The organism is Coprococcus sp. AF102-57 (assembly GCF_027686195.1).
GTDB lineage: Bacteria > Bacillota > Clostridia > Lachnospirales > Lachnospiraceae > Allocoprococcus > Allocoprococcus comes.
Genome location: NZ_JAQCSY010000019.1, coordinates 1 through 56,869 on the forward strand (window position 1 = coordinate 1; position 56,869 = coordinate 56,869).

Annotated in this window: 64 protein-coding genes and 1 pseudogene (1 of these 65 cut by a window edge); 7 read left to right on the plus strand and 58 right to left on the minus strand. The window is 42.9% G+C overall.

The window, feature by feature from the left end; all coding sequences use genetic code 11:
* Positions 1 to 337: 337 nt before the first annotated feature.
* The 18 genes and pseudogenes from PGZ10_RS11925 to PGZ10_RS12010 all read right to left on the minus strand — a co-directional run bounded on the left by PGZ10_RS11925 (position 338) and on the right by PGZ10_RS12010 (position 16,760).
* Positions 338 to 1,147 (minus strand): ABC transporter permease, encoded by an 810-nt coding sequence (locus tag PGZ10_RS11925; protein ID WP_117824342.1) that lies wholly within the window; start codon positions 1,145 to 1,147, stop codon positions 338 to 340.
* Positions 1,110 to 1,955 carry an ABC transporter ATP-binding protein gene (locus tag PGZ10_RS11930; protein ID WP_022220589.1) on the minus strand — a complete coding sequence of 282 codons (846 nt, stop codon included), beginning with the start codon at positions 1,953 to 1,955 and terminating at the stop codon, positions 1,110 to 1,112. Before PGZ10_RS11930 ends, PGZ10_RS11925 begins: the two co-directional genes overlap by 38 nt.
* 14 nt (positions 1,956 to 1,969) lie before the next feature.
* A complete protein-coding gene (locus tag PGZ10_RS11935) occupies positions 1,970 to 2,779 on the minus strand; it encodes an ABC transporter permease (RefSeq protein WP_270541494.1) in 810 nt (269 codons plus the stop codon).
* Positions 2,780 to 2,793: 14 nt separating this feature from the next.
* The gene (locus PGZ10_RS11940) at positions 2,794 to 3,750 is read right to left on the minus strand and encodes an ArsR/SmtB family transcription factor (protein WP_270541495.1); all 957 of its coding nucleotides are present in this window, start codon (positions 3,748 to 3,750) and stop codon (positions 2,794 to 2,796) included.
* A gap of 270 nt (positions 3,751 to 4,020) precedes the next feature.
* Positions 4,021 to 4,509: a DUF3592 domain-containing protein gene (locus tag PGZ10_RS11945; RefSeq protein ID WP_270541496.1), complete on the minus strand. Its 489-nt coding sequence runs from the start codon at positions 4,507 to 4,509 to the stop codon at positions 4,021 to 4,023.
* Between the two features lie 235 nt (positions 4,510 to 4,744).
* Positions 4,745 to 5,038 (minus strand): hypothetical protein, encoded by a 294-nt coding sequence (locus PGZ10_RS11950; protein ID WP_173690530.1) that lies wholly within the window; start codon positions 5,036 to 5,038, stop codon positions 4,745 to 4,747.
* Positions 4,984 to 5,220, minus strand: a complete 237-nt coding sequence (locus PGZ10_RS11955; RefSeq protein WP_270541498.1) for a hypothetical protein — start codon at positions 5,218 to 5,220, stop codon at positions 4,984 to 4,986. Before PGZ10_RS11955 ends, PGZ10_RS11950 begins: the two co-directional genes overlap by 55 nt.
* Before the next feature lie 468 nt (positions 5,221 to 5,688).
* Positions 5,689 to 6,333, minus strand: coding sequence for a DUF3307 domain-containing protein (locus PGZ10_RS11960; RefSeq protein WP_270541499.1), 645 nt, complete (start codon positions 6,331 to 6,333; stop codon positions 5,689 to 5,691).
* Between the two features lie 6 nt (positions 6,334 to 6,339).
* Positions 6,340 to 7,014 carry a SatD family protein gene (locus tag PGZ10_RS11965; protein WP_117824348.1) on the minus strand — a complete coding sequence of 225 codons (675 nt, stop codon included), beginning with the start codon at positions 7,012 to 7,014 and terminating at the stop codon, positions 6,340 to 6,342.
* Positions 7,015 to 7,386: 372 nt separating this feature from the next.
* Positions 7,387 to 7,809: pseudogene (locus PGZ10_RS11970) on the minus strand (TIM-barrel domain-containing protein); the annotation flags it as partial.
* 186 nt (positions 7,810 to 7,995) lie between these two features.
* The gene (locus PGZ10_RS11975) at positions 7,996 to 8,388 is read right to left on the minus strand and encodes a C-GCAxxG-C-C family protein (protein ID WP_117558599.1); all 393 of its coding nucleotides are present in this window, start codon (positions 8,386 to 8,388) and stop codon (positions 7,996 to 7,998) included.
* A 242-nt stretch (positions 8,389 to 8,630) separates the two neighbouring features.
* On the minus strand, positions 8,631 to 9,779 hold the full coding sequence (locus tag PGZ10_RS11980; RefSeq protein WP_270541500.1) for a double-cubane-cluster-containing anaerobic reductase: 1,149 nt from the start codon (positions 9,777 to 9,779) through the stop codon (positions 8,631 to 8,633).
* A 29-nt stretch (positions 9,780 to 9,808) separates the two neighbouring features.
* The gene (locus PGZ10_RS11985; protein WP_117558603.1) at positions 9,809 to 11,023 is read right to left on the minus strand and encodes a MalY/PatB family protein; all 1,215 of its coding nucleotides are present in this window, start codon (positions 11,021 to 11,023) and stop codon (positions 9,809 to 9,811) included.
* Positions 11,024 to 11,114: 91 nt separating this feature from the next.
* The gene (locus tag PGZ10_RS11990; RefSeq protein WP_117558605.1) at positions 11,115 to 12,143 is read right to left on the minus strand and encodes an ABC transporter ATP-binding protein; all 1,029 of its coding nucleotides are present in this window, start codon (positions 12,141 to 12,143) and stop codon (positions 11,115 to 11,117) included.
* Positions 12,136 to 13,140 carry an ABC transporter ATP-binding protein gene (locus tag PGZ10_RS11995; RefSeq protein WP_117558607.1) on the minus strand — a complete coding sequence of 335 codons (1,005 nt, stop codon included), beginning with the start codon at positions 13,138 to 13,140 and terminating at the stop codon, positions 12,136 to 12,138. Before PGZ10_RS11995 ends, PGZ10_RS11990 begins: the two co-directional genes overlap by 8 nt.
* A gap of 39 nt (positions 13,141 to 13,179) precedes the next feature.
* Positions 13,180 to 14,085 (minus strand): ABC transporter permease, encoded by a 906-nt coding sequence (locus PGZ10_RS12000; protein ID WP_416386984.1) that lies wholly within the window; start codon positions 14,083 to 14,085, stop codon positions 13,180 to 13,182.
* 1 nt (position 14,086) lies between these two features.
* On the minus strand, positions 14,087 to 15,052 hold the full coding sequence (locus PGZ10_RS12005) for an ABC transporter permease (RefSeq protein WP_022220605.1): 966 nt from the start codon (positions 15,050 to 15,052) through the stop codon (positions 14,087 to 14,089).
* 100 nt (positions 15,053 to 15,152) lie between these two features.
* A complete protein-coding gene (locus tag PGZ10_RS12010; RefSeq protein ID WP_270541502.1) occupies positions 15,153 to 16,760 on the minus strand; it encodes an ABC transporter substrate-binding protein in 1,608 nt (535 codons plus the stop codon).
* Between the two features lie 324 nt (positions 16,761 to 17,084).
* On the opposite strand from PGZ10_RS12010, the gene PGZ10_RS12015 reads away from it, so the two are divergent.
* A complete protein-coding gene (locus PGZ10_RS12015) occupies positions 17,085 to 17,966 on the plus strand; it encodes an AraC family transcriptional regulator (RefSeq protein WP_117834743.1) in 882 nt (293 codons plus the stop codon).
* 113 nt (positions 17,967 to 18,079) lie between these two features.
* Here the strand turns inward: PGZ10_RS12015 and PGZ10_RS12020 are convergent, their stop codons facing one another.
* The 17 genes from PGZ10_RS12020 to PGZ10_RS12100 all read right to left on the minus strand — a co-directional run bounded on the left by PGZ10_RS12020 (position 18,080) and on the right by PGZ10_RS12100 (position 37,863).
* Complete coding sequence (locus PGZ10_RS12020; protein WP_270541503.1) at positions 18,080 to 20,404, minus strand: C40 family peptidase; 2,325 nt, start codon at positions 20,402 to 20,404, stop codon at positions 18,080 to 18,082.
* Positions 20,405 to 20,676: 272 nt separating this feature from the next.
* Complete coding sequence (locus PGZ10_RS12025; protein ID WP_270541504.1) at positions 20,677 to 23,214, minus strand: NlpC/P60 family protein; 2,538 nt, start codon at positions 23,212 to 23,214, stop codon at positions 20,677 to 20,679.
* 260 nt (positions 23,215 to 23,474) lie between these two features.
* Positions 23,475 to 23,774 (minus strand): hypothetical protein, encoded by a 300-nt coding sequence (locus PGZ10_RS12030; protein ID WP_008370556.1) that lies wholly within the window; start codon positions 23,772 to 23,774, stop codon positions 23,475 to 23,477.
* A gap of 223 nt (positions 23,775 to 23,997) precedes the next feature.
* Positions 23,998 to 25,281, minus strand: coding sequence for a bifunctional phosphoribosyl-AMP cyclohydrolase/phosphoribosyl-ATP diphosphatase HisIE (gene hisIE / locus PGZ10_RS12035; RefSeq protein WP_270541506.1), 1,284 nt, complete (start codon positions 25,279 to 25,281; stop codon positions 23,998 to 24,000).
* 22 nt (positions 25,282 to 25,303) lie between these two features.
* A complete protein-coding gene (gene hisB, locus PGZ10_RS12040; protein WP_022220612.1) occupies positions 25,304 to 25,894 on the minus strand; it encodes an imidazoleglycerol-phosphate dehydratase HisB in 591 nt (196 codons plus the stop codon).
* Between the two features lie 3 nt (positions 25,895 to 25,897).
* Positions 25,898 to 27,196 (minus strand): histidinol dehydrogenase, encoded by a 1,299-nt coding sequence (gene hisD / locus PGZ10_RS12045; RefSeq protein WP_270541508.1) that lies wholly within the window; start codon positions 27,194 to 27,196, stop codon positions 25,898 to 25,900.
* 5 nt (positions 27,197 to 27,201) lie between these two features.
* A complete protein-coding gene (hisG, locus tag PGZ10_RS12050; RefSeq protein ID WP_022220614.1) occupies positions 27,202 to 27,858 on the minus strand; it encodes an ATP phosphoribosyltransferase in 657 nt (218 codons plus the stop codon).
* A 10-nt stretch (positions 27,859 to 27,868) separates the two neighbouring features.
* Positions 27,869 to 29,107, minus strand: a complete 1,239-nt coding sequence (gene hisZ / locus PGZ10_RS12055; RefSeq protein ID WP_270541511.1) for an ATP phosphoribosyltransferase regulatory subunit — start codon at positions 29,105 to 29,107, stop codon at positions 27,869 to 27,871.
* Positions 29,108 to 29,255: 148 nt separating this feature from the next.
* Positions 29,256 to 29,795 carry a Holliday junction resolvase RecU gene (locus tag PGZ10_RS12060; protein ID WP_008370565.1) on the minus strand — a complete coding sequence of 180 codons (540 nt, stop codon included), beginning with the start codon at positions 29,793 to 29,795 and terminating at the stop codon, positions 29,256 to 29,258.
* Positions 29,768 to 30,793, minus strand: coding sequence for an RluA family pseudouridine synthase (locus PGZ10_RS12065; protein ID WP_270541512.1), 1,026 nt, complete (start codon positions 30,791 to 30,793; stop codon positions 29,768 to 29,770). Before PGZ10_RS12065 ends, PGZ10_RS12060 begins: the two co-directional genes overlap by 28 nt.
* Before the next feature lie 21 nt (positions 30,794 to 30,814).
* Positions 30,815 to 31,390, minus strand: coding sequence for a hypothetical protein (locus tag PGZ10_RS12070; RefSeq protein ID WP_270541514.1), 576 nt, complete (start codon positions 31,388 to 31,390; stop codon positions 30,815 to 30,817).
* Positions 31,391 to 31,402: 12 nt separating this feature from the next.
* A complete protein-coding gene (locus PGZ10_RS12075; RefSeq protein WP_270541515.1) occupies positions 31,403 to 32,182 on the minus strand; it encodes an SDR family NAD(P)-dependent oxidoreductase in 780 nt (259 codons plus the stop codon).
* A gap of 24 nt (positions 32,183 to 32,206) precedes the next feature.
* Positions 32,207 to 34,258, minus strand: coding sequence for a YgiQ family radical SAM protein (locus PGZ10_RS12080; protein WP_270541517.1), 2,052 nt, complete (start codon positions 34,256 to 34,258; stop codon positions 32,207 to 32,209).
* Positions 34,258 to 34,926, minus strand: a complete 669-nt coding sequence (locus PGZ10_RS12085; RefSeq protein WP_055157179.1) for an HAD family hydrolase — start codon at positions 34,924 to 34,926, stop codon at positions 34,258 to 34,260. Before PGZ10_RS12085 ends, PGZ10_RS12080 begins: the two co-directional genes overlap by 1 nt.
* Positions 34,920 to 35,624, minus strand: a complete 705-nt coding sequence (locus PGZ10_RS12090; protein WP_270541518.1) for a pseudouridine synthase — start codon at positions 35,622 to 35,624, stop codon at positions 34,920 to 34,922. The genes PGZ10_RS12085 and PGZ10_RS12090 overlap by 7 nt, the downstream gene beginning before the upstream one ends.
* Positions 35,621 to 37,006 (minus strand): RsmF rRNA methyltransferase first C-terminal domain-containing protein, encoded by a 1,386-nt coding sequence (locus PGZ10_RS12095; protein ID WP_270223226.1) that lies wholly within the window; start codon positions 37,004 to 37,006, stop codon positions 35,621 to 35,623. Before PGZ10_RS12095 ends, PGZ10_RS12090 begins: the two co-directional genes overlap by 4 nt.
* 38 nt (positions 37,007 to 37,044) lie before the next feature.
* A complete protein-coding gene (locus PGZ10_RS12100) occupies positions 37,045 to 37,863 on the minus strand; it encodes a M23 family metallopeptidase (RefSeq protein ID WP_022220617.1) in 819 nt (272 codons plus the stop codon).
* 119 nt (positions 37,864 to 37,982) lie between these two features.
* On the opposite strand from PGZ10_RS12100, the gene PGZ10_RS12105 reads away from it, so the two are divergent.
* Positions 37,983 to 38,921: a nucleoside recognition domain-containing protein gene (locus PGZ10_RS12105; RefSeq protein ID WP_117834730.1), complete on the plus strand. Its 939-nt coding sequence runs from the start codon at positions 37,983 to 37,985 to the stop codon at positions 38,919 to 38,921.
* Positions 38,922 to 38,926: 5 nt separating this feature from the next.
* Here PGZ10_RS12105 and PGZ10_RS12110 read toward each other — a convergent pair whose 3' ends face one another.
* The 18 genes from PGZ10_RS12110 to PGZ10_RS12195 all read right to left on the minus strand — a co-directional run bounded on the left by PGZ10_RS12110 (position 38,927) and on the right by PGZ10_RS12195 (position 51,046).
* Positions 38,927 to 39,538, minus strand: a complete 612-nt coding sequence (locus tag PGZ10_RS12110; protein WP_008370579.1) for a hypothetical protein — start codon at positions 39,536 to 39,538, stop codon at positions 38,927 to 38,929.
* Positions 39,539 to 39,567: 29 nt separating this feature from the next.
* Positions 39,568 to 40,047 carry a pantetheine-phosphate adenylyltransferase gene (coaD, locus tag PGZ10_RS12115; RefSeq protein WP_008370580.1) on the minus strand — a complete coding sequence of 160 codons (480 nt, stop codon included), beginning with the start codon at positions 40,045 to 40,047 and terminating at the stop codon, positions 39,568 to 39,570.
* Between the two features lie 4 nt (positions 40,048 to 40,051).
* A complete protein-coding gene (gene rsmD / locus PGZ10_RS12120) occupies positions 40,052 to 40,627 on the minus strand; it encodes a 16S rRNA (guanine(966)-N(2))-methyltransferase RsmD (RefSeq protein ID WP_270541533.1) in 576 nt (191 codons plus the stop codon).
* 155 nt (positions 40,628 to 40,782) lie between these two features.
* A complete protein-coding gene (locus PGZ10_RS12125) occupies positions 40,783 to 41,682 on the minus strand; it encodes a mechanosensitive ion channel family protein (protein ID WP_270541519.1) in 900 nt (299 codons plus the stop codon).
* 3 nt (positions 41,683 to 41,685) lie between these two features.
* Positions 41,686 to 42,543 carry a peptidoglycan editing factor PgeF gene (gene pgeF / locus PGZ10_RS12130; protein ID WP_118219060.1) on the minus strand — a complete coding sequence of 286 codons (858 nt, stop codon included), beginning with the start codon at positions 42,541 to 42,543 and terminating at the stop codon, positions 41,686 to 41,688.
* Between the two features lie 61 nt (positions 42,544 to 42,604).
* Positions 42,605 to 42,982 carry a YraN family protein gene (locus PGZ10_RS12135; RefSeq protein ID WP_022220621.1) on the minus strand — a complete coding sequence of 126 codons (378 nt, stop codon included), beginning with the start codon at positions 42,980 to 42,982 and terminating at the stop codon, positions 42,605 to 42,607.
* Between the two features lie 41 nt (positions 42,983 to 43,023).
* A complete protein-coding gene (locus PGZ10_RS12140; RefSeq protein ID WP_117558647.1) occupies positions 43,024 to 43,785 on the minus strand; it encodes a ribonuclease HII in 762 nt (253 codons plus the stop codon).
* Positions 43,778 to 44,353, minus strand: coding sequence for a signal peptidase I (gene lepB / locus PGZ10_RS12145; protein ID WP_008370589.1), 576 nt, complete (start codon positions 44,351 to 44,353; stop codon positions 43,778 to 43,780). The genes PGZ10_RS12140 and lepB (PGZ10_RS12145) overlap by 8 nt, the downstream gene beginning before the upstream one ends.
* Positions 44,346 to 45,203 (minus strand): ribosome biogenesis GTPase YlqF, encoded by an 858-nt coding sequence (gene ylqF, locus PGZ10_RS12150; RefSeq protein WP_008370590.1) that lies wholly within the window; start codon positions 45,201 to 45,203, stop codon positions 44,346 to 44,348. The genes lepB (PGZ10_RS12145) and ylqF overlap by 8 nt, the downstream gene beginning before the upstream one ends.
* Positions 45,204 to 45,217: 14 nt before the next feature.
* A complete protein-coding gene (gene lepB, locus PGZ10_RS12155) occupies positions 45,218 to 45,811 on the minus strand; it encodes a signal peptidase I (protein ID WP_008370592.1) in 594 nt (197 codons plus the stop codon).
* Positions 45,812 to 45,879: 68 nt separating this feature from the next.
* Positions 45,880 to 46,227, minus strand: a complete 348-nt coding sequence (gene rplS / locus PGZ10_RS12160; protein WP_008370594.1) for a 50S ribosomal protein L19 — start codon at positions 46,225 to 46,227, stop codon at positions 45,880 to 45,882.
* Positions 46,228 to 46,325: 98 nt separating this feature from the next.
* A complete protein-coding gene (gene trmD, locus PGZ10_RS12165; protein WP_055157163.1) occupies positions 46,326 to 47,096 on the minus strand; it encodes a tRNA (guanosine(37)-N1)-methyltransferase TrmD in 771 nt (256 codons plus the stop codon).
* A 24-nt stretch (positions 47,097 to 47,120) separates the two neighbouring features.
* Complete coding sequence (gene rimM, locus PGZ10_RS12170) at positions 47,121 to 47,633, minus strand: ribosome maturation factor RimM (protein ID WP_008370599.1); 513 nt, start codon at positions 47,631 to 47,633, stop codon at positions 47,121 to 47,123.
* A gap of 179 nt (positions 47,634 to 47,812) precedes the next feature.
* A complete protein-coding gene (locus PGZ10_RS12175) occupies positions 47,813 to 48,043 on the minus strand; it encodes a KH domain-containing protein (protein ID WP_008370600.1) in 231 nt (76 codons plus the stop codon).
* Positions 48,044 to 48,066: 23 nt separating this feature from the next.
* Complete coding sequence (gene rpsP, locus PGZ10_RS12180; protein WP_022220623.1) at positions 48,067 to 48,312, minus strand: 30S ribosomal protein S16; 246 nt, start codon at positions 48,310 to 48,312, stop codon at positions 48,067 to 48,069.
* Between the two features lie 79 nt (positions 48,313 to 48,391).
* On the minus strand, positions 48,392 to 49,756 hold the full coding sequence (gene ffh / locus PGZ10_RS12185; protein WP_008370602.1) for a signal recognition particle protein: 1,365 nt from the start codon (positions 49,754 to 49,756) through the stop codon (positions 48,392 to 48,394).
* A 1-nt stretch (position 49,757) separates the two neighbouring features.
* Complete coding sequence (gene ylxM, locus PGZ10_RS12190; protein ID WP_008370603.1) at positions 49,758 to 50,102, minus strand: YlxM family DNA-binding protein; 345 nt, start codon at positions 50,100 to 50,102, stop codon at positions 49,758 to 49,760.
* The gene (locus PGZ10_RS12195) at positions 50,102 to 51,046 is read right to left on the minus strand and encodes a S8 family peptidase (RefSeq protein ID WP_270541521.1); all 945 of its coding nucleotides are present in this window, start codon (positions 51,044 to 51,046) and stop codon (positions 50,102 to 50,104) included. The genes ylxM and PGZ10_RS12195 overlap by 1 nt, the downstream gene beginning before the upstream one ends.
* Positions 51,047 to 51,181: 135 nt before the next feature.
* Here PGZ10_RS12195 and PGZ10_RS12200 point away from each other — a divergent pair, with 135 nt between their 5' ends.
* Positions 51,182 to 51,460, plus strand: coding sequence for a hypothetical protein (locus tag PGZ10_RS12200; RefSeq protein ID WP_022220624.1), 279 nt, complete (start codon positions 51,182 to 51,184; stop codon positions 51,458 to 51,460).
* Between the two features lie 66 nt (positions 51,461 to 51,526).
* On the opposite strand, the gene PGZ10_RS12205 is transcribed toward PGZ10_RS12200, so the two are convergent.
* Positions 51,527 to 51,658, minus strand: coding sequence for a hypothetical protein (locus PGZ10_RS12205; RefSeq protein WP_270475150.1), 132 nt, complete (start codon positions 51,656 to 51,658; stop codon positions 51,527 to 51,529).
* A 37-nt stretch (positions 51,659 to 51,695) separates the two neighbouring features.
* Positions 51,696 to 51,932: a hypothetical protein gene (locus PGZ10_RS12210; RefSeq protein WP_044998655.1), complete on the minus strand. Its 237-nt coding sequence runs from the start codon at positions 51,930 to 51,932 to the stop codon at positions 51,696 to 51,698.
* Between the two features lie 128 nt (positions 51,933 to 52,060).
* Between PGZ10_RS12210 and PGZ10_RS12215 the strand changes: the two genes are divergently transcribed.
* The 3 genes from PGZ10_RS12215 (at position 52,061) to PGZ10_RS12225 (ending at position 53,298) form a co-directional block, all read left to right on the plus strand.
* Positions 52,061 to 52,195 (plus strand): hypothetical protein, encoded by a 135-nt coding sequence (locus tag PGZ10_RS12215; RefSeq protein WP_264471514.1) that lies wholly within the window; start codon positions 52,061 to 52,063, stop codon positions 52,193 to 52,195.
* A 2-nt stretch (positions 52,196 to 52,197) separates the two neighbouring features.
* Positions 52,198 to 52,500, plus strand: coding sequence for a hypothetical protein (locus tag PGZ10_RS12220; protein WP_195368524.1), 303 nt, complete (start codon positions 52,198 to 52,200; stop codon positions 52,498 to 52,500).
* Positions 52,501 to 52,563: 63 nt separating this feature from the next.
* Positions 52,564 to 53,298, plus strand: a complete 735-nt coding sequence (locus PGZ10_RS12225; RefSeq protein WP_270203522.1) for a tRNA pseudouridine synthase A — start codon at positions 52,564 to 52,566, stop codon at positions 53,296 to 53,298.
* A gap of 1 nt (position 53,299) precedes the next feature.
* Here the strand turns inward: PGZ10_RS12225 and PGZ10_RS12230 are convergent, their stop codons facing one another.
* On the minus strand, positions 53,300 to 53,704 hold the full coding sequence (locus PGZ10_RS12230) for a secondary thiamine-phosphate synthase enzyme YjbQ (RefSeq protein WP_270541522.1): 405 nt from the start codon (positions 53,702 to 53,704) through the stop codon (positions 53,300 to 53,302).
* A 12-nt stretch (positions 53,705 to 53,716) separates the two neighbouring features.
* Positions 53,717 to 54,574: a patatin-like phospholipase family protein gene (locus tag PGZ10_RS12235; RefSeq protein ID WP_270541524.1), complete on the minus strand. Its 858-nt coding sequence runs from the start codon at positions 54,572 to 54,574 to the stop codon at positions 53,717 to 53,719.
* Between the two features lie 177 nt (positions 54,575 to 54,751).
* On the opposite strand from PGZ10_RS12235, the gene PGZ10_RS12240 reads away from it, so the two are divergent.
* A complete protein-coding gene (locus PGZ10_RS12240) occupies positions 54,752 to 56,392 on the plus strand; it encodes an ABC-F family ATP-binding cassette domain-containing protein (RefSeq protein WP_022220629.1) in 1,641 nt (546 codons plus the stop codon).
* Positions 56,393 to 56,536: 144 nt separating this feature from the next.
* Here the strand turns inward: PGZ10_RS12240 and galT are convergent, their stop codons facing one another.
* On the minus strand, positions 56,537 to 56,869 hold the final stretch of the coding sequence (gene galT, locus PGZ10_RS12245) for a UDP-glucose--hexose-1-phosphate uridylyltransferase (protein ID WP_270541525.1). It continues 1,158 nt past the right edge of the window; only the last 333 of its 1,491 coding nucleotides appear in the window; the start codon falls outside the window, past its right edge — the gene reads right to left on this strand; it ends in the stop codon at positions 56,537 to 56,539.

Consider the following 56,869-nt stretch of genomic DNA (forward strand, 5'->3'; position numbering starts at 1 on the left):
ATTTCCACTATTAACAAGAGTCTCAATTTTAGGAAATTTATTTCTGAGATCAGAAATGGAAATTTTGAAGTAAACAAAAAGAGTATTACGTTTCTTCTTGTTCACGTGATACTCTTTCTTTTATGGCTTCTGACTGTTACTGCTGATATACATTTTACTTTTTCATTTACAATCTGTTTTATTTTACACCATGGTCCACCTGGTACATATGCGAAATCAGGCGGAAGATCTGACTGGTATATCCCCATTCATTATCATAAAAACTGATCAGTTTGGAATCAGCATGTGTATGTTTCTTGTTATAATATACATTAAGTGACGACTCAATAGAGAATTTTTAATAAAGCTGCAACTCCCCTGTTTCTCTGTTATGTCTTTCAACCTGATATGTCAAAACTACTGTAACAGCTACCATAATGCACATACAAACCAGCAGGCCGGCGATATTCAAGATCCATTGTTTTCCTTTCCCACCAATATTCAATACAAATCGAATAATATTAATACAATATGTGAGCGGAAATACAAGTGAAATCATTTTTGCCCAGAAAGGAAAACAGTTCCGTGGAATTCTTGAACCGGAAAACAATGTCATCGGTGTATCAAAAATATCCATAATGATCGAAGCATCTCTGGAAAACATAAAAATGGAATTCAACATTCCACCCCAGATTGTGGAAGACAATAGCAACAAAAGAAAAATAAATGGCAAAATCAGTATGTTGTGGAATTGGATTGCTTTTGTATAAACCAAAATGAATACGCAAAAACAACAGAACATCCATACTTCCTGAATCAATGCGCCAAGTGCTCTCCCATACATCATAGCCAGACGGTTTGCAGGGGAAAGAAAAGTAATTTCCAAAGTGCCGCCTTTTCTTTCCTGATTCGCCATCGACCATGCATTTTGTACCATCGACCAGAAGCATGTATAGGACATAAATCCAGTTCCTAAGAAAGCCAGTAATTCTTTACTGTCAGAAATCCCCATATAACCGGTTAAAGAAAATGGTTTGTAAGTATAATAAACTTCTAAAAATCCAAGAATCGGCCAGATCAGCAGCGACAAATATACAAAAGCTGAATGATAATCATGTTTCTGTTGTTTTTCAATTTCTGCTTTTATTACCAAAAATATTTTCTTCACTGTCTTCTCCTCTTGATCTGTAAATAATTTTCATCAATATTTCTTCCAGTCCAGGTTCCTGCAAAACCATCTTCGGTTCACTTGCAAACAAATCTTTTAGTTCTTCTTTGGTACCCTGTGCAATCATTCGTCCCTTATCCAGAACATAAATATAATCACAAAGTTCTTCAGCCTCACTTATATAGTGTGTTGTCAGGAGAACTCCTTTTTTTCCCTCCTGAGCCAACTCTTTTATCATAGTCCGTATTTCCTTTGCAATCACAATATCCAGTCCAAGGGTTGGCTCATCCAGAAAAATATATTCAGGATCGTTAATCAGTCCTCTTGCAATCTGTAGCCGTTGTTTCATTCCTTTTGAATATCTTTCAACCGGTATATCTTCGGCTTCTTCCAACCCTACTATTTTCAATAATTCTGCAATTTTTTCTTTTAATTTAACACCACTCAAGCCATATAAACTGCCAAAGTATTTTAAATTTTCTATAGCAGTAAGTCGCCAGTACAGATTCCTTTCTCCACCGGAAATTACATTGATCCGTTCTTTTACCCAACGATGATTTTTAACTGCATCGACACCATTCATCGTGAGCGTTCCTGAAGATGGCGCGATAATCGATGCTAGCATACGGATTGTTGTTGTTTTCCCTGCGCCGTTAATTCCGAGAACGCCTATGATTTGCCCTTTTGGAATTTCCAAAGTGATATCCTTTACCGCGGAAACGATTTTCTTTTTTCGACCGAACAATGCACTTTCTTTTATCACGTAATTTTTTGCAAGATTTGTAGCTATAATTTTCTGTTCGTCCATGTCTTTTCTCCTATCTATCCAAATATACTTTCTACCAGTTTCCTCTCCATTGACTGATACCAGATCATACCGAGAACCAGATAAATGCCGGACAGAACAAGAATCTGTACAATCAGTAGATGATTGCTGATCAGATTTTCATGTCCGATCACCACATTTCGAAATAAAGTAACCGCTGGAGTCAATGGAAAAATCTGTGCTACATTCTGAACCCAATCCGGCAGATATTGAATCGGATAGGTAATCCCGCATACCAGGCTCATTGTAACAAATAATGTATTCTGTGTCAGATAAGTGTCTCTTGTATATAGCATAACGGAAGATAATAAAATTCCCATACAAAAAAAACTTAGTATTGCCAGTAAAATCGTAATCAGTGCCCGGGTGGAAAGAAAATTACTTAATTTTGCTCCGAACAGTACCCCGACAATGAGCACAGTTCCAAACTCCAGAAATGCCCGTGTCGTCTGTTCCAGCAGACATCCAAGAAAGTATTCACTCCTTGGTGCGGGCGATAACAACAGCATTTCCAGTGTGCCTTCTCTTAATTCTGTAATCAACGCCCTTCCGATATTCATGAGCGTTGCAACTGCCAGAACATTTAACGCAGATCCCAGTACAATATAAGTGATATAATCTGCACCATTTACATATTTGCTGAATTCACTGTTTAAATTTCCATGCATAAAATAGCGATATACAAAATATGGAAAGATAATCTGAGTAACTCCCGTTATCACGCGTGATACCATAAATGACCATGGAACTGCCCTCAAAATTCCAATCCTGTTTTTATGATATGTTGAAAATATTACCTGCCACATCTATTTGCCCCCTTCTAGATAGTTATCATTTCGTAAAATTTGTAAGGAATGTAGTTAATCATATCTTCTTTAAATTCATATTCTACGAAGAATCCTTTTTTATTTTTATGAACAAGATCTGCTTTCCACATGATTTGCAGATGCTTCGACACTGCCGCTTCGCTGATTTCCAATTTCTGCGCCAGTTCTTGTGTGGTACAGACATTCTGCATCAAAAGCTTGATAATCCGTAATCGCGTTTTGTCTCCGAGTACTTTAAATATTTGCACCAAGTCTTCCGGAATGTCACTCTCGATTGATTCAACAATAACTCCTTTTACCACTTCCAGTTCCTGACTGTGCTTAAAAAGCCATAAATGAGGATACACAAAAGTACTGACTGTAAGAAATACCGTATTCAGCTCTTTTTTCTTATACTTAAATTCATGGTTTTTCAGATAAATGACTTCGGTTTCTTCAACCTGCAGACGTGTATGGATTTTTCCGATCCAATTCCACAAGCCTTCCGCCTGACATTTTCGTTTTTCATTCTGAATTACTCTTATGAGATAAGGTCGTAAAATCATTTCTTCTTTGCGAAATACGATTTCATAATACGCTTCCATAACATTTAATATTCTGTCACGCTCTTTCCTGGTCATTTCATTACCAGTTGTTTCCTTTACCCAATGATTCCACTGGTATATATTCTTTTTTCGAAAATAACGAATCATTTCGATAATTTCCATTTGTCGGATCTCACTCCATTTTTCCGAATCGATAATTAAAATCCATTCATTTGTCAAAGTTTTGAGATTACGGATTTCTTTTACCAGTTCTGGTAAACACTTTTCTTTTGATTGCACCCATTTTTGTCTGGATACATGATGCTCCGGATTGGAAAGTACATGCATCGAAAAGAAAAATTCCCATACAGGCAGATAAGACACAACAACTTTTATATCTTCTTCACTAAACATATCTAAAATCATATTGTTACACCTTTTTCAATCAACCGATCAGTTAATCAAATCCTTTTTCCTTTTTGATGTAGGCATTATATGGATGAAGGTCAGGTTTGTCAATGTTTAATTTGATTTTTCGTTCTGTAATTTTAAAATATTAAAAGGTGCTAATCTAGCAAAAAACTAAATTAGCACCTAATATCAAAATATTGTTTATCTTACACCTAAATCAGATTCATTTTTTCAATTTCTTTTTCCTGTGAATTTATCTTTATTGGCTTCACATCCAGAACTTTTTCACAGTAATGCTATAACCGACCATACTCTCATCAGTCCAAGCAAAATCGCCACTCCCTCAATTACAAAACAAATCAGACTCAGGAAATGACTTCCTCCACCTGTTATGTCTTTTAAAGTTTCCGTCACATCCTTCGGATTCTCCGGATCATAATATCCCGGATATTCCTTTCCGACAGGATACTGATCGATCGAGCTTCCCAGACGTGTGTGATATTCATATCTCTGACCATTTACCATATACTCATAAATCGGGGTATAGCTGGTGACATAAATGATTTCACCTGATTCATTAGAATCCCTTTCCTCCCGTTCATGCTTCTCCACACCGATCACACGCAGCGTGGTGCGTCCTGAATAGCGCTGCCGATATTTGGCATTTTCAGCATTTGCTTTCTTCCACAGCTTTTTCCCAAACCAGATCAGTAAAACACCCAAAAGTAGTGGAATTGCTGCTATACTAAAAGAATACACATAGAAATTTACCATAATATTCCTCCTCTTTTTGAAACTATATCCTGAATACTTTGTTAGCTTAAGTATAGGATAAATAGAGCTGTGTGTCGTTCACTTTCAATAATCTATTCTGTTGGTTGAATATTTGTGATTTCTATTCCTGCAATTCACTCATAATGTTTTCAATCGTTGATACATCCTCTTCCAACATATCTGCGATTTCTTCTTTCAAATAATTTTTCTCCTGTTTCTTTTTTACCTGATTTTTTTAAAGTTCATTCTGTCCCTCAGAAAATGCTTTCTGCCGTTCTATTTCTCTTTCTTCCCACGCTCGCATGAACCTCGCCTCCACTTTTTTGTTTGACCTGATCTGGCAGACTTTCTGATGAAGCAACTTGATCTTCTGGCTTGTACATGAACCGGCAACTTCATTCGTCGATTTCTCCATGTAACGAAGTAACTCAATCAATTCCGGTGATACCATTTCAGGATTCTTACCATGGCAGTTCAGAAAAATGCGTGTCGCATCATCTTGCAGATCAAGATTGGAACTTCTTCGCATTTCATTCGGTTATCCGGAAGCGTCCGTACCTCTTTTTCCGAATGCGGTGCTAATCTGAGCGGAATGTCCTGTCCGAAAATGATATCCAGTACCGTCTTCATATTCTCCGGATCTTCCATTGTTTCATTGAATAAAAATCTATTCAACAGGTTAAGTTTTGAAAATCCTTTTCTTTTACTCATTTGTTTCGCCTTTCATCGGATGAAAATATTCCGAAAGGAGAAATGTTTATATAAATATATTAGCATATAGTTGCTATATGTAAAAGAGGCGATCTCAATTCGGACTTTTTCAGTTGTAGAAAGGAGCTGTACTACAACATATTTCCGCTTCTTTTTATTGCTGAATCATTAGAATCATATCCCATAAGGTCAATTCCCAATGACGCAGCTTCTTTATACATTTTCTTTCTAGCAGTTATTTCTTCAGCCGTTGGTTGCAATTTTATCTATATATTTCAACGTGTTTTTATACATTTCTCGAATTTCAAAACAGAAAAACCATGATTTACGTTTTTTGTAAACCATGGTTTTAGAAAATTTCTAATATAAAATGTATTTGAAAATAATCCCATATAAAACAATTGTATATAAAATGCTATACAATGTACCAATTAAATAATATTCTGCAAAAGCTGGATTTTTTGTTATCTAATCATAACGTGCAATTGATTTTGCAGTCATTGTCAATCCAACCGCAGAATATTGTCCAAGAACAATAAAAACTGCACACAGGAACCGCTCAAGAATCCCTACTAACGCTCCTGCTCCATTCTTTGTTTTCGTGCTATTATCATCCTCTTGATCAGATTCAGGTTTTACCTGATAAGCTGAAAAAAGAATCTTGAATGTAATATTGGATGGTTTTGCTATACATAAAAAATACAGCAGATAAGGAATTGGTTTTATTATATATTCTGGAAAATAATAAACCAATATAGAAGATTTCCAGATAATTAAGAGGAAGCTTAAAATATGAAAAATTAAAGAACATACATATATAACATTTGTTACGTTTATCGGCAACTTATTTGTCCGAATATCATAATTCTCAATCCATCTTTTTATTACTTCAATTATAAAGTGTATGCAAATACATTCCAGACAAATTTTCCCAATATTATATCCATATATATAAAACAACATTCCTATGATTATAAATGGAATTATATATGCTAAACAATAACAGAATATTTTCTTTTTATCTTTCTTTTTAACAATATATTTATTGGTTAAAAAATACTCTCCAATTATATGTCCTATACACAATACCATAAAAACCGAACTTTTTTGCACCTGTTATCATCCCCATTTCTCCTTAAGTACATTTTCTAAGCCACATTTGGTATTTACATAAACCGAAATACCTGTATTTTTTACTTTACTGTTTACAAGCTGAGGTGAAATATCTAATTCCTGTGCCAATTCTCTTTGGTTATATTCGCCATTGTCACCGTACCGATATGTTAATATAATTCTTCGTACAAATTCATATTGTGATTTCGTCCATGAATTCGCATATCTGTCGCATAATTTCAATGTTTTATTCGCAGCGTCTAAAAGAACTTCCTCTTCTATCGAAGCACTATATTTTTGCAGACACACTTTAGCGTTTCCATAATCGTTTTTTTCATGGATTTTTTCAATAGCATTCCGTGCTGACCAATATGCCGGTCCATCACTTCCCATACTGGTTTCCTGGATTATTTCTGTGTTCATATCACCAACACCTATACCAAACCGTATTTTTGTAGGATACAGTTGAAATTGGATCGTATCAAGTAACTCAAATAAATGCGCCGCACTATGAAGCAATCCTTGAAATTCATCCCCTAATGTGATTGAAAATCGGGAAGCAATATTGCTTTTATATTCTTCGTTTACCTGATCCAGGATCCTTTTTAAATGATTCTGAACTTCCGATCTATTTGAAATAGTTTTTGACGCAATGATGTCTCCTATAATTGCAAAATACATACTCAAACCTCCTTGTCACTATTATTATACTTTGATATTTGCAAAAATCAAATGAATTTGTTTGATTTTATAATTATCAAATGAATTTGTTTGATATAGAAAACATCAATAATTTTTAATCAAGATATTGAATTTTCAGAAATACTAAATGAAATCACCAGAACAGCTTTATATTCAACAGCCTAACATATAAGCATAGGATGTACAAATTCGAAATATATCGTTTTTCTTCTTTTTTAGCGTTGATGGAACATGTCAATATTCAAAATCTCCACGCAAAAAAGCCATGCTCTACATCCAACATGTAAACCATGGCTTTTATCTGTACCACTATTTCAATTATTCTCCATCTTTGAAATGATATCTGCCCTTTTATTTCCCTATCTTCCGACACGTTCCTTCATTCTCATAATCCTTGTGAACCCCATCATCGTCATACAGCAGATACTCTGCCTCATCAAATCCGAGCATGGTAAGTGTCGACAGATCAATCTGCTCCACCGATTCAGCCACTTCTGCGACCGGGATGCATTTTCCTTCCCGGATGAACAGCGGTACTTCGTTCAGTGCGATCATGATTTCATTTCCGAGCATCAGCGGGATAAATACACCAAGCGCCAGGTGGCGCAGCAGAAATTCTCTTGCCGTATCCGCGCCAAATCCGCCCAGATCAGCACCCGTATAAAGGAACCCACACATATTGAGTGACGGCATCATTTTCAGATTCAGCAGAATATGAGACCACCAGGACTTGTTATCTCCGGTCCAGATTCCACCATAGCGGTGCATTCCGATATTCTTGTTGATTCCGCGGTTTGATTCACCAACTCCGTAGATAATATCGTCTTCATTCATTCTATAAGTAAAGGAAAATCCTTCTTCCTGTGAGATCGTACCATACTCCGGATTCCCTTCTGCCTTTTCAATCTTTTCTACAACAGCTTTTGTGTTAAAGGGTGTCCCTTATTCGTATCGTTTTATTTATTCAATCCCCATTACTTCTCCTAGTGCAAGCACCGCATTTCTTACGCATTCCGGACATTCACAGAGTACTTTGCCTGTGCCGACGCCCTTCAACTCCCGGCAGATCGTTGCCCCGCATTTTTGCTGAAACTTCGCAAGGATTTCTTTGGAATAACGAGGCGTTCCGGCTCCGTCTGTCAGGATTCCGGCGGTCATCACAGCTCCAATGAGTGCCCCGCAGGTTGCTTCCAGACATCCCATTCCAGCTGCATAGCCTGCAGTTAATTTCATCAGTGTCTCATCGTCCAATGAAAGCTTATCTTCAAATACTTTTACAACTGCCTGGGAACAGTTGCATGCTCCGGCAGCTTTTAAATCTGCAGCTTTTGCTGCGCGTTCTTCGATTGTCATATTCAGTACCTCTCTTATTTTATTCAATCTGGTAAAATTTTTTTCAAAGGCTTCGCCTCAGTCTTAGCTGCTCTCTGAAAAAATTCCGGTATATTCTCCATATACCTGCAGACATACACAGGGAACAGACTGATGCCTGTTCCCTGCCTGTTAATTCCTATTATAACATAAATCTGTTAGAATCCCATCCACTTTTTCAGAATACCGGGACACATTCTTTTAAATTTGATACATTCTGAATCCTAGATCATCTCTAAAAATGCAGCAATTCGTGTATCCAGCTGTCCGATATCCGCCTGAGAATAATCGGTCTCTACATGGATATACGGAAGTCCTTTAGATTTTACAAATTTCTCAATGCTCTTTGCCTCAATATTGTAAGTATGACATGCCTGAAGTGTCATTTCTACTACACCCTCGATATTATACTCTTCAAGGAGTCTTCCCATCAGTTCAATACGGTTGTTATCTGGTGTCATAACGGAACATCCGATTGCAAGATATCTCTCTGCAATTGCTTTGTAGATGTCCTCTGCATCTTCATCGATGAGACGGTCAACAGATTTTGCACCTCCACAGTTTTCATAGACTACAACATTTCCACCGTGTTCTTCGATGGCTTTTACAACCTTCATCGGTGCACCGCTGCTTGGACATCCGGTTAAAAGGATGCGTTTCTTTCTCTCTGGTTTTTCCCCTTCTTCGTATTCTTTCATCAGCTTTTCACGAAGAGCATCAATTTCTGCAGGCATCTTTTCTTTGTCGAATTTGAACTGGCTTCCATAGAGAACGCCGAACAGCTGGGAACCGTTCATCGGAGCCGGATCATTTTTCATAACTTCGTAGAATTTCTTCAGTGCAATACGTCCCTGGTTGGATACATGAACAGCATGGCGCACTTTTTCTTCTGTGATCTCTACATTAAATGTCTTTTCCAGATATTCTTTGAAACGGATGATCTCTTTTGTCCACAGCTCCAGGGAATTTGCTCTCTGTGAGTTTGGAAGTTCCATGATATAGACATTTTTGAATTCTTTCATCAGTTCGTACATTTTTTTCTTTCCATCACAGGTTGTCTCTCCGACTACCACGTCTGAGAAATAGAAGAATGGACATTTGTCAGATACAGCAAAACCGTAACTTGCCTTTACCATCGGGCACAGATTCTTCGGCAGATCCTTTTCTGCGATCGGGATCGTTTCATCGGATGTAGAGCAAAGTCCTACGGTAACTGCTCCCATAGCCATTGCGATTTCCTGTGGGAAGTAGGTACAGTACGCACCTACAACCGGAATTCCTTTGTCCTTTACTTCTTTCATTACCAGGAAAGATCTCTGTCTCTGCTCTGCAAATTCTTCAAAAATCTCTGGCAGCTCTTTTACTAATTCCATTTTTATTTTCCTCCTTTATTGTATGCATTTTAAGCATTGAATACATATTTATCCAGACGGTCAAATGCTTCTTTCACTCTGGATGTCGGCAGTGCAAGGTTCATACGGATATACCATTCACCATGGAATGGCTTTCCGTTCTGCCAGAACACACCTGCTTCATATCCCATCTTCAGAACGTCTTCCAGGCTCTTATCATGTGCCTTGCACCATTCTTCACAATTAACAAACAGCATATAGGTTCCCTGCGGTCTGGTTACGGAAACACCTTCAAAATGTTTGTCGATATAATCACATGCATAAGCGACATTTTCCCCGATCACTTCTCGAAGCTCGCCTACCCATTCCTGTCCTTCCGGTGTATACGCACCCATCAGTGCATGCATGGACAGCACATTCATCGAATTGTAATGGCAGAGGGAAGACTCTTTTAAAACTCTGTCTTTCAGGCGTTTGTTGTATATAATATGATAGCTTCCGATCAGTCCGGCAAGGTTGAAGGTCTTTGACGGTGCGTATAAAGCAATCGTTCTGTTTCTTGCATCTTCAGATACAGACTGGGTTGGAATATGCTCGTTTCCATATAAAATAATATCGGACCAGATTTCATCGGAAATGACGGTCACATCGTATTTTTTATAGATTTCCATTGCTTTCTCGATTTCCCAGCGCTCCCATACACGACCGGTCGGATTGTGCGGTGAACAGAAAATGGCTGCATGGATCTTGTTTTTCACGATCTTCTCTTCCATATCCTCAAAGTCCATCCGCCAGATGCCTTCTTCATCCTTTTTCAGCGGACTGTGGATGATATGGTAGCCATTATTATTCAGTGTGCCGGTAAATCCTATGTAAGTCGGTGCATGGACAAGGACATTGTCACCCTGTGAGCAGACCGCGTGAAGTGCACTTGCCACGCCGCCTAAAACTCCATTCTCATAACCGATATGTTCTTTTTTCAGTCCGGTCACATGATTCCGTTCTTCATGCCACTTGATGATGCTGTTGTAATACTCATCTCTGGTAATAAAATATCCATAGGTCGGATGTTTCGCTCTTTCGATGATCGCTTCAGTAATCTTCGGGAGCGCCGGGAAATTCATATCCGCAATCCACATCGGAATATAATCCATTCCTTCTCTTACTTCTACTTTGTTCCCCGGTCCAAGCATATTTGGAAGGATATCCACTGCAAGGGCATCTTTTCCTTTACGGTCAATAATACTTGTAAAATCGTACTTCATTTTTCTTTCTCCTCTGTTACATACATTTTTTTCTTTTAGTCATCATGATATTGTAGTCAAAAGGTATTTTGACCCCTTTGATACCAGATTGCTACGTGCTTTGCACTCTTGCAAGCAAGCTTGCATCGGCTTTCTGACCTTTTGACCCTGGTATCTCATCATACAGGTGACATGCCACATAATGTCCCGGAACAATCTCTATCATCTGAGGTTCTTCCTTACGACAGATCTCCATACAGTTTTCACAGCGTCCTGCAAATCTGCATCCAACTGGTGGATTCACCGGACTTGGGACATCGCCTTTTAACATAATACGCTCTTTTTGTGCTGATGCCTCAGGATCCGCAATCGGAACCGCTGATAAAAGAGCTCTCGTATAGGGATGTTTTGGTTCAACATATAACTTAGAGGATTCTGTAAGTTCTACCATTTTCCCCAAGTACATTACCCCTATACGATCTGATATATGTTTTACAATAGACAGGTCATGTGCAATAAACAACATGGTCAGATTTTTTTCTTTCTGTAATTTCATAAGCAGATTTATAATCTGTGCCTGTATCGAAACATCCAATGCTGAAATAGGCTCATCACAAAACAAGAATTCCGGATTAACGGAAAGTGCTCTGGCAATTCCAATCCTCTGACGCTGCCCACCTGAAAACTCGTGGACATTTCTCGCTGCATGCTCTGCATTCAATCCAACCATCTCAAGTAGTTCCGCTACCATCTTCTTTTCTTCCGTTTTGTTCTTCGCCATCCCGTGAATCTGGATTCCTTCTGCTATTATATCATAAACCTTCTGGTGTGGGTCAAGAGAAGCATACGGATCTTGGAAAATCATTTGCACACGTTTTGTAAATGCAAACCGTTCTTTCTTTGACATGGAATGAATGTTCTTCCCGTGAAACAGGACCTCTCCATCTGTTACCGGATACATTCCAAGACAGGTTTTTCCGCAGGTTGTTTTCCCACATCCGGATTCACCAACAATTCCCAGAGTCTCACCTTCGTAAATATCAAATGACACATTATCAACAGCCTTTAACTGTTGTTTTTGAGTAGTCGGAAAATATTTTTTCAAATTTTTAACTTCTAAGATTTTCTTTTGGCTAGGCATGTGCAACACCTCCCTTTGCGGCACGTTCATCCATCATCCAGCAGGATGCCCTGTGACTGGAAGATACCGTTTTTTCCTCCGGCATATACTGTGCACAAATATTCATGGCACGCGGACATCTTTCACAAAATGCACATCCCTTCGGCGGATTTGTCATATCCGGAATGTTTCCTTCTATGGTACAAAGCATTTCTTTTCCGTCTCTGTCCAGTCGTGGAACGGAATTTAAAAGGGCTTTTGTATATGGATGAACCGGATGATAGAAAATCTCTCTGACCGTACCCTCTTCTACAATTTTCCCGGCGTACATAACTATAATTTTATCAGCCACATCCGCCACAATTCCCAAATCATGCGTAATCAGCAGAATTGCCATCTTCAGTTTTTTCTGCAGAGCTTTCATTTCAGCCAGAATTTGCGCCTGGATCGTTACGTCCAAAGATGTGGTTGGTTCATCAGCAATCAACAATTTCGGATGAGAAATCAATGCAATTGCGATCATAATCCTCTGCCGCATTCCACCAGATAACTCATGCGGATACTTTTCAAGACATTTTTCAGCATCTGCAATGCCTGTTAACTTCAGCATATCGATTACTTTTTTCTTTTTTTCTTCTTTAGAAGTCGTTACGGCATGATTGTCAAGACTTTCCATGATCTGCTTTCCGATTTTCATGGTCGGATTTAAAGAAACAAGTGCATCCTGAAAAATCATAGAACATTCTTTGCCACGGAATTTTTTCCACTCCTTAGAAGAATATTTTGCGATATCTGTACCTTCAAATATGATCTGGCTTCCTTCCATTACTTTCCCCGGCTTTTTTACAAGCCCCATAATAGTTTTCGCTGTAATCGATTTTCCACAGCCCGATTCACCTACCAGTGCAACCGTCTGTCCTTCTTCAATAGAAAACGATATATCCCGCACCGCCTGCACAGTGCCTCCATATGCAGCAAAATTCACAGCCACATGTTTCATTTCTAATAAATTATTCATTTTTTATCCCTTTCCCTAAGGTGGTTACTGCCTATTTTGCTATTCTACAATTTTAGGTTCTAATGCGTTTCTCAGAATATCTCCCAGTAAATTAAAGCTCAAAACTGTAATTAGGATCATTACACCCGGATATACCGCCAATAAGGGGTAATCCAAAATATGCGCCTGTGCCCCCTGAAGCATACTTCCCCAGGATGCACGTGGAATCTGCACACCTAATCCCAGGAAGCTCAAAGAAGATTCCATCAGAATTGCATTTGCCACACTCAAGCTTGCAGCAACAATAACCGGTCCTAAAATATTAGGGATAATATGTTTAACGATCACGCGGAAGTTTGATGCCCCCAGATTCTGTGTAGCCACCACAAAATCTCGTTCCTTTAATGACATTGTCTCCGCTCTCGTAATTCTTGCAACGGATGCCCAGGAAAACAGACTCAATACAACGATCAGAGTCGGTAAACCAGGCTTTAAAAAGGTATTTAAAATAACCATTAACAGCATACTCGGAAGAGCAAGGAAAATATCTGTGAAACTCATCAAAAACATATCCACTTTTCCTCCGACATAACCGGAGAATACACCTAATGATGTTCCGATTACAACCGTCATGATCATAGACATGAATCCCACCAGCAAAGAAACTCTTCCACCATATAAGGTTCTGGTAAAATAATCTCTTCCGTACTCATCTGTGCCAAACCAGTGACTGGATGAAATACCCTGCAGTTTTTGAGAGGCATCTAACTTATAAGGATCGTAAGGACTAAGAGGTGCCAAAAGAACAGCAATGATGAGAATGGCAAGAAGTACGACACTTACCATAGCAACTTTGTTTTTCCTTAGTTCTTTCCAAATATCTTTCCATACGCTCTGTCTCTCCACAGAAACTTCTACTGTTTTCTTTTTTTCCAGTTTTGCAAATGAATCATTGGTTATTACTATATTATTTCCCACCGGATGCACCTCCCCGTTTAATTCTTGGATCAACAAAGGCATACAATAAATCTGCAATAAAATTACCGACTACCAAAAGAAAACCTGAAAGCATAACATACGCCATGATTACCGGATAATCCCTTGAACCAATCGCAGACATCGCAAAGGTTCCAATTCCCGGCCATCCAAAGACACTTTCTACAATAAAGGATCCACATACCAAAGATGCCAGATTCATTCCCATCAATGTAATGATAGGCAACAGCGTGTTTTTCAACACATGTCGGAATAAAATTTTCGTCTGAGAATCTCCCTTTGCTTCGGCGGTAAGCACATACTCTTCGCTTAACTGTCCGATGGTATTTGCACGGATATAACGGATATAAACCGCAACATGACCGATACTAAGTGTAATACATGGAAGAATCATATGCTGGAACGTATCAAATGCAGATACATTTCCAACGGTATGCATACCGGAAGAAGGTAATACCTTTAATACTGCAGCAAATACAATAATAAGCAGCATACCAAACCAAAAAGAAGGAATGGACATTCCCATATACGCTAACGAACTTATTAAGTTATCAAGCCATGAGTTCTTCTTATATCCCGACCATAAACCAAGCGGGATTGCAAGTAAAAGTGACAAGATCATAGAACTTCCCATAAGTATGATCGTTGCCGGAAGACGCTGCATAAACTGTGGCCACACAGCCGACTTATTAGATAAGGATACACCTAAATCTCCGTGTACCGCACGTTTAGCCCAGGCAAAATACTGCTCTGTCATGCTCTTATCCAACCCCAATTGTGCAATCACATTAGCTTTCTGTTCTTCCGTCATTTCCGGATTCACATACATATCCGATATGTCACCTGGTGCAAAATAGACAATTGCAAATGAAAAAAAGGAAATCAATATCATTACGATTACTACCTGAGCCGTCTTTTTTAAACAATATTTCCACATAAGTATTCCTCTCTGTAAAATCGAATATATGAAAGAATGTGGCTTGTCTTTACTTTAAAGGCATGCCACATTCCGTATGCTTTTCAGCTAGTGTGAATTTTTAATCCATATGAATAGATAAGTAATCAATGAATTCAGGAACAACTGACGAACCATCTAAACCAGTAACATTTTTCTGCGAAACCATAACAAAGTTTGTATATGTAAGTGGGTATTCCCAACATTCTTCCAACGCTTTGTCCTGAATTGTATTCCAAAGTTCCTGTTTTTCTTTCGCATCTGCAGTTCCTATGGCTTTCTGAGCAAGCCCTGAAACTTCATCACTGTATCCACAATCACAGAGACGATTTGTAAAGTAGCTGATTGCCTGTCCACAGTTTGAACCACGCTGTGAATCCCATCCGTTTGTACCAAGATCCCATGTTGTAGCCAGTTCTTTATCTTTGCTTGCAAAGAAACGTGGGAAGAATGTAGAAGTATCGCAGCTTTCAATATTTACTGTTACGCCGATTTCAGCTAACTGCTGCTGTACGACAGTTGCTACAGATTCCATATTTGCACGGTCTGAATTGTAAATATATGTAAGTTCTTTTCCTTCCAATCCGGATGATTTTGCAAGTTTTTTTGCTTCTTCCAGATTGAAGTTATATCCTTTACAGTTTTTATTATAAATAGACTGGTCCGGTGTGATGAGGCTGTTTGCCGGCTCTGCAAGTTCATCTGATCCCCATGCAAAATCAACGATCGCATCTTTGTCAAGTGCAAGGAAGATTGCTTTTCTTGCATCCTGAGATAATGTAGACATTACCGGTCCGTGTGGGTTTAACTGAAGGTAATTAAGACGAGCTTCTGATATACTGTACATATTGTATTTATCAGACTCCTCTTTGTATTTCTTCAGGTCTTCTGCGCTTGTAACACGCATATAATCAATTCCGCCATTTTCAAATTCGATCTGTTTTGTGCTTCCGCTGCCGATTGTTTTTATAACGACTTTCTTAACAGAAGGAGTTCCTCTGTAGTAGTCATTTCTTGCTGTATAAACAAAACTATCTTCGTTAATTTCGCTTACTACATATGCTCCAGATGTAGCCATACCCGGTGTTTTGAAGTATGTACTGTCATCAATCTTTGACGGATCATTATCAAATGCATGTGCCGGCATTGGATAGAACTGAGATAACGTTCTGACATAGTTATCATATACTGATGGAAGTACAAATTCCATTGTCTTATCATCAATCTCGTTGATCTGCACTTCTCCACCATTTACCTTGGTGAATGATGTAGGTCCGCCATAAACCAATACACCATAATCAATGGTAAATTTGATATCTTTTACTGTAACCGGTTCTCCATCACTCCATGTTGCTTTGTCATTAATATGAAGTGTATAGGTAAGACCATCTTCTGAAATATCAAGCTTATCAGCCAGATAATATTCCAGACCGTCTTTTGTCTCAGCAAATAACGGTTCATAGATTGGGCGGATTGCACTTACCAAGTCATCACTGCTCTGTGCACTTGGCTGAAGTGAATTTGGCATATAATTCAATGCAAATGTAAAAGTCCCATCACTTTTTGCCTCTTTCTTCGTGTCTTCTGTCTTTGCGCTGCTGTCTTTCTTGTCGGAACTTCCACCACATCCGGCAAGCATACCGACTGCTAAAATTCCTGCACACAATAATGCGAGTGCTCTTCTTTTCATTTTCCTTTTTCCTCCATTGTATTTTCCTTAAGTTGCTCTGTCGGTATATCCCCTAGTTAACAACTCTTCAAAAATACTACCAAAATGTTTTTTTCTTTGCAAATAGCTTTTTTCTATCACTTTTTGTACTTATTGCTATTATTTATCAATAATTCCAGAAAACGGTGATTTCTCGTTATTTTTGTAACTTTTAACAATTTATTGTTTTTATCTATAACAAAAAACATAATTTTTTTACAATTTATTTTACCTTTTTTGCAATGTGTATTGTATAATGATTACAAAAGATTTGTTAAATTATTATTCATCATGAAAGGTTTATAAATGAAAAAATTATATGAGCAAAGCCCTGAAATGCATCTGTCCGGCAAACGCCATCTGCGCCATGTAAAATGCACGCACCACAAAGGATATCTGATGGAAGATCTTTCTATGATCAAAAGCGGATTTTATGAGATCAGCTTTTGTAAAAGCGGAGATTTTCTGTTTCGCATCGGCCAGAAACGGCATTTTATTACAAATGGCGATATTCTGGTTATTCCACCGGATATTCCACACTACTTTACTTCCAGTGATCTTGTTGCAAACTATTATGATTTTATCACTGTATGGCTGGAAAAATCATATATTTCCAATCTGAAAAGCCAGCTTCCGGCTCTTGAGGAATCTGTTTTCAATATTGACACACCTCATCTTCTTCATACTACCAATAAGCTGTGCAATTTTGAGGAAGAATTTGAAACCTTTTACCGGGAATATGCTTCTTATGGGGAGCTTTCCGAAACCTATGCCTGTGGTGCATCCACCTGTCTTCTGGTAAAAATCATCAATTATGCCCTGAAATATTCCACCGAATTTATTGAGATTGAATCCGATCAGACCAACCAGATCGTCCGCTATCTGGATCAGCATTTTCTGAAAGAAATCGGCGTGGAGGATCTGGCGCGTACTTTCCACATGAGCAAGAGCAGTTTGAACAAATTTTTTCAGAAACAACTGAATACGACCTGTCATCAGTATATTTTAAAGAAACGGCTGGCACTTGCGGTCTCGCTGATCCGGCAGGATGTTCCGCTTAAAACGGTTGCTGTCCAGTCCGGTTTTGGAGACTATTCTTCATTTTTTCGTGCTTTTAAGAAAATGTATCATATTTCCCCGACCGAATGTCAGGCAGACAATGAAAAACTGAAAAAGATCAAACATTAGCCGGGAGAATGACTTGTCTGAATAGTGTAGACATGCAAAAAACTTCGGATATTCTGGATTTTCGCCAGTGATCCGAAGTTTTTCTTGTTTAATATTTCTTTTTTTGATTGTCTTTATTTCACCAGATGTACTTCTGCCTTCTTCTCATTCAGCTTCTGTGCAGTCTCATGCTCATTGACATAGATACTGATATGTTTTTCTTTGCCGGAAGTATCGTAATCTTCAGCAGTAAATACATGTCCGTCAATGATCACCTTTGTTCCATACGGAATCTCATCCGGGTCAACCGCAATGGTCTGCCCTTCAACAACCGGAGTTCCGGTTGCTTTGACTTTGCTTGCCTTCGCACGGCAAGTCTCGCAGGAACAATAATAATCAATGGTATACTCTCCAATACTGTCTCCATACTGTTCGGCTGTAGCGTTCTGTTCGTTCACATCCGTGCCTTCCAGATTATAATTTTCTTCCAGGATTCTGGTTGCCCAGACAGCTTCCGGAATATATACCGTTCCCGAAATGATTCCCTGGTCTTCATTTGCAGCTTCGATGGTCTTTCCGTCTCCTGCATACATCACAACATGATGGACATAACCGTCTTTTGCATAGAAGATCAGATCCCCCGGTTGTGCGTCTTCAACCGGAATCTTGGTTCCATACTGGCTCTGATCTTCGGCTACTCTTGGCAGATTATAGCCAAAAGTCTTATAGATCTGCTGTACAAATCCGGAGCAGTCCGCCCCTTCTGTCAGGCTTGTACCGCCCCATACATAAGGATTGCCAATGAACTGTGCGGCAAAATCCAGCATTGCCTGGCGGATCGCATTCCCCGGTGTTCCCGGCTTTACAGAAGCATAGCTATAATAAAGTGCCTGGTTATCTTCCGGTGCGATCAGTTCTGTAGCTGTCTGGTAAGCACCTTCGCCTGCTGCTTCTACCTGCGCTTTTACTTCATCCCCAGTCTGAACAGCCTCTTTAGAGACAAACCCACGGACATCCCCGGACTCCACATAAATCCAGTCTTTCTCTGCATCCGCAAGGATATAACACAGATTACCTTGGGACATGGTTCCGAGCACACGTGACTGTCCATTTGCCTCTTCCTGGATTGCTACAGTTCCATCCGACTTTGATGCATCTGCCAGTGCATATTTTTTCGTAGCCAGTGTCTGATTTACGGTTGCACGTACATGGGTAAATGCCTGATTTTCATTTGCCGGAACCGTTTCTTTTGCAAGGGATGCTGTTCCTTCGATTCCAGTGTATGCAATCTTAGCTTTTTTTGCAGCTTTTTTTGCCTGCTTCTGGTATCCACTCAGCAGTACCTGTGCGGCATCTCCGGTATAAAGCTCGGATTCTTTTACAAATCCTCTGACCTTTCCGGATTCTACATACAGCCATCCATTCTTTTCTTCTTTCAGAATGTAGAGAAGTCCATCCTGTGAAATTTCTCCGACAGAACGCACCTTTTCGGCCAACTGCCGGGATGCAAGGGATGCATTTAAAGTATCATCCTGCAATGCTGTAGCAGTATCCGAGTTTAAGGATGACTTCTTTTCCGAAGTGTCTGCTGTGTTTTTTAATGTCCCGGCAGAAAATGTATTAAGCTGTACTTTCTTTTCCGTTTTCGTCTTTTTCGCAGAAGATTTCGTCTTTGATTTCTTCGCTTTTACAGAAGTTTCCTTATGAAACAGTTTTTTAGCATCGGCTGTTGCTTCCTGAATATCACTTTCTGTCCGATCAGTATCAACGGCTCCACTGATATCTTCCGGAATTGCCTCACGTATGCTGATCTTTGTCTTTGCAAATGCATATTTTCTCGCAACTGTCCAGAAACGGAAATCTTCTTCGTATTCCGGAAGACTGACGATCTGCTGTCTCTTGACCAGTTCTTCATTGGTCATCTTGTGTTCACTATCCTGCGTATTTTTTTCCTGCTCCTGCGTTTTGTTTTTTTCTTCTGAGCCTTCTGTCTGATCTTCCGAAGGCTGCTGTTCATTGTTCACATTGCCATCTGAAGGCTGCTGTGGTGTATCCGGATTGACCGGATCTGTCGGTTGCTCCGGCGTAACCGGCACATCTGGATTAGCCGGGATTACTTCTACTTCATCTCCTGTTATCGGATCAACCTTCCATCCTGTTTTCGCTGCATCACGCAGACCGGTATCTTCCAGATATCCAGTCTCTTCATTGTATCTGATTTCTTCATTATGAATCATCTCCAGGACAAGATCTGATACTTCTGTAAGTGTATCACGCCCATCAATGGATTTTGCCTGTAATTTTTCTCCATTTTCTGATCCATTAGAAGTAACCTCTGTAAGACCGCTCTCTGCCGCCCAAGCTGTTGCCGGAGCGCTGAAAGTAAGTCCGAAAACAAGTAATCCTGCTAGAATTTTTACTCCTGTCATTTTTGCTACCTGTATATTTCTATATTTCAAAATCTGTTGCTCCTTCTTACAAATTCTGTAAAATGCAGTCCTTTTAGTCGAAACGCGACATTTTTATTTTACTACTCTTTGACAAAACCGTCCATGTTTCATTAAAAATATTTCTGATAAAATTTTTCAAACTCAGAGAGTAATTTCTTTCGGAAAATATTTTGGTAAAATGAAAAAAAGAAAATGTCCTGACATATTTTACGTCAGAACATTTCCCTGCTTTTATGGTTTTAGATAAACTCCGAAAGAACAAATTATCCTTCGCTTAATTTTTATTTAGCCAGATAAACTTCTGCATTCGTCACGCCGAGAGCAAGTGCTTCTTCATGGCTGTTCACATAGACATCAATGTGGTTTTTCTTGATCGCACCACCACAGTCTTCAGCAGTAAATACATGTCCGCCGATGATGACTTTTGTTCCGTAAGGGATCACACTCGGATCCACAGCAATGGTCTGTCCTTCAATGACCGGGGTTCCAGTTGATGTGATCCCGTCTGCTTTGTTACAGCAGATTTCACATGCACAGTAATATGTAATCGTAAAATTGCCAAGATCCGCGCCGTACATCTCTTCTGTCGCATTGACTGTTCCTATTCCGCCACCTGCAACAGTATAATGATCGTCCAGGATCCGGGTTGCCCATACTGCATCTTTGTTATAAACAGTTCCGTAAATGATTCCCACATCTTCATTTGCTGCTTCGATCGTCTTTCCATCTCCGGCATACATCACAACATGATATACATAACCGTTCTTTGCATAGAAGATCAGGTCTCCAGGCTGTGCGTCTTCTACTGGAATCTTGGTTCCATACTGGCTCTGATCCTCGGCAACACGCGGAAGATCATATCCGTAAGCCTTGTAAATCTGCTGTACAAATCCGGAACAGTCTGCTCCGTTTGTCAGACTGGTTCCGCCCCACACATAAGGATTACCAACAAACTGGGATGCATATTCAATCATTGACTGGCGGATTTCACCACTCGGCGTTCCTTCTTTTGTAGAAGTCAGCGTATAATAAAGAGCTTTATTATCTTCCGGATCCATGTTTTCCTCTGCCACTGAATAGGCATCAGCTCCTCTTTCTGTCACCTGTGCTTTGGTTTCAGCGTCTGATTTCAAATACTTCTTTTCCGCAAAGCCTCTGACATCTCCGGATTCTACATAAACCCAGTCTGAATCTTCATCTGCAAGAATGTAGCAGAGCTCTCCTGCTGTCATTGTTCCGACAACTCTGGAATCCGCATTCTTCTCTTCTTGAATATTCAGGGTTCCTTTTTTATCGGTATCTAGCTGATCGCTTACCAGTGTCGGTTCTTTATCTGCAACCGTCTGCTTCACCGTCGCGCGGAGATAGGTATATGCCTGATTATCTTTTGCATCTATCAGTGCCTGTGCCGTCTTTGCGGTTCCCTCGATTCCGGTATAGTCTTTGTTTTCTTTGGAAGCTTTTAACCTGGCCTGTGTCTGATAGACATCCAGAAGTTCCTGTGCCGCATCTTCCGTATAAATTTCAGACGCCTTTACAAATCCCCTGACATTACCGGATTCCACATACAACCAGCCATTGTCTTCTTCTTTCAAAATATAAAGAAGCCCGTCCTGCGAAATCGTTCCGACCGAGCGGACCTTTTCTTCCATCTGCTGTGCTGCCAGGTCAGCAGCCACTTTTGCCGCCTGTTCTTCTTTCTGCTTCTGCAGATCCTTCTCAGCCTGTCTTGCTGTTTCAGCTCTTTTTCCAGCTTTCAGATTAGTCTGATTCGGCGCCTCTGCCTTTAATTTCGCTGATGAAAAAATGTTGAGTCCGGTCAGTTTGATCTGTGTAGATTTTTTTACACCTTTTGCCGTTTTTGTACGTTTCACTTTTTTCGTGTTGTATTTTTGATTCTCTTTATCAAATCCGGCTCTCAGCTCTTTTGCATCTTTTTTTGCCGCTTCAAGCTCTGCTTCTTTGGCTTCCTCGGAAGTATCTGCCCTGCCATCTGCAGCTTCCGGAATTTCCTCCCGTACATTGATCGCTGTTCTGGCAAATGCATATTTTCTTGCCACAGTCCAGAAACGGAAATCCTCTACCATCTCTGGCTGCTTCACAATCTGCTGACGGCTGATCAGTTCAGAATTACTGACTGCAGTTTTTGATTCGTTCTGACCGGCTGTTTCTTCTGCTTTGCTGATCTCCTGTGTATGGTCGATCTCACTTCCCGGAATTGGGTCGGTCTTTGTATCTTTCCGGTCTTCGGAAGAATCTGCCTTATCAGTATCCGGTGTCTGAATCGGATCTTTGGAATCGGATTTGCCGGAATCCGGGCTATCCGGATTTTCCGGAGTGCCTGGTTTTTCCGGTGTCTCTGGAGTTCCCGGAGTATCCGGCTTTTCTGGAGTTTCTGGTTTTTCCGGTGTCCCTGGATTTTCCGGAGTGTCCGGTTTTTCCGGAACCTCTGGGTTTTCTTGATTTCCAGGGGTGTCCGGTATGGCTGGTGTCTCCGGAACATCCGGTGTCTCTGTCAGGCGTTCGCCTGTCTCCGGATCCACTTTCTGACCAGTCGAGGTATCTTCCAGATAGCCGGTTTCATTATTCAGCCTGACTGCTCCGCTTTCCATCATTCCCCATACATAATCAGATACATTCACAAATGCTTCTGATCCATCTGTCTTTTTTGCCTGCACTGTATTCTCTGCTACAACGGCCGTTTCCCCATCATCGGCAAATGCCGCCATTGGCGAACCAAGAGCCATTCCAAATGCCAGAAGACTTGCCAGTGTCTTTGTCCCGATCCTTTTTGCTATAAATTTGTTCCTAAACTTCAATAATTGATCCTCCTCTCGTAAATAGACTATAAGTTGTATGTTAATTTTTGAAGTTTTCAAAAAATTCTTCTTCGCATTAACAATTGCATTAATAAAATGTATGAAACATTAAATTTAGGGGTTCCATTCATCTTTTATTTGATTATTTTTAATTATAGCATAAATTCAACCATATGTGGTGTTTTTTTAGTAAAAATACACAATTCTACACCTTTTTCTACAAGTCCGTCTCCGCCATAGAACTGCTTTCCTATCTTCTCTTACCAGTTCCCAGTCATAATATCCGGTTGGTACTCAATCTGTGACACGATCTGTGAGGGCGTATATTTCCAGATTTTCTCTCCTGTATAATCTGCCGCCACAAACATCCCAAAGATAAGGAAACTGATAAACATCCGCGCAAAGAAACTGCTTCCGCCATTTTCTTCTGAAGAATGTTCTCCATATAATCCCCTGTATACATGCTGATACCTTGGATGCACCGCCGGGATACTGCCTTTTCTCCATTTTTGACGTGACATCCTAAGCAACTCCTCGCGGCGTTCCTGTGATTCGTTCATTCCAATCTCTCCCTTCTGCTAAAGCATCCAATTAAAATGAATGTGCCTCGGTGCATTCTACGCCGAACGCAGTTACTTGCAACATTCTTCTTTGCGCGAGTGCGCATCTTTGGCAGGTAGTTCTTTTCATTTACCAGAAAGTTCTTTCCCAATTTCAGACAAACAAAAAGGACATATACCTCTACCTCAGTATATGTCCCTCTTTTTTTCAAATATGCTATTTTTACCGTTTTGCCATCTCTTCCATGATGTCATCCCAGGTGATCCCCCGTTCTGCCATCAGCACCATCATGTGATACAGGAGGTCGCACATCTCATATTTGAGTTCTTCCGGGTTCGGATTCTTCGCCGCAATGATGATCTCGGCAGCTTCTTCTCCAACCTTCTTCAGAATTTTGTCAATACCTTTTTCAAACAGATAGTTCGTGTAAGAACCTTCCTTTGGATACTCTTTGCGGTCCATGATCGTATGATACACGCTCTCGAATACCTGCTGCGTATTGATTTCTTCATACTGATCCCCTACGATTGGCTGGAAGAAGCAGGTCGGATTGCCGGTATGACATGCCGCACCTACCTGATCGACTTTTGCAAGCAGGGTATCTTTGTCACAGTCGATGGTCAGGGATTTGACATACTGAAAATGTCCGGATGTCTCGCCTTTTGTCCAGAGACTCTGTCTGCTCCGGCTGAAATAGGTCATCCGTCCGGTTTTCACCGTTTTTTCAAATGCCTCCTGATTCATGTATGCCACCATCAGCACTTCGGACGTCTTATAATGCTGGGTGACAACCGGAAGCAGTCCATCGGAATTTAATTTAAATTCGGAAAAATCCATCAGACTCTCAAAGGAAGTCATACGGATTCCATTCTGGCTGCACTCTTCTTTAAAATCAGCACAATTGATTTCTCTCTGACTCACATACATTCCGGAAAGTCCTTTCACGCCCGGACATTCCAGGATCTTAAAAAGCTCTTCCTTTTCCAGTGTATCGGTCACAACCACACACGGAATATCCGTAATATTAACAACGGAATTCAGATCCAGACGGTGCATAAATACGATCTGACTGCTGTAAGTCTGGATCAGATGCTGCTGCTTAAATAATGCATCAAAGTCATTCAAAGACACCGCGATCTTCTCTTTCCCAAACCGCTTTGCCACCGATTCGATCAGTTTCTGTGAATCCGGCTTTGAAAAATTCAGCATGGCACGCTTTGCACCGGTGTAGAGGATTTTCTTCACATCCTCCTGCCGCTTTACATTTCCTCCGGCAACCATCGGGATCCGGATCACGCGGTTGATCTTTTTCATCAGTTCAATGGACTCATCATGATCCTGATCCGTGCTTGACAGGTCAAATACCAGAAGTTCATCCGCCCCGTTATCGCTGTACTCTTTTGCCAGCGCGATCACATCTTCAGATACAACTGTCGGGTCATCAAACCATTTTACCGCCTTCCCTCCAAGAATAAAAATGCAGGGAATCAATCTTTTATAACTCATACGAGAAACTCCTTTTATCTTTTTACAGACTGCCTTTTGTAGACCACACTTCTTTCATCCGTGGTTCTTCGGATACAGCCATATCAAGCGCTTTTCCAAATGCTTTAAATAACGCCTCTGCCATATGATGGTTGTTGCCGCCATCCAGGACTTTCAGGTGCAGGTTCATGGCACCGCTGTAGGAAACAGCATAGAAAAATTCTTTTACCATCTCCGTGTCCAGTTCTCCTAATTTATCACAGGTAAATGTGGCGTCAAAATTCAGATATGGTCTTCCGGAAAGGTCGATTGCCGAAAGCACCAGTACCTCATCCATCGGAAGCATAAAATGTCCATACCGCTTGATTCCTTTTTTATCTCCCAGTGCTTTTGCAATGGTCTGTCCCAGCACGATTCCGGTATCCTCGATCGTGTGATGGCTGTCTACCTCCAGATCTCCGGTAACTTTGACAGTCAGATCAAAAAGTCCATGTCTTGCAAAACCGGAAAGCATATGGTCAAAAAAACCGATGCCGGTAGAAATGTCAGTCTTTCCCGTTCCGTCCAGATTCAGTGTCATCTCGATCTGTGTCTCTTTTGTCACACGACTGCAGGATGCAACTCTGCTCTCCATCTTTTAGTCCTCCTCTTCAAAACGTACATGGATCGAATTGGCATGTGCGGTCAGCTGTTCCGCTTTTGCAAAGCTTTCGATATCCTTATGTACCTTCTGCAGTGCCTCTCTTGAATAAGAGATGATGCTGGATTTCTTGATGAAATCGTCTACAGAAAGTGGTGAGAAGAATTTAGCGGTTCCGTTGGTCGGAAGGATATGGTTTGGTCCGGCGAAATAATCGCCCAGCGGCTCGCTTGCATATTCTCCGATAAAGATGGCACCTGCATTGCGGATTTTTGTCATCACTTCAAACGGATTCTTTGTCTGGATCTCCAGATGCTCGGATGCGATCTCATTTGCCACGTCGATCACATCTTCCATAGTATCTGCAAGCAGGATATATCCGTAATTATCCAGAGATTTGGAAATGATCTCTGCTCTTGAAAGTTCTTTTAAGAAGCCATCTACCTGATCGGATACCTCATGTGCCAGCTTTTCACTTGTCGTAACAAGAATTGCAGAAGCGAGCTCATCATGCTCTGCCTGGGAAAGCAGGTCTGCCGCAACATATCTCGGATTAGCTGTCTCATCTGCCACAACCAGGATTTCACTTGGTCCTGCAATGGAATCAATGCTGACATGACCGTAAACTGCTTTCTTTGCAAGTGCTACATAGATATTTCCAGGTCCTACGATCTTGTCAACCTTCGGGATGCTCTCTGTTCCGTAAGCAAGGGCTGCAATTGCCTGTGCACCACCGACCTTGTAGATCTTATCCACACCGGCTTCTTTGGCTGCAACCAGTGTATTCGGATTTACTTTTCCATTTTTTCCAGGAGGCGTTACCATGATGATCTCATCCACACCGGCAACCTTTGCCGGCATCACATTCATCAGTACCGAAGACGGATAAACTGCCTTTCCTCCCGGCACATACACGCCGACTCTGTGAAGCGGAGTGATCTTCTGCCCAAGAATGGTTCCGTCCGGTTTACTGTCAAACCAGCTGTTCTGACGCTGTTTTGCATGATAACTTTCGATATTGTCTTTTGCTTTGCGGATGACTGTAAGAAGTGTATCATCAACCTGCGCATATGCTTCTTCAATTTCTGCATCTGTGACTTCAATCGTATCTGCAGTAAGCTCTGCCCCATCAAATTTGGCAGTGTATGCAAAAACTGCCGCATCTTTTTCTTCTTTTACTTTATCTAAAATTTCTTTTACGCTTGCCTCATACTGTCCATAATTGTTCGGACTTCTTTTCAGCAGATCTTCCAGCAGATTTTTCTTTGTATCGCTGTTCAGCTTTTGTATTCTCATGTGCATTAAGCCTCCCTTTTTAATATACTTCTGAGTTTATAAAGAAGTTCCTTGATCCTGTCATTTTCCAGACGCATGCTGACCGGGTTTACGATCATACGCGCTGATAACGGGCAAACCTCATCGAGAACTACAAGTCCGTTCTCTTTCAGGGTTGATCCGGTTTCCACGATATCCACGATCACCTCTGAAAGGCCAACGATCGGTGCAAGTTCAATCGAACCGTTCAATTTGATAATCTCTACCGTCTGGTGTCTGGTATTATAAAAATAATCCTTTGCAATATTCGGATATTTTGTTGCCACACGGATCAGTTCGTGATTTTCCAGATATTTTTTCGCATCTGCCGGTCCGCATACGCACATCCTGCATTTACCAAAACCAAGATCCAGTACCTCATGTACCTTCTTTCCCGCTTCCAGGATCGTGTCTTTTCCGACCACGCCGATGTCCGCCGCACCATATTCTACATAGGTCGGTACATCCGGTCCCTTCGATAAGAAAAATTTGAGTTTTAATTCTTCATTCACAAAAATCAGCTTTCTGGAATCTTTATCTTTCATTTCCTCACAGGTGATCCCCAGTTCTTCCAGAAGCTCCAGTGTCTGTTTTGCGAGCCGCCCCTTACAGAGCGCAAATGTCAAATATCTTGTGTCTTTCATCGTCTCACCCCTACCCTACAATTTTCTCTTCGCCGGTCATCAGGTTCACCATCTGCACATCTCCTTTGCTGCGAAGATACAGCATGCTTCCTGCAAGACTGCGTTTTCCATAATCCACATAGAATTCCAGCGACTTATCCGATGCTTTCTGAAGGATCTGGGTATTCTTGTTCTTTCCTCTAAATTCCATGGCAAGCTGGATTGCATCCTTCAACCGTTCTTTATCATATAAGATCAGGGAACTTTTCTCGCCACTTGAGATCTGGATCTTCTGGCGGGAAAGTGCGCTCATCAGTTCATCTACTACGATCGCAAAACCGATCGCCGGCTCTGCTTTTCCAAACTTTTCAACCAGGTGGTCATAACGTCCGCCTTTTACAATGGCATCCCCGGTCCCAAAAGTGTATCCCCGGAAGATAATACCGGTATAATATCCGTAAATTCCGCTCATGCTCAGATCAAACGTAATATACTGTTCCATTTTGTAGACAGATAAGATCGCGTAGATTTTTTCGAGACGCCGGATTGCTTTCATCGCTTTTTTGCTTGGCGCTACCTTTTTCGCCTCCTCCAGGATCTCCACACCACCGACCATCTCTGAAAGTGCAGAAAATGCTTTTCTTGACACCGGTTTTGCATCAGCCTCTTCTAAAAGTTCGTCTGCACCGAAAAAGTTCCGGTTGTTAATCAACTCACGCAGACGTTCTTCTGTCTCATCATCAATCTCGGATTCCTCGATCAGACTCTGGAAAAAGTCTACATTTCCTATACTGATCTGAAATTCTTCCAGTCCGGCATTCTTCAGACAGTCAATGACAAGTGCCAGCATCTCCGCATCAGCATCCGCCGCATCCAGTCCGATCATCTCCGCGCCCATCTGGGTACTTTCCTTTAATCGTCCCTGATAACTGGAATGATTGATAAATGTATTCCCCACATAGCAAAGCCTTGCCGGGAGCTCATCATCCTTAAATAAAGTTGCCGTCGCACGTGCGATCTGCGGAGTGATATCCGGTCTTAACACCAGTGTGTTGCCGTCTCTGTCAAAAAATTTATATAATTCCCTTGAAGGAATGGTTCCGATCTCTTTTCTGAATACATCAAAATATTCATACATAGGAGTCTGGATATCATGATATCCGTACAAATGCAGAGTCTTATGAAGTCGGTTCTGAAGTGCCAGCTTTTTGGCGCATTCTTCGTGATAAATGTCTCGGACCCCTTCGGGTGTATGTAATAACTGCTTCATAGATTGTAACTCCTCTTTTTTGTTTATTCGTCACTTTAGTATGTTACCATATTAAAACGTGACCTTGTTGTATTATACGAACTTTGACGCGGCTTGTCAAGCCTGCATACTCAGAAGTTCTATCCTGCTAATCTCTTTTCCATGCTTCTTATCTTTCTTCCCGGTGATCCAGATCCTTCTGGAGCATCTCCAGATACGGAACGAATACGCCCTGCCTTAGCTGCATAAAATATTCCTCATCCAGTTCTTCAAAGCGTACGCTTTTCCGTCCGCCCTGCTTCATCCGCTCCCAAAACACTTCTATTTCTTCAAAACGCATGTAATAAAGCAGGTTTTTTGTACTGTAATAGATAAGAAAAAAGGAAATTCCATCCTGTTTTTCAAAATCCCGCATAAAATTCATCTGGTGTTCATGGATATTGTGTAGTGGAAAGGTATCCATACTGCACTCTTTTGCGTCAAAACATACGGGAATTCCCTGTACTGCTCCAATATAATCGACCGTACTGCGCTGGTCAAAATAGGCCAGCGTGATCTGGCGGTGATCTTTGTCCATTCGTACCGGAGTGATCGGTGTCGGGATTTTCTGAATGAGCGCCAGTCCCTGCTGCTGATAGCGTTCATTCGTCCGGTTAATAAAATCCTCCAGGGTTGAACCTCTTAGCCCTCTTGAATTCCAGGTTCCCATTCTAATCCTTCTCCTTTTATGATGGTTGTAAATCCTTCCGGAAGAGGCGCGGTAAGCTCCTTTTCCGATACCTTTGCAAGCGCATCCTCTCTTTTCGGGAACTGCATTTTCCATGCATGTAAAAGTTGATATTTTAACGCATATTTTTTCCTGAAAATAGAATTGACCTTTGGATTACCATACTTGCTATCCCCGATGATCGGATGACCGGTCGAAGACAGATGTGCACGGATCTGATGGGTCCGTCCCGTGATCAGATGCACCTTCAGAATCGTCTGCTGACCATTATCCGCAAGCGGAATATACTCTGTGGCTATCGGCTTTGCCTCGCCTTTTGCTTCTTTCAGAATTTTCACCTGATTGGTCATCTCATTTTTCAGAAGATATCCTTCGATCTTCTGACGGTCTTTTATCACCCCATCCACGATCGTGAGATAATATTTTTTCACGGTCCTGTCTCTTAAAATCTCGCTGAGCTGCTGCAATCCCGCAAGGCTTTTCCCTGCGGTTACAAGACCACTGGTATTCCGGTCCAGGCGGTTACAGACAGATGGGCGGAAAGTAGCAAGCTCAGCTGGTTTCAGATCGCCTTTTTTCAGCAGATACGCGATCATATATTCATTCAGGGAAAGGTCAGACGGTGCTGCTTTCTGGGAAAGCATGCCTGATGGTTTGTTCAGGATCAGAATGTCCGGATCCTCATAGATTACCGACAGCCGGATGCTGCTTTCCATTGCCCGTGCAAGATCTGCCGGAAGCTTCTTTTCTGCTCCCGGTGTCCCTGCGAATTTCTGCCAGGTATCATCTGAGAGAAATACTTCAACCTGATCTCCTTTTGTCAGTTTTTCATTTCCCTGCGCTTTTTTCCCGTTTAACTTGATGTTCTTTTTCCGCAGCATCTTGTAAACAAAGCTCATCGGCGCTTTACTTAAATATTTTCCAAGAAGCTTGTCCAGACGCTGTCCTGCTTCATTTGCCGAAACGGTTATTTTCTGCATGCTTTTAATTCCTCCTGCCTTTTACAGTGAAATGTCCAGTAGGAGTCCTTTGATCATCTCTTCGTGTTTTCTTGTATCCTGCTGTTCTACAGAAGCAATGTTGTTCATTCCCTCGGCGCGGGTCAGAAATGCCTTGTAATCATGGAAAAACTTGACCACCACCTTGTCGAACTGGTTCTGCTTCATAATGGATTTGATATGCTTTGCGGCATAGTCCACATCCACTTTTTTCACCGGCACATAGCCACAAATCGTATTGTTGTAAATTGCAACAGCGGCTACTGGCATTGCCTTTTTCTCGCTGGTGATCACAAGATCGTATGCCATGGTAAGTTCTTCGGTGACAGCCGAGATTTCAAGCTCAGTTGCCTCATCGATGGAATCATGCGGCATGACCATGATCAGATTGACCAGGATCCGGCTTGCCGGAAGACATCCGAGTACCGCTACCACAGTGAGCAGATTGAGCTTTGTCTTTGTTGTTACATAACCGGCGACCACCAGTGCGGCAACCAGTCCAAAAGAGACAACAGCTTCCAGTATCAATAATCGTTTTCTTCTGCGCAGATAACCTGCGTCTCCTTTTTGTATCTTCATCGTGTTTTTCGCTTACTCCTTCGTTATTTTCTCCATCACTGACATGGCTTTTAAAATCATTCCATGCGGAAGTACTTTGGCAGCTGCTTCTGCCCCTTTCATTGCCGTGCCATATACAGAAACCTCTTTTTTGTATTTGGCATCAATGAGCGCCTGCTTTACAACCTGTACCGGATCTGCCATCACAGCCTCTTTCATGCCACCGGGCAGCTTCCCTGACACTTCAAAAAACGGAGTGTTCACAGGCCCCGGGCAGACCGCTGTGACAGAGATTCCTTTTTCCTTAAGTTCAGCTGCAAGGCTCCTTGAAAAGCTCAGTACATACGACTTTGTCGCCGCATAAACTGCGAATTTTGCCTGCGGGCAAAAAGCCGCTGCGCTTGCCAGGTTGATGATCCTGGTCCCTTTGTGCATCCAGGGCAGACAGGTACAGGTCATCTCGGTCAGTCCCCGGCAGTTCAGGTCGATCATACGGAGCTGAAGTTTCTTGTCTTCCTTTGCAATTTCCTCTACTGTCCCGGTCTTTCCGAATCCGGCTGCATTGACCAGCATACGGATATCAGGATTCTGATTTTCCAGCCGGTTTTTCACCTGCTTGTATACCAGATCCTCTTCCATGTCACCTGCAAAGATCCGGATATACGTCTTGTGGTTTTTCTTGATCTCTTCCAGCTTCTTTTCACTGCGAGCGATCACCCAGATTTCATCCAGTTCCCTGTAAAAACGTTCAATCTGTCTGACAAATTCTTTTCCCATGCCGGAGGATGCCCCGGTAACAATCGCAATCTTCATAAGCGGTTCTCCTTTCTCCTGTGACTACTTCCGTTTGTGTACATTACGGATGGATTTCTTTTTCTGCGGTCTTGACGAGGACTCACCCCTGCCATTTCCTGTAGATGCAGGCTTTGTATTCTTATGCCCTGCATTTGAATTTTTATAATTTCCGTTTGTCTTTCCTGGATTTTTGTTATTTCCATTCGGGTTTTTGCTCTTTCGATCCGTGCCGCTATGAGTTCCTCCGTGGTTTCTTCCGCTGTATCCATTCTTCTCCTGCGTTTTTTCCGAATGCAGCTTTCTCGGACGAATCAGACATTTCTCATCGAATCCTACCAGATCCATACGGTCTGCGATTCGCAGTGCCTCCATGACCAGATCATAATTCTTCGGATTTCGGTACTGGATCAGTGCTCTCTGCATCGCTTTTTCATGCGGGTTCTTCGGCACATACACCGGCTTCATCGTCCGCGGATCTACACCGGTATAGTACATACAAGTGGAAATTGTAGACGGTGTCGGGTAGAAATCCTGTACCTGCTCCGGCATATAACCAAGATCCCGCAGGTATTCGGCAAGCTTTACCGCTTCTTTCATAGTAGAACCCGGATGGGACGACATCAGATACGGAACCAGGTACTGTTTAAGTCCAAGTCTTTTATTGATCTCTTCGTATTTGTGGGTAAAACGTTCATAAACTGCATTTTCCGGCTTGCCCATCATCTGAAGAACCGGATCTGCTACATGCTCCGGTGCAACTTTCAGCTGACCGCTGACATGATACTGACACAGTTCTCTGAAAAACGTGTCATCCGGATCCGCCAGCAGATAGTCAAATCGGATACCGGAACGGATAAATACTTTTTTGACTCCAGGTATCTTTCTGAGATCCCTGAGAATGCTTAAGTACTCTTTATGATCTGCGATCATATTTTTACACGGCTTTGGAAAAAGACACTGTTTGTTCGTACATGCCCCGTATTTTAACTGTTTCTTACATGCCGGTGCACGGAAGTTCGCGGTCGGTCCGCCCACATCATGAATATATCCTTTGAATTCCGGATCCTCCGGAAATGTCTTTGCTTCAGCGATCAGTGATTCCTTACTTCGTGTCTGAATGATCCTTCCCTGATGGAATGTCAGTGCACAAAAACTGCAGCCTCCAAAACATCCCCTGTTGCTGATCAGACTGAATTTGATCTCCCGGATTGCCGGAACTCCACCTGCCGTCTCATAAGATGGATGATAGGTCCGCATGTAAGGAAGTGCGTAGACATCATCCATCTCCTGCTGGGTCAGCGGTTTTGCCGGAGGGTTCTGTACCACATACAGATGATCCGAATAGGGCTCAACCAGCCGCTTTCCGGAAAATGGATCTGTGTTGCAGTACTGTCTGTAAAAGCTTTTGGCGTACAGAAGCTTATCTTTTTTCATCTCTTCATACGGTTCCAGAATCTCTGCATCATACACACTGTCCAGATTCTTGACCTTACAGACCGTTCCATCGATATAAGTAATGTCCTTGATATCCAGTCCGGCATCCAGTGCCTCTGCAATCTCAATGATCGAGCGTTCGCCCATTCCATAAGAAACCAGGTCTGCACCCGAATCCAGAAGAATGGAACGCTTAAGCTGGTTGGACCAGTAATCATAATGTGCAAGTCTCCTAAGACTCGCCTCGATACCACCCAGAATGATTGGTGTCTTCTTATATGTCTGACGGATCAGATTGCCGTACACAACCGCTGCATAATCCGGTCTCTTTCCCATCACTCCGCCCGGTGTATAAGAATCCTGCTGCCGTCTTTTCTTTGATACAGAATAATGGTTGACCATGGAATCCATATTTCCCGCTGACACCATAAATCCAAGCCGCGGCTCTCCAAATTCTGTAATACTTTCTTTATCCTTCCAGTCAGGCTGTGCAATGATCCCCACGCGGAAGCCATGTGCCTCTAAAAGGCGGGTGATGATCGCATGTCCAAAAGACGGGTGGTCTACATAGGCATCTCCGCTTACATAGACAAAGTCTACCTGATTCCACCCCCGTTCTTCCATCTCTTTCCTGCTGATCGGTAAAAATCCATGATTCATTATAATACCTCGTATGTCTGATTGGTAATGTCTTCATAGCTGTGAATAAAATAATCGGCAAGTTCCCGCTTTTTCGCATCCTGTGGGCGTGAAAACCAGTCGTCCACCGCGCACACACGCATTCCTGCATTTTTCCCGGCGAGGATTCCCATCGGAACATCTTCAAATACCAGGCAGGCAGAAGGCTCTGCACCCAGCTGCCCAGCCGCCTTCAGATAAACATCCGGTGCCGGTTTCCCTTTATTCACTTCGCAGCTTGTACAGATCGTATCGAAAAGATGGGTGATCTGCCTTGCCTTTAAAAATTCTTCCACCAGTTTCCGGTCATTGCTGGTTGCGATTCCTGTCCGGATCCCTTTCTCTTTCAGCATCTCCAGAAATTCCTTTACCCCTGGCTTTAGTGTGACCTCTTTTGTATATTTATCCACAGACATATCATACCATTCTTTTTTGATCTCCTCCACAGTATGCGGAAGCTCCGGAAAAATCTTCAAAAAGTACTGCGCTGTCTCGGTATAGCTCATCCCTTCCATTGCCTCATGAAAATCTTCCGGCGGATTCAGATGATATTTTCTGATATAATCTTCATCTATCGCTGTCCACACCCACATGGAATCTACCAGAGTCCCATCCAGATCAAAAATGACAGCTTTAGTATGCTCTAACATAATTTTTTTATCTCCTCTTCGGTCAGTGACCGGTATTCTCCCTTTGTAAGTGTCTTATCCAGAGCAAGGCTTCCCATAGAAAGCCGCTTCAGATAGATTACCTCTTTGCCGACTGCATGAAACATCCGCTTCACCTGATGGAAACGTCCTTCAGTGATCGTAAGCTCGATTTCCGACTCCTCCCCACTTTTCAGGATTCGAAGATCTGCGCTTTTAGCCGGCGTATCGTCTCCGATATCCACTCCATCTGCAAATGCTTTCACATCAGATTCATCTACCTTTCCCTGTACTTTCGCATAATACACCTTATCCACATGCTTTTTGGGGGAAAGCAGGAGGTGTGCCAGTTCTCCGTCATTGGTGATCAGAAGCAGTCCTTCCGTGTCCTTATCCAGACGTCCTACCGGGAATAGATCATTTCTTTTTTTATCTGTGATCAGATCCAGAACTGTCTTGTCCCGGTCATCTTTTGTTGCGGAAATAACACCTGCCGGTTTATAGAGCATATAATACTCTTTTTTAGTGTATCCAATCTGTTTTCCTTCAAGACTTACTTTCTGTGTGGTCTCATCGATTTTAAGTTCCGGTTTTTTCACCGTCTCTCCATCAACCATAACACGTCCGCTGCGGATCAGTTTTTTGATTTCACTTCTGGTTCCCTGCCCCATCTCGGCAAGATATTTGTCTATGCGCATCATGCAGACTGATTCCTCCATCCAGGCAGATATTTGTTCTTCAAAGTTCCGTTCGTGACTTTTCCCCATCCAAGTGGGAAACCGTCTGTACAGACCAGATGCCAGCCTTTTGCCTTAGCCGGAATCAGATCCTCCACATCGATTGTCTCACCTTTCAGATAACGCATCAGTCGGTTATCATCAGAAGACAGGTTCAAAGTATGCGCGTACTCTTCCATTTTCAAGTTCATCGCCAGTGCCTGGCTCGGTTCAAAACGCTTTTTCTTCAGTTCGCCAAGGAGCAGTCCGCTTCTTAAAAATCTTGCGCCTTTCAGTTCCGGAAGATTCTCCGGCATATAGTACACGCGCTCTCCATGGATATCCAGTCTCCACGGCTTCAGATCCCACTTTACATCACGGAAGAATTCCTCCAGCTCTGCCGGGATCTTCTTCACTTTCTGTTCTGCGACCGGGGAAGACGGGCAGATTGCATCCTCACTCTTTTTCAGCAGTGCGAGGTAATGTCCCTCCCCTTTCATATGATGTGGAAAAATACGGACAGTCTTAGCAAAATCCGGATCCTTTGACTTGGTTACTTCCGGCCTGCCCGGTGCAAATCCTTCATATCCTGCGATTTCCTGAATCTCGAATTCCGGATATTCACCGAGCAGATATTCGATCGTCCCCTCATTCTCCAGTGGATCAAACGTACAGGTTGAATACAGCATCATGCCACCCGGCTTTAACATTCTTGCCGCCTGGGTGATAATGCTTCTCTGCAGCTTCGAGAAAAATTCCGGTCCATGTTCTTCCCAGGCGCGTACCATCTTCTTATCTTTACGGAACATCCCTTCCCCAGAACACGGCGCATCGATCAGGATCTTGTCAAAATAACCGCTGAAATAGCGTTCCAGTCGCCCAGGTTCTTCACTCATGACCAGCATATTGCCGATTCCGAAAACTTCCAGATTCTTTAAGAGTCCTCTTGCTCTGGAGCTGCTGATATCATTTGCGACCAGAACACCTTCGTTCTGAAGCTTCGCCCCAAGCTCGGTTGCCTTTCCACCAGGTGCGGCACAGACATCCAGTACCCGGTCCCCCGGTTCTACCGGAAGACGATTCGCCGGTGTCATCGCACTCGGCTCCTGCAGGTAGTAAAGTCCTGCAAAATAATACGGATGCTTCGCAGGAGATATCTTTTCTCCATCATAGTAAAAACCGTTGTCGATCCACGGGATCGGTGTGATCTCAAACGGACAGATCTTCACAAAATCCTCCACAGAAATCTTCTCCGTATTCACACGAAGTCCGTAATATCTCGGCTCGTCATAACATTTTATATAATCCTCAAATTCATCTCCGAGGAGTGCCTTCATCTTCTCTTCAAATTCATTTGGTAAATTTATCATTCTTTCGTCCTCCATATCATTTAAGTATAGCATAGTTAGAAAGAACAGGAAAGTTTTTTCTCCCCGGCAAGTCTTAAAATCCAATAGGGATTGTAGCTGGTTTCTTCGCCGTCCGGATAGAGATAAATCCCCAGATGCAGATGTGTGGCAAACATCCCTTTCGTCCCCTCCGGACCATATCCGGTATTTCCCATAAATCCAATGATATCCCCTGCCTTCACCTCGTCCCCCTCCTGATAACTTCCATAAGAGTCCAGATGTGCATAATAGAAATATGCACCGGACGGTGCGGTAATCCCGATCCTGTATCCTCCCTTTTCCAGCCAGCCTCTTGCCGATACTACCCCATCTGTCATACTCACAACCGGATAGAGACCGGGGATATCTTTCGATGCCATCAGATCACAGCCTTCATGTCCCCTTTTTCCTCCGTAGGTGCGCTCTCCCATCCAGCTGTCCACAAAAGATACCTGATACTGTGGATGTTTCGGTGATTCCGGAACAGGAAAATAGCGGATATCATTCCAAAGAGCTGTACAGATCTTTTCAAAAGATTTCCACTCTTCTTTTTCCGACCATTTTTCAAACAGCTCTTTTTCGTTATCCTGTGGAAACAGGCTGTTTTCCAGAAAATAAATGGCATAAAGTCTTCCTCTTTTTTCATGATCTGTCTTCGCAAGAACCTGGAAAAACGCCTCCTCCATCCCAAGCTTTCTGAATTCTTCTGTGCTTCCTGTTTTTAGGTTCAATCGGTTTTTTTTAGCTTTCTCGTTGATCTGTATGCTTGCTGCCACGCAAAAAATCAGCAATAAAAAAAGGAGCAGAAGCGATCTGCGTTCCAGTCTTTTTTTCAAGATTTCTCCATTTTTCTTTTATTCTATTCACACTGAATCTCTTATATGCATATGTGCCCCGGTATATCTGTCTGCGTTTTTTCATAAACTATTGCAAAAGAATACGGCAGGTATACACGATGAAAACAAAAAAACTGTCTGTGTTTTTTCTGATCGGACTTTTCCTTCTGATGCTTTTTTCCCCGGAAACCGTTGCCACAGGTGCCGCAAACGGACTGCTACTCTGGTATAGGCAGGTGCTTCCGGTGCTCTTTCCTTTTCTTCTTATAACCGGTCTTATGATCCGCACAGAGAGCATTTCCCTGATCAATCATACCCTTTCTCCAATTCTGAAGCCTTTTCTTGGCATTTCTGAAAATGCTTCTTTTTCGGTGGTCTGTGGATTTCTCTGTGGCTTTCCAGTAGGGGCAAAATCCTGCTCTGACCTGACTGATAAAGGGAAAATTTCTTCTGCCGAAGGAGAATACCTACTTTCCTTCTGTAACAATGTCAGTCCTGCGTTTCTGACCGGGTATGTGGCGGTACAGAGCCTCAAGCAGCCTGAAATGGCGCAGATCTGTCTGCTTTTTCCTATCCTTGCCGCACTGTGCTGCTCCTTTTTGTTCCGCAGATGGTATCTGCCGCGGAATCCTTTTGCGGTCGTAGAAGAACAGGCTGATCCCAGACAATTTCTTCCTTTTTCCGAGGCTCTTGACGAAAGTATTCTGTCAGCATGTGATTCCATCACGAAAATCGGCGGATATATGATCGTTTTTTCAGTGCTCATTTCTTTTATGGCAAAACTTTCCTTTCAGAATTTCTTCTGGAAATTGTTGCTTCTTCCCGGAGTGGAACTGACCGGGGGAATCCGCATGCTCTGTCAGCTGGACCTTACTTCTGAACAGCGGTTTCTTCTCGTTATGGCGCACTGTTCTTTTGGAGGAGTCTGCGCGCTTTTCCAGACAAAATGCATGATCCGATCCCAGAACTGGTCTTTTCCTCGCTATATAGCAGAAAAGCTGATTACCGCAATGGTAACCAGCCTGTTCGCTTTTTGCTATATGAAATTGTTCGGATAAAGAACTTATTCTCTCTGTCCCTGGTCCGTCTGTCCGGCTTCTCCGCCGAATTCTGCTTCCAGTCCGCGTGAGGACTTATCCGGAACTTCCAGTTCTGCACGGTTGTTACGGACAACATCATAACATTCCTGAAGGGATGTTACCAGACTGTCATACTTGCTTGTGTAACTGTTCAGTGTATGACCGATGATGCTTTCAGCATTGGCAAGAAGATCATCTGTATACTGCACTGCCCCGATACGGATATCGTTGGCATCATTAGTCGCATTATCCAGAATCTGCTGTGCCTGGTCTGTTGCTGCCATAACGATCTCGTTTGCCTGTGCGTATGCCTGCTGCATGATCTCATGCTCGCTTACCAGTTCACTTGTCTGTGCATGTGCTTCTTCAATCATGCTTTCTGCTTTCTGTTGTGCATCCGCAAGGATCGCATCCTTGTTCGCAATGATCTTCTGATAACGCTTGATCTCATCAGGTGTCTTCATACGAAGTTCACGGAGAAGTTCATCGATCTGGTCTTTATTCACGATAATCTTTGTAGTTGATAATGGCTGAAACTTACAGCTGTCAATGTACTCTTCAATTTCTTCAATAATCTGCTCAATACGGCTGCTCATAATTTTGCACTCTCCTTCTTGTCACAGACCTACTGTGACATCTTTTCTTTTATACTTTTGGCGACAGTCTCCGGCACGAACTGGGAAATATCCCCTCCGAAAGCTGCGACTTCTCTTACGATTGTAGAGCTAAGGTAAGAATACTTGAGATTGGTTGTAAGGAACATGGTTTCTACTTCCGGTTCAAGCTTATGATTCGTCTGTGACATCTGGATCTCATATTCAAAATCTGTGATCGCACGCAGTCCGCGAATCACAAGACGTGCCTTTTGCTGTCTTGCAAATTCTACAAGCAGCCCGTCGAAAGGCACTACTTTCACATTGCCGAGATCTTTTGTCACTTCCTTTAACATTTTAACACGTTCTTCTACAGAAAACAACGGGGTTTTTGCTTTATTCATCAATACTCCGATTATAAGTTCGTCTACAATTTTACTGCTCCGGGTAATAATATCCAGATGTCCGAAAGTTACCGGGTCAAAGCTTCCCGGATAAATCGCTCTTATCATGAGTCTACTCCTCCACAGATATAAATACATGCATATTGGTCTTGTATTTCTTTTGTTTGATCATTGAAAAACCAAGTTCCTCCAAATAAGAAAAATCAGTCGCCAAAGATGCTTCCACGATGATCAGTGCATCCTTTTCCAGCAAGTCTGCTTTTGCAAGATAAGTAAGCACCTCTTTTTCCAGCATATGGTTGTACGGTGGATCCATAAACACATAATCGAATTTTTCTCTTCCATCCAGCCTGCGAAGTGCCGAAAATACATCCTCCCGGATTACTTCCGCCTGGTCTGCAAGCTGTGTCTTTTTCAGATTCTCCATAATGCACTGGATTGCATTCGGATTGTTTTCCACAAAAACCGCCTTTTTTACACCTCGGCTGATCGCCTCAATCCCGATTGCCCCGCTTCCGGAAAAAAGATCCAGAAATGTACAGTCGCAAAGTCCGTGTGCGATCATATTGAATAAGGTTTCTTTGGTTCTGTCGGTTGTCGGACGTGTCTCCATTCCTTTTACCGTCACAAGTGGTATTCTTCTGGCTTTCCCTGCTATGACTCTCATCTTATCGTTCTCCTGATTTATGATGTCAGAAACTACTCCATCATTTCAAAACATAGGGTGTTTTGTCTTTTAACCCTGACAACATATTATACTTATTTGTGATTATTTTGTCAATTTCCCCGCTTGTATTTTACCAGATACATTTTTTATATCTGTCTTTTTTCAGATACAAAGCTCTATTTTTCCGACTCCATGTGTGCCTGATGGACAGTGATCTGCTGATATGGAATATCAATATGATTTTCATCCAGTGTCAACTTGATATTTTCCAGCATCCGCCATCTTGTCGGCCAATACTCTTCACTTTTTACCCAGGCACGGACACCAAGCACCACTGAACTGCTCCCAAGCTCATTTACAAAGACATTATGTTCCATACTCTGGATGACGGACGGATCATTTTTTACAAGTTCCTGCAACAGTTTCTTGGCAAGGCGCAGATCCGCTTCATATGCAATATCCATCTTCAGATCCAGCTGACGGTAATCTTTGTCCGTCACATTGGTAAGGCTTGTGTTGGCAAGTGTTCCATTCGGCACAATGATCGTCTTGTTGTCAATGGTGGCAAGCTTAGTGTAGAAGATCTGGATCTCTTTGACCGTTCCTTCATTGCCATGGCTGTCTTCTATAATATAATCCCCGACAACAAAAGGCTTCAAAAATAAAATCAGCATCCCACCGGCAAGGTTGGAAAGACTTCCCTGCAGGGCAAGACCAACTGCCACGCCTGCCGATGCAACCGTTGCTGCAATCGATGCAGATTCTACACCGAGCGAATTGATAATTGCCAGAAACAGCAGAATATGAAGTCCGTATTTCAACAGAGAATCCACAAACTGTCTTGCACCGGTATCCGAATTGGCGCGTTCCATGGATGCCCGCGTAATCTTGCGGATCCAGTTGATCACCTTATGGCAGATGATGAATATGAGCAACGCCATCAGAATCCGGATTCCAAACGCAATCAGGTCCGGACCTTTCTCCTGAATGAATTTGTTAAATCCGGTGATTGTATCCACCGTATCCTGCACGGTCTCCTCTACCTCACTTCCTGCGGCTGTCTGTGTCAAAAGCATGTTTTATCCCTCCTTCAGTGCAATAAATGCTGCAAGATTCCCCCTCTTTCCTTTGGATGCGCGATGGGAAAATAAAAGCTCCGGGTTGCAACAGGTACACACATTAGTAACCGCCATATGTTCCGGTCTGATCCCTGCATCTGTGAGAACCAGTTCATTTGCCTTCCAGAGATCCAGCTGGAACTTTCCATTCTCCTTGGCATAGAACAGACGGTCATATTCAGACTCTCTGAAATTTGCGCGGAACATATCGATCACATCTTCACTGACTTCATAACATTCCTGACAGATGGACGGTCCCACACAGGCAAGGATATTCTTTGGATCACAACTGAATTCTTTCTGCATCTTTTCAACCGTCACCTGTCCCATCCGGTTCACGGTGCCTCTCCAGCCGGAATGGCTGGATGCTACCACCTTTTTCACCGGATCCAGAAACAGAAGCGGTACACAGTCCGCGTAAAATGTCACCAGACAGATCCCCGGTATATTTGTGATCAGTCCATCTACATCTGTGTAATCTTTTTCTCTTGTAACACCTTTGCCGGCATCTTCTCTTGTCACGATCCGTACGTTCGTCGTATGGGTCTGATGCGTGCAGACCATATGCTCCGGTTTCACGCCGATTGCAGCTGCCATTCTTCTGTAATTCTCGTCCACATGCGCGGGATCATCCCCTCTGGTATAGCTCAGGTTCATGCTTCCCAGAAAACCTTCACTCACTCCTCCAAGTCTGGTCGAAATTCCATGTTCTACAAGCCCTTCCTTTTCAAGGATCGGATATTTGAGAAATGGTACGCCAGCACTTATGCATTCGTCAAAGATATGCTCCTCGTTTTTATATTTTAATCCTATTTTCATCTGTACTCTCCCGTATTGTGATATCTGCAGGCAGCCATTTGCCTTTCCCCTGTATCATAACTCATACAATTCCAAAATCTCCGCAGTACTCAAATGCATTTTTCCGCAAAGAAATCTTATTCCCCGCGATTCCTATTACATCGAAGCGGCATGGTATCTCTGTGCAGCCGTTCTTCATCAGATAATAAACGGCCGCTCCGGACAGGCGCATCTGTTTGGGCACAGATACCGCCTCCAGAGCAGCCGAAAGCCCTCCTGTTTTGCGAAATTTCACCTCACAAAAGACCAGATATTCTCCGTCTTTTGCAACAATGTCAATCTCCGCATAACGGCAGCGGAAATTATACTCCAGTATCCGATATCCTTGCTTTTCCAGAAATTCACCTGCTATTTTTTCATATTTTGTACCGGTCCTTCGCCGGTTTTTTTCATTCTCCAATCGCCTTTTGGATCTGATCTTCTACCTGTTCTGACGGATTTTTATACGAAGTGTCCGATAAAACTTCTTCTGTGGATCGGTGTCGGTCCAAGCGTCTGAAGCGCTTTGATATGTTCTGCTGATCCATAACCTTTGTTGGACGCGAATCCATATCCCGGAAGTACCTTATCATACTCTTCCATCAGACGATCTCTTGTTACCTTTGCCACAATACTTGCTGCAGCGATGGATACGCTTTTCGCATCTCCCTTGATGATTGGAACCTGTGGAATCACAACCTCCGGAATGGTAACTGCATCATTTAAAAGCAGATCCGGCTTGACTTTCAAATTGCCAATCGCCTGACGCATGGCTTCGTAAGTTGCCTGCAGAATATTGATCTCGTCAATCCTTGCAGGGGAAGCCATCCCGAGACCTACCGCAACTGCTTTGTCCATGATCTCATCATAAAGCTCATCTCTTTTTGCTGCGGAAAGCTTCTTGGAATCATTTATATAAAGGATCTCGCACTCTTTGGGCAGGATCACGGCTCCTGCAACCACCGGACCCGCAAGTGGCCCCCTTCCCACCTCGTCAATTCCACAGATAAACGCATGGTCAGCATATTTTTCTTCGTACTGACGCATTTTCGCAAGGCGCTCTTTTTCGGCAAGCAGCTTTTCCTTCTGCTTTCTGTACTTTTCCAGAAGCTTTTGCACACCGGCTCTGTCATCCGGCGCATAGACCTTCATCAGCTGCTCCCTTTCGGCATCCTCTGCCATTTTCAAACGGCTGTCGATCTCTTTGATACTTTCTTTACTCATGCTTTATCACTCCGATTTTGTTGAACGGATAAATTCTTACCCAGGCACGCCCGATCAGCATATCACGGGTAAGTACACCCACACTTGCCACACGGCTGTCCGAGCTGTGATTCCGGTTATCTCCCAGGACAAAATATTCATCATCTCCCAGTTTAATCGGCTCTGCTGCAATTCCCGGATCTTCCATCACCTCTGCACCATAATGTTCATCCAGCTTTTTGCCATTAATATACATATATCCATCGATCACCTGCACAGTCTCACCGGGCAGTCCAATGATACGTTTGATATAATAGGTATTCTCTGCATGCTGGTAAGGGAATACAATAATATCATATCTTTCCGGATCGCGGAAGCGGTAGCTGAGCTTATCCACGATCAGGTTATCTCCGTCTGAAAGTGTCGGCTCCATTGAATGACCGTCTACTTTTGTGCGTTGTCCGACAAAGGTGACGATCACCCATGTCAGCAGAACAATGACCAGAAGATACAGAAGAGTTCCTCCCAGTGATCTCCATATACTCTGCTCCTGCTCCGGGGCTTCTTCCTTGTTGTCTTCCTTACTCATTTGTATACTCCTTTACAAATTCAAGTGTGATCCTTCCGAGTCTTCCATTTCGGAAATCATCCAACAGCATACCAGCTGCTTTTGCGGTATCTAATTCATTTCCACGCACCAGACAATGGCGGCTCTCAGCAATTGCTTCCAATACACTGTAGCTGTTCTGCTTTTCGTTGATCGTATATTTCTCAGCAAGAACACCCGGATAAGCATCCTGCATAAAGCTGATCAGCTCCGCCGCAAGCTCTTCCAGATTCATGATCTCATCCTTGATCGACCCGATAAATGCAAGGCGCAGTCCCACCTGCTGGTCCTCAAACTTCGGCCAGAGAATTCCCGGTGTATCGAGAAGCTCTACGTTCTTGTTTAGACGGATCCATTGCTTTCCTTTGGTCACACCCGGTTTGTTACCGGTCTTTGCACAGGCTTTTCCGGCAAGTGCATTGATAAAAGTAGACTTTCCGACATTCGGGATTCCGACTACCATCGCACGGACCGGACGGTTCAGAATCCCTCTCTTACGGTCACGCTCTGTCTTTTCTTTACATGCTTCCTGGATTACTCCCTGAATAGACTTAATCCCACCGCCTTTACGGGAATTAACCTTAACTGCCGAATATCCTTTTCCACGGAAATAGCCGATCCACTCTTCTGTCTGCTTCTCATCTGCAAGATCTGCCTTATTGAGCAGGATCAGTCTTGCTTTATTCTTTCCAAGTTCATCGATGTCCGGATTCCGGCTGCTCATCGGAACTCTTGCATCAACCAGTTCGATCACAAGATCGATCAGTTTGATATTCTCCTGCATCATCCTTTTGGCCTTTGTCATATGCCCCGGATACCATTGAAAATTCATCCAGTTTCCTCCTTCTATTTACCAAGCAGTCCGAAACGGTCTTTCGGGGAAAGGATAAACCATACTTTCCCTTCAATCTCGGAACGCTTTACATTTCCAATATCAGCCATCCGGCTGTCTTCACTGCTCTCCCGGTTGTCGCCAAGGACAAAATACTCATCTCCACCGAGAACGATCTTCTCACTGGCAATACCTGTATCTGCAATTGCAGTAGTCTCATACTTTTCATTCAGCTTTCTGTTGTTGATATAAATCTCTCCATCCCTGATCTCAACACTTTCGCCCGGAAGTCCGATAATCCTTTTAATATAGGAATGAAGGTTCTCATTCCCCTTTGGTTTGAACACGATAATGTCTCCGCGCTTCGGTGTACTGGCATCATATACGATCCGGTTTACCAAAACCACATCCCCATTCCGAATCACCGGGTTCATGGACTCTCCGATATTACTGATCTGATGCCCAAAATACCACACAAACACAAATGCGCACAGGCAGACGAGCACAATTTGGAATACCCATCCAAATACTTCGGGAATCCATTTCAAATTGATATGTTTTCTATGCTTTCTGTCAAACCTGAGTTCTTTTCTTTTTCTATGTCTCATCTGTTATCATATCCTATATTAGCAAAAGGGACAAGTACCTGTCGTATTTGTCCCTCTTTAAGCATTTACTATTTTACTAATTCTTTAACTTTTGCTCTCTTACCTACACGATCTCTTAAGTAGTTCAGTTTTGCACGTCTTACTTTACCTTTACGAACAACTTCTACTTTTTCAACGTTTGGTGAGTGAAGTGGCCATGTCTTCTCAACGCCGATTCCGTTAGAGCTCTTTCTTACTGTAAATGTTTCTCTTGCTCCGCCGCCCTGTCTCTTTAATACAGTACCTTCGAATACCTGAATTCTCTCACGGTTTCCTTCTTTGATCTTACCATAAACTTTTACAGTATCTCCTACGTGGAATTCCGGAGCATTTTCTTTTAACTGAGCTGCTTCAATGTTCTTAATAATTTCGTTCATGTGTGAACCTCCTTCATATTTTGACGTTCTTAATACGCTTTTCTATCGTATCAGAGGACCATCTCTGTTTTCATCACAACGTGCTATATATTAACACATTATTCTTCATTTTTCAAGTCTTTTTCTCGATTTTCTATAATCTCTTCTGCAAGTTCTCTTTCTTTCATGGTAAGCTCTGCGTCTTCCAGAAGGTCCGGACGCCATTTTGCAGTACGGATCACTGACTGCTCTCTGCGCCATTTCTCTACATTGGCATGATGACCGGATAAAAGGATTGGTGGAACCTGCCTGTCGTGCCAGATCTCCGGTCTGGAATACTGCGGATATTCCAGGAGATTGTCCTGAAAACTCTCAAATTCGGCAGATACATCATTATGCAGAACACCCGGGATCAGGCGGGATACCGCATCCACGATCATCATTGCCGGAAGTTCACCGCCTGTCAGTACATAATCGCCTGCTGACACATAATCCGTTACAATCTCCTCCAGCACACGTTCATCGATTCCTTCGTAATGTCCGCACAAAAGCACCAGTTCGTCTTCTTTCGCAAAATCTTCTGCCATCTTCTGGTTAAACGGCTTCCCCTGCGGGGAAAGATAAATCACACGTGGTCTCTTTCCTTCCGGGAGGGCTGCTTTTTCCTGAATGGCAAGATAGGTCTGGTAAACCGGCTCTGCCTGCATCAGCATTCCTGCGCCGCCGCCATACGGATAATCATCCACACTGCTGTGCTTGTTAAATGCGTAGTCCCGGATATTCCAGGCTTCAATCTCAAGAATTTTATTCTTCACGGCTCTTCCGATAATACTGGTTTCCAGACCGTTCATCACCATCTCCGGAAAAAGCGTCATGATATCAAATCTCATATTGTTCTCCTACTATTCTGTCGCTTAAATCAGTCCGTCCATCAGATGAACAGTCATTTTCCTATTCTCAGTATCTACATCCAGAATACAGTCATGGATTGCCGGAAGAAGCACCTCTGTGTGCGCCTCTGTCGATACCACATAGACATCATTCGCACCGGTTTCCATAATATCTTCCAGGACACCGAATTTTTCACCGTCCTCAGTGTAGACATCCATGCCGATGATATCTGCCATGTAATACTCATCCTCTTCCAGTTCCACGGCATTCTCACGAGATACAAGAAGCGGCATCTTTCTGTATTTTTCAATATCATTTATGTTATCGATCCCCTTGAACTTCAGAATCACATACTGTTTAAAAAATTTTACACCTTCAATTTCAAGGGGAATCTGTTCTTTTCCTGTATCAAGAACCACATCTTTCAGAGCACGGAAGCGGTTTGGATCATCCGTTGTCGGAAATACTTTGACTTCACCTTTGATTCCGTGGGTAGATGTGATCACGCCAACTTGCAGGTAATCATTTTGTTGCATACTTTGTCCTTTCTTAGCATAAGATAAACTTTACACCGAAAAAGTCTGTTTTAGTCTTTTGAAGCGACTTTTTCTCCATCCCCAGATACAGTGAATCTGTCATTGGCAGCTTCACTTGCATACTAAGGTATGATAAAAAACGCAGATAAAAATAAATTTACCTGCGTTTTATTTTTATGCTATTGCATAATTTCAACCACGACTTTTTTGTCTTCTTTGGCCGCGGCTGCCTTTACAACGGAACGGATTGCTTTCGCAATTCGGCCTTGCTTACCGATCACCTTTCCCATATCATTATCTGCGACATGTACTTCGATCACGGTAGTCTTGCCTTCCTGTTTTTCCGTAACCACGACGCCTTCAGGATTGTCCACAAGTGCTTTCGTAATTACTTCTACTAAATTTTTCATCACTCGCACCTCCGCGAAGCAACCTATTTTTCAATACCTGCTGCCTTAAAGATTTTTCCAACTACTTCTGTAGGCTGAGCACCGTTGTTTAACCATTTCTTAGCTGCTTCTTCATCTACTTTGAATACGCTAGGATCCTGAGTTGGATCGTATGTTCCGATTTCTTCGATGAATTTTCCGTCTCTTGGTGATCTAGAATCAGAAACAACGATTCTATAGAAAGGAGCTTTCTTCTGTCCCATTCTTCTTAATCTGATTTTTACTGCCATTTTACTTTCCTCCATAAAACAATTTGTATTTATAATAGTTTATCTATATATCACGCATGGTCTGCGGAATATATCTCCTTTAGAAAGGCATCTTGAACTTGCCTTTTTTACCTTTCCCGCCCATCATTCCCGGGAAAGACTTCATCATCTTGCGCATCTGCTCGAACTGCTTCATCATCTTGTTGACTTCCGAAATGTCAACTCCGGCTCCTGCTGCGATTCTTCGCTTTCTCTGCGGAGTGATGATGTCCGGATTCTGACGTTCCTTGATCGTCATGGAATAAATGATTGCTTCGACTCTTGCCATCTTCTGTTCCGCATCATCCGCATCGATATCAGGCATCTTGCCTTTACCAAGACCACCCATGCCGCCAAGTCCGGGAAGCATATTCATGATACTTCCAAGACCGCCCATCTTGCGCATCTGTTTCATACTTTCCAGATAGTCCTCAAAATCAAACTGCGACTTTTTGAGTTTTTCTGTCATCTTACGTGCCTGTTCTTCATCGATCTCTTCGCCGGCTTTCTCGATCAGGCTGAGTACATCCCCCATACCAAGGATTCTGGAAGCCATACGATCCGGATAAAACTGCTCCAGATCTGATAATTTCTCACCCATACCCACATAAAGGATCGGGCATCCGGTGACTGCCTTGATCGAAAGTGCCGCACCACCTCTGGTATCGCCGTCAAGCTTTGTGACGATTACTCCATCTATACCAATCTTCTCATTAAAGTTCTCTGCAACATTCACAGCGTCCTGACCGGTCATTGCATCGACAACGAGAATACTCTGATGAACCTCGACCGTGTTCTTAATCTCCTGCAGTTCTTCCATCATCTCTTCATCAATATGAAGACGTCCTGCAGTATCCAGAATAATCACATTGTTGCCATTCTTTTCAGCATGCTCCAGTGCTGCTTTAGCGATATTCGCCGGTTTCTGGTTATCTCCCATGGAGAACACTTCCACACCTTGCTTCTCTCCGTTGATCTGCAACTGTTTAATAGCTGCAGGTCTGTAGACATCACATGCTACCAGAAGAGGCTTCTTACCTTTCAGCTTGAACTTTCCTGCAAGCTTTGCTGTGGTCGTTGTTTTACCTGCTCCCTGAAGACCCATCATCATAATGACCGTCTTCTGGCTTCCCGGCTGGAATTTAATCTCCGTTGTCTCAGAGCCCATCAGATTCACCAGCTCGTCATTCACGATCTTGATCACCATCTGTCCCGGATTCAGTCCGCTCATCACATCCTGTCCGACTGCACGTTCCTGCACACTTTTTACAAAATTTTTGACAACTTTGAAGTTAACATCTGCCTCCAGAAGAGCCATCTTAACTTCACGCAGAGCCGCCTTTACATCATCTTCTGTAAGTCGTCCCTTGCTTCTTAAATTCTTGAATACGTTCTGAAGTTTTTCTGTCAAACTGTCAAATGCCATGTTATAACTCCTCTATGATCTCTCCCGAAAGCTTTTTCACTTTCTTTATCAGTTCTTTTTCGTCCTGCTCTTCATAATTCTCAAGAAGCAGATCGATCTCATGGACTTTTTTTTTCACAGACATGAACTTCTCCACCAAATGCAGCTTTGCTTCATAATCCTCCAGACTCTTGTTACAGCGCCGGATCATATCATGAACACCCTGTCTGCTGATCCCCGCATCTCTTGCGATCTCGCTGAGCGAATAATCTTCAAGAACTGCCTGTTCATAAATCTCTTTCTGATGTTTTGTTAAAAGCTCACCATAAAAATCATATAATAATGTCTGCTTTAAAATCTCGTCCATCACTTATCACCTGTGCTATCATATAACAGATTTTCATTGGTGTCAAGTATTTTTTCTTGACATTCAAGAAATTTTTCTACATGCAGGTTCCCATGTCCCTGTCTCTGGTCATAATACCTGCCCTTTTCACAGGAATTCCACAGTCTGTATTTAAGTTCCAGATTACACATATCCGGGTATTTCTGCAAAACCAGAGCCGCTGCCCCGGACACTACCGGAGTTGCCATAGAAGTCCCGGTTTTCGGAATATAGGCATAAGGGCTCCGCACCGGATACAGGTAATTGCAGGAATAGATCCGGTTCCCCGGCACGGCAAGATCCGGTTTTTTAATACAATCTCCGGTCGGCCCACAGCCGGAATACTTCTTTCCCAGTTCTTCATCCGCCCCAACTGTGATCACCTTCCGGCTGTTTCCCGGTATCGTGACGCTCCCTTCCTTTGGTCCTTTGTTTCCTGCCGCCGTTACGACTACCAGACCGGCATCCCAGAGCCGTTCTACCCAGAACAGGAACAATTCATCTTCCGGATCCTTCTTATGAGGAAGAGTTCCAATCGAAATATTGACGATCCGTATCTTCATTTCCTTTTGTTTTAACAACACGTACCGGATCCCGTTTATCACATCCCGGATTTTTCCACCACCTCTCTGATTCAGCACCTTGACAGCAAAGATCTGCGCCTCCGGTGCTATTCCGCTGTACAGGCCTCTTCCGCTTTTTCCATTTCCGGCAAGAATTCCTGCCACATGGGTTCCGTGTCCGTTGTCATCATATATGGTTTTCTTCCCCTGTACACAGTCCTTCCATCCCACGATGCGGCCGACAAGATCCGGGTGCTGTGTGATCCCTGTATCCAGAACGGCACAAACGACGCCCTTTCCAGTGATTTTGTTTCGCATTGTATCCGAACACCAGTAGTGGATTTTCCGTTTCAAATCTTTCATATTTAAAATATCCTTTTTCTATTAGAATATTCTTTCTGAAATCAGATGCCAATTTCTTCGGAACTTTTTTGAAACACTGACATGCCTCCTTACATATGATGAAGTGTAAAGAAACCTTACTGGAGGCTATCAAATATGAGTGAATTAAGTGCAACAAACTGCGGATGTGGAAATTCTATGGATAACTGTGGATGTGGCTGCGGAATGTCTTCCTGCGTATGGATCATTCTTCTCCTCTGCTGCTGTGGCGGATGGGGACGCAATGGCGACGGATGTGGATGTGGAAATGACAGCTGCCTGTGGATCATCCTTCTTCTCTGCTGCTGTGGCGGATTCGGTAACGGATTCGGCAACGGATGCGGTAATGGATGCGGATGTGGAAACGGCTGTGGCAACGGCGGATGCGGCTGCTAGTTACGAAACTCAGATCTTATTCGTTCAGACAGACCAGAGGCGGGGCAAATTATATCCCCGCCTTTTTTATGTTTTGTTTTTGCGCTTCTCCTGTTGCTTTTCGTGTTCCTCTTCCGGCTCCTTTTCCTTTTTCTTTCGCAAACATTCTTCATCCACTTCGTAGATCGCATTCCCATCAATAATAATCCGGCTGCTCATTTAACAAAATCCTTCCATTAGTTCTTCCTTTGCTTTATTATATGTGGATCTCATATTTTCCGTCTTCTTTACATATATATTTATAACGCTGAACCGTGGAGGACATATGGAAAAGAAACCGCCCCTTGTCATGACGCCATTTGACGAGTCTCTCACGAATGATTTTCTGCAACTTGTCAAAATCATTCTTCCCTATCTGCCCGATCACGTTCAGCGTATAGCTGGCATTTATGTGAAACTTACGGAACTTATGAATGCCTTTTACTGTTTCCAACCTCCTTATTATCATAATCGCAGAGGGCGGCTACGAAAGCAGGAGAAAGATCCAGGCAGCATGTTTGAAGCAGTTGTACCCTATCTTTCTCCTGAAAAAAGAGAAATGTTCGATTCCTTTTCCGGAATATGGCAAATGATGGAAATGATGAAAGAGATGGACTTTGGAGATCCTGCAAATATGGCAGATATGATGAATGGATTTCAGGCAGCACAGGATATGACGGATATGATGAGTGGATTTCAGACAGAAAGGATGGATGAAAATGAACGAATGGATGGAGCATCCGGATCTTGCGAATCTGGATCCGCTGAAACAGGAGCTGATCCGGACAGCAGCGTTGAAAGCCGGCGGCAAAAACGGGAAAGCACTGGTCCCGGTGATGATGTCACTGATCACCGGTGCGAATAAACGGGGAATCCGGTTTACCCCTGATGAGATTTCACTGATTCTTTCAGCGATCAAAGAAGGGAAAAGCAAACAGGAGCAGGCACAGATCGACCAGATGGTGCAGATGATCCGGACAATACAGGCAGGGAAACAACCACCAAGGTCCGGAAGGCAATAAAAATTGCCTTGCCCGACAATCAATGCTATAATGAACGGCAGAAATGCACTTCAGGAGGAGCTTATGACAACGATCAAACTTACCATAGAATACGACGGAACCCGCTATCCGGGCTTTTCCACAAAGAAAAAAAGCGCCAGTATCGAATCAAAGCTTGCACTGGCGATCAGGGATGTAACCGGACAGTCCACACAGCTTTTTGCTGCCGTAAAGACGGAACCGGGTGTTCACGCAACACACCAGATTGTAAGTTTTCAATTAGAAAAAGAATCTTTTTCAGACAATACAGAACTGTTAAAAATGAAATTAAACGCAGCTCTTCCGGCGGATATTGCAGTCACCTCGCTGGAAATCGCAGATGAACGTTTTGTGGCTTCTCTCGCGGTAAAAAGCTGTACCTATACCTGCAGGATCGCCACAGATCCTGCCGCAGCATTATTTTCCCGTCCTTACACCTGTGTTGTAAACGAGTCTCTTGACCTGGAATCCATGCAGCAGGCAGCGCAGCTTCTTATCGGTACGCATGACTTTGCCGCATTTTCAAACGGACGTACCAGAAAAAGTACAGTGCGCACTGTAGAAACGATCAAAATTAACCGCGAAGACCAACTGATACAGATTCAGCTGACTGCAAATAGTTTTCTCCGGCATATGCCGCAGCTTCTTGCTGGTACCATTCTCACAGCTGGAAAAGAAAAAAAGACAGACGGAACTACGCTGACTCTCGCTGGTGTAGAATCAGCAGCTCCTGCCTGTCCTTCGCATGCATTCACCCTGACGGATGTACAACTCCGTTAATCTATCCTTCGATGATCTTCACATAAAAGGTACGGTTTCTTGGTCCGTCAAACTCGCAGAAATACAGATCTTGCCAGATGCCAAAGACGATCTCTCCATCATGGATGATCAGCGTCTGTGACGGTCCGACCACCGTCGTCTTCATATGTGCATGCGAATTTCCCTCTACATGCTGATAGAAGAACTGTTCTGCCGGAAATACTTTTTCAAAGCTACACAACATATCATGCACCACATCCGGATCTGCATTCTCATTGATCGTAAATCCGGCTGTCGTATGTGGTGAGAAGATCACAGCAATCCCTTCTCTTACACCGCTTCTTTCAATGTCTTCTCTTACCATTTCTGTTACCTTTGTCATTTGCTGTGATGCGTTTGTCGCAATCTGATGTTCGTACAGATGCATATGCACACCTCCTTATTTTTCCAGATAAGCTTCGAGTCTCGGAAGCTCTCTTTTCATCATTTCATAGCCATGATCGTAGAAAGCCATCAGCTTATCATAATCTTTTTCCAGTCTGGATACCGGCTTCATTTCCGGGCGAAGGACGAAGATATTTCCTTCTTTTTCCAGCTTTTCTATGTATTCTTCTGTCCGGTTATACATCACCGGTCTTCGGATACAGGTGCGGACAAGTGCCGGATATTTGCTGTACATCTTCCGGTATAACTTGCCGACCGCTTTGGAAGTTGGTTTTTTGCGGTAGCCTTCCGGTCTCGTCAAAATGAGAACTATTTTTTTCAGTCCCTTTTCCTGCACATGCTTTACCGGAATGGAATCGGCAAGTCCACCATCCAGATACGGAATCCCGTCTATATTTACGATCGGACATACAAGTGGCATACTGCTGCTGGCTCGGCAGATCTTCATCAGCCGGTCACTGTCGTTCTCTTCGGTCATATATTCGGCATTTCCCGTAAGACAATTGGTTGTCACGATCTCACAGGTCATTCCATTTGAAAAAAAAGTATCAAAATCAAACGGAAAGAGTTCATTCGGATATTTATTGAATATCATATCCATATCCAGAAGACTTCTTTCTTTTACGAAATCTTTAAGTCCGTAATAATAGCTGTATTCCTTTCCTCTGTGGATCATACAGTCCCTTGTCCTGCCGATCTGCTTTGAGACATAATCGACTGCGTTACAGGAACCTGCCGATACACCGACCACGTATGAAAAATACAGATCTTTTTCCATCAAATAATCCAATGCGCCGGAAGTAAATACACCTCTTGTTGCACCGCCTTCCAACACCAGTCCTGCTTCTGTCAAAACACTCGCCCCTTTCGTCCTACCATGCTGTATATTTCGTGTATGATTTATAAGTATACCACAAATTCTTCCTTATGTTAATGCTTATTCTCTTGCGAAAATTGTGCAGTCATGTTACCATAATGAACGTAATGCAAAAATTGAAACGATAATTCTATTTGAATAAGGAGAATTTTTATGATTAGTACAAGTAATATCACCCTCCGCGTAGGGAAGAAAGCCTTGTTTGAAGATGTAAATATCAAATTTACAGAAGGCAACTGCTACGGTCTGATCGGAGCGAACGGGGCCGGAAAATCTACATTTCTTAAGATCCTTTCCGGGCAGCTTGAGCCGACCAGCGGAGAAGTCATCCTCACACCAGGTGAGCGTCTTTCTTTCTTACAGCAGGACCACTTCAAATACGACCAGTATCCGGTTCTTGATACTGTAATCATGGGAAATGCCCGTCTTTACGAGATCATGAAGGAAAAAGAAGTGATCTATGCCAAAGAAGATTTCACAGACGAGGACGGGATCAAGGCAAGTGAACTGGAAGCAGAATTTGCAACCCTGAACGGATGGGAAGCAGAATCTGATGCCGCATCTCTTCTGAACGGACTTGGAATTGAGACAGAGCTTCACTACAATATGATGAGCGAGCTGACCGGTGCACAGAAGGTCAAAGTCCTTCTTGCACAGGCACTTTTTGGTAATCCGGATATTCTTCTTCTGGATGAGCCTACCAACCACCTGGATCTGGATGCGATCGCATGGCTGGAAGAATTCCTGATCAACTTTGACAATACCGTTATTGTTGTTTCCCATGACCGTTATTTCCTGAATAAGGTCTGCACACAGATTGCCGATATCGATTACGGTAAGATCCAGCTCTACGCCGGTAATTACGACTTCTGGTACGAATCCAGCCAGCTGCTGATCCGTCAGATGAAAGAAGCCAACAAGAAAAAAGAAGAAAAAATCAAGGAGTTACAGGACTTTATTTCCCGGTTCAGTGCCAATGCGTCCAAGTCCCGTCAGGCAACTTCCCGTAAGCGCGCTCTGGAAAAGATCCAGCTTGATGAGATCCGCCCATCCAGCCGTAAATACCCTTACATCGATTTCAAACCGAACCGCGAGATCGGTAATGAAGTTCTGATGGTCGAAGGCTTATCCAAAACCATCAACGGGGAAAAAATCCTGGACAATCTTTCCTTCACACTGAACCGGGACGACAAAGTTGCATTTGTCGGTGGAAATGAATTTGCCAAAACTGTTCTCTTCCAGATCCTGATCGGAGAAATGGAGCCGGATGAAGGTACTTATAAATGGGGAATCACCACTACACAGGCATATTTTCCGAAAGACAGTGGAAAAGAATTTGACAATGACGATACCATCGTAGAATGGCTGACTCAGTATTCGGAAGAAAAGGATGTCACCTATGTACGAGGTTTCCTTGGAAGAATGCTTTTCGCCGGTGACGACGGTGTAAAGAAGGTTAAAGTTCTTTCCGGTGGGGAAAAGGTACGCTGTCTGTTATCCAAGATGATGATCTCCGGTGCCAATGTACTGATCCTCGACGAGCCTACTGACCACCTGGATATGGAATCCATCACTGCGCTCAACAATGGAATGAAGAAGTTCCCTGGCGTACTTCTGTTCTCTTCAAGAGACCACCAGATCGTTGAAACGACAGCAAACCGTATTATGGAAATCCTTCCGGGCGGAAAGATGATCGACAAGATCACAACTTACGATGAATATCTTGCGTCTGACGCAACTGCTGCGAAAAGACAGGCAATCCTGGATCTGAATACGGAAGAACAGGATGACTAAGAATTTATCTTATCGGTACATTTGTGCTGATGTATAATAAATCAGGACTAAAACTCAGGTAGTTCCCCCCGAACAATTGAAGTTCGGTCCGACACCCGAGTTTTAGTCCTTTTTTATCCTTTTATATTCTTTTTTTGCTCTATATTACAGGCTTCCAACAAACCGCTCAAATGCTGCCCTGCCTTCTTCTGTCTGCTTATAAACGCCGGCATCTTCCAGCACCTGGTTAAACACCTGTCCGATTTCCTCATGGAGAATGTCCATGATATTTTCTTTCGTAATGTCTGTATATTTTGGAAGGAATTCTTCTACCCAGTCTGCATGCTTTTCAAGCACTTCATTGCTGCGGATGTCCTTTCCTTCAAGGATTGCATCTGCAAGCTGTTCCATCTCACTTTTCAGTCTTGACGGCAGCACTGCAAGTCCCATCACCTCGATCAGACCAATATTCTCTTTCTTGATGTGATGTAATTTTGC

Excerpts from the sequence above, each read along its gene's own strand:
- rimM (WP_008370599.1), bottom strand. The coding sequence starts at position 47,633 with ATGCAACAAAATGATTACCTGCAAGTTGGCGTGATCACATCTACCCAC.
- PGZ10_RS12110 (WP_008370579.1), bottom strand. The coding sequence starts at position 39,538 with ATGAGCAGCCGTATTGAGCAGATTATTGAAGAAATTGAAGAGTACATT.
- PGZ10_RS12240 (WP_022220629.1), top strand. The coding sequence starts at position 54,752 with ATGATTAGTACAAGTAATATCACCCTCCGCGTAGGGAAGAAAGCCTTG.
- PGZ10_RS12225 (WP_270203522.1), top strand. The coding sequence starts at position 52,564 with ATGACAACGATCAAACTTACCATAGAATACGACGGAACCCGCTATCCG.
- PGZ10_RS12070 (WP_270541514.1), bottom strand. The coding sequence starts at position 31,390 with ATGAAGATACAAAAAGGAGACGCAGGTTATCTGCGCAGAAGAAAACGA.
- PGZ10_RS11930 (WP_022220589.1), bottom strand. The coding sequence starts at position 1,955 with ATGGACGAACAGAAAATTATAGCTACAAATCTTGCAAAAAATTACGTG.
- hisIE (WP_270541506.1), bottom strand. The coding sequence starts at position 25,281 with ATGAGTTATAAAAGATTGATTCCCTGCATTTTTATTCTTGGAGGGAAG.
- PGZ10_RS11935 (WP_270541494.1), bottom strand. The coding sequence starts at position 2,779 with ATGTGGCAGGTAATATTTTCAACATATCATAAAAACAGGATTGGAATT.
- PGZ10_RS11995 (WP_117558607.1), bottom strand. The coding sequence starts at position 13,140 with ATGAATAATTTATTAGAAATGAAACATGTGGCTGTGAATTTTGCTGCA.
- PGZ10_RS12125 (WP_270541519.1), bottom strand. The coding sequence starts at position 41,682 with ATGCTTTTGACACAGACAGCCGCAGGAAGTGAGGTAGAGGAGACCGTG.
- PGZ10_RS12215 (WP_264471514.1), top strand. The coding sequence starts at position 52,061 with ATGGCAAATGATGGAAATGATGAAAGAGATGGACTTTGGAGATCCTGC.
- hisZ (WP_270541511.1), bottom strand. The coding sequence starts at position 29,107 with ATGAAGCAGTTATTACATACACCCGAAGGGGTCCGAGACATTTATCAC.
- PGZ10_RS11940 (WP_270541495.1), bottom strand. The coding sequence starts at position 3,750 with ATGATTTTAGATATGTTTAGTGAAGAAGATATAAAAGTTGTTGTGTCT.
- PGZ10_RS11990 (WP_117558605.1), bottom strand. The coding sequence starts at position 12,143 with ATGCCTAGCCAAAAGAAAATCTTAGAAGTTAAAAATTTGAAAAAATAT.
- PGZ10_RS12075 (WP_270541515.1), bottom strand. The coding sequence starts at position 32,182 with ATGAAGATTGCGATTGTTACCGGGGCATCCTCCGGCATGGGAAAAGAA.
- PGZ10_RS11985 (WP_117558603.1), bottom strand. The coding sequence starts at position 11,023 with ATGAAGTACGATTTTACAAGTATTATTGACCGTAAAGGAAAAGATGCC.
- PGZ10_RS11975 (WP_117558599.1), bottom strand. The coding sequence starts at position 8,388 with ATGACAATCGAAGAACGCGCAGCAAAAGCTGCAGATTTAAAAGCTGCC.
- PGZ10_RS12005 (WP_022220605.1), bottom strand. The coding sequence starts at position 15,052 with ATGTGGAAATATTGTTTAAAAAAGACGGCTCAGGTAGTAATCGTAATG.
- ffh (WP_008370602.1), bottom strand. The coding sequence starts at position 49,756 with ATGGCATTTGACAGTTTGACAGAAAAACTTCAGAACGTATTCAAGAAT.
- PGZ10_RS12195 (WP_270541521.1), bottom strand. The coding sequence starts at position 51,046 with ATGAAAGATTTGAAACGGAAAATCCACTACTGGTGTTCGGATACAATG.
- rpsP (WP_022220623.1), bottom strand. The coding sequence starts at position 48,312 with ATGGCAGTAAAAATCAGATTAAGAAGAATGGGACAGAAGAAAGCTCCT.
- lepB (WP_008370589.1), bottom strand. The coding sequence starts at position 44,353 with ATGAGTAAGGAAGACAACAAGGAAGAAGCCCCGGAGCAGGAGCAGAGT.
- PGZ10_RS12030 (WP_008370556.1), bottom strand. The coding sequence starts at position 23,774 with ATGAACGAATCACAGGAACGCCGCGAGGAGTTGCTTAGGATGTCACGT.
- PGZ10_RS11950 (WP_173690530.1), bottom strand. The coding sequence starts at position 5,038 with ATGCGAAGAAGTTCCAATCTTGATCTGCAAGATGATGCGACACGCATT.
- lepB (WP_008370592.1), bottom strand. The coding sequence starts at position 45,811 with ATGAGACATAGAAAAAGAAAAGAACTCAGGTTTGACAGAAAGCATAGA.
- hisG (WP_022220614.1), bottom strand. The coding sequence starts at position 27,858 with ATGAAAGACACAAGATATTTGACATTTGCGCTCTGTAAGGGGCGGCTC.
- PGZ10_RS12220 (WP_195368524.1), top strand. The coding sequence starts at position 52,198 with ATGAACGAATGGATGGAGCATCCGGATCTTGCGAATCTGGATCCGCTG.
- PGZ10_RS12080 (WP_270541517.1), bottom strand. The coding sequence starts at position 34,258 with ATGAATCATGGATTTTTACCGATCAGCAGGAAAGAGATGGAAGAACGG.
- PGZ10_RS12010 (WP_270541502.1), bottom strand. The coding sequence starts at position 16,760 with ATGAAAAGAAGAGCACTCGCATTATTGTGTGCAGGAATTTTAGCAGTC.
- PGZ10_RS12060 (WP_008370565.1), bottom strand. The coding sequence starts at position 29,795 with ATGGGAACCTGGAATTCAAGAGGGCTAAGAGGTTCAACCCTGGAGGAT.
- hisB (WP_022220612.1), bottom strand. The coding sequence starts at position 25,894 with ATGGAGAGCAGAGTTGCATCCTGCAGTCGTGTGACAAAAGAGACACAG.
- pgeF (WP_118219060.1), bottom strand. The coding sequence starts at position 42,543 with ATGAAAATAGGATTAAAATATAAAAACGAGGAGCATATCTTTGACGAA.
- PGZ10_RS12085 (WP_055157179.1), bottom strand. The coding sequence starts at position 34,926 with ATGTTAGAGCATACTAAAGCTGTCATTTTTGATCTGGATGGGACTCTG.
- PGZ10_RS12105 (WP_117834730.1), top strand. The coding sequence starts at position 37,983 with ATGAAAACAAAAAAACTGTCTGTGTTTTTTCTGATCGGACTTTTCCTT.
- PGZ10_RS12175 (WP_008370600.1), bottom strand. The coding sequence starts at position 48,043 with ATGAAAAATTTAGTAGAAGTAATTACGAAAGCACTTGTGGACAATCCT.
- PGZ10_RS12065 (WP_270541512.1), bottom strand. The coding sequence starts at position 30,793 with ATGCAGAAAATAACCGTTTCGGCAAATGAAGCAGGACAGCGTCTGGAC.
- PGZ10_RS11945 (WP_270541496.1), bottom strand. The coding sequence starts at position 4,509 with ATGGTAAATTTCTATGTGTATTCTTTTAGTATAGCAGCAATTCCACTA.
- PGZ10_RS11955 (WP_270541498.1), bottom strand. The coding sequence starts at position 5,220 with ATGAGTAAAAGAAAAGGATTTTCAAAACTTAACCTGTTGAATAGATTT.
- coaD (WP_008370580.1), bottom strand. The coding sequence starts at position 40,047 with ATGATAAGAGCGATTTATCCGGGAAGCTTTGACCCGGTAACTTTCGGA.
- PGZ10_RS12205 (WP_270475150.1), bottom strand. The coding sequence starts at position 51,658 with ATGAGCAGCCGGATTATTATTGATGGGAATGCGATCTACGAAGTGGAT.
- PGZ10_RS12230 (WP_270541522.1), bottom strand. The coding sequence starts at position 53,704 with ATGCATCTGTACGAACATCAGATTGCGACAAACGCATCACAGCAAATG.
- ylqF (WP_008370590.1), bottom strand. The coding sequence starts at position 45,203 with ATGAATTTTCAATGGTATCCGGGGCATATGACAAAGGCCAAAAGGATG.
- PGZ10_RS12200 (WP_022220624.1), top strand. The coding sequence starts at position 51,182 with ATGAGTGAATTAAGTGCAACAAACTGCGGATGTGGAAATTCTATGGAT.
- PGZ10_RS12140 (WP_117558647.1), bottom strand. The coding sequence starts at position 43,785 with ATGAGTAAAGAAAGTATCAAAGAGATCGACAGCCGTTTGAAAATGGCA.
- PGZ10_RS11965 (WP_117824348.1), bottom strand. The coding sequence starts at position 7,014 with ATGTATTTTGCAATTATAGGAGACATCATTGCGTCAAAAACTATTTCA.
- ylxM (WP_008370603.1), bottom strand. The coding sequence starts at position 50,102 with ATGGACGAGATTTTAAAGCAGACATTATTATATGATTTTTATGGTGAG.
- PGZ10_RS12015 (WP_117834743.1), top strand. The coding sequence starts at position 17,085 with ATGAAAAAATTATATGAGCAAAGCCCTGAAATGCATCTGTCCGGCAAA.
- rplS (WP_008370594.1), bottom strand. The coding sequence starts at position 46,227 with ATGAACGAAATTATTAAGAACATTGAAGCAGCTCAGTTAAAAGAAAAT.
- trmD (WP_055157163.1), bottom strand. The coding sequence starts at position 47,096 with ATGAGATTTGATATCATGACGCTTTTTCCGGAGATGGTGATGAACGGT.
- PGZ10_RS11980 (WP_270541500.1), bottom strand. The coding sequence starts at position 9,779 with ATGGAATTAGTAAAAGAGCTGCCAGAGATTTTTGAAGAATTTGCAGAG.
- PGZ10_RS12090 (WP_270541518.1), bottom strand. The coding sequence starts at position 35,624 with ATGATGCGCATAGACAAATATCTTGCCGAGATGGGGCAGGGAACCAGA.
- hisD (WP_270541508.1), bottom strand. The coding sequence starts at position 27,196 with ATGAGAATACAAAAGCTGAACAGCGATACAAAGAAAAATCTGCTGGAA.